This is a genomic window from Mycobacterium sp. NGS66 (assembly GCF_059812225.1).
Genome location: NZ_JCALCG010000002.1, coordinates 571,901 through 629,571 on the forward strand (window position 1 = coordinate 571,901; position 57,671 = coordinate 629,571).

Below are 57,671 nucleotides of genomic sequence, written 5' to 3' on the forward strand. Positions count from 1 at the left end.
TGACCCGATTGATCAAGGCCGGCAAGGTTGCCAAGGATTGGAATACGGACGTCACCGGCGGCATCCCATTCGGCTCGGTGGTGACGTTGGTGGTACGCGCAGGTAATCCGAAGAACATCAAGGGTTGGGATGATCTGTTGCGGCCAGGTGTCGAGGTCATTACGCCGAGTCCGCTCAGTTCGGGCTCGGCGAAGTGGAATCTTCTTGCGCCGTATGCAGTTAAGAGCGAAGGCGGCCGAAACAGCCAGGCAGGAATTGACTTTGTGAACAAGTTGGTGCGTGAACACGTCAAATTGCGCCCGGCGTCGGGACGAGAAGCCACCGACGTCTTCGTCCAGGGCAGCGGAGACGTCTTGATCAGCTATGAAAACGAGGCGATCGCGACTGAGCGGCAAGGCAAGCGGGTCGAACACGTCAACCCGAGCCAGACCTTCAAGATCGAAAACCCGTTGGCGGTGGTGACCACCAGCCCGCATCTGAAGTCGGCGATCGCGTTCAAGAACTTCCAATACACCGGCGCGGCTCAGAAGTTGTGGGCGCAGGCCGGTTTCCGCCCGGTGGACCCGGCGGTCGCCGCGGAATTCCGGGACCAGTTTCCGGTGCCGGTGAAGTTGTGGACCATCGCCGACTTAGGCGGCTGGGAGACAGTGGATCCGCAGCTGTTCGACAAATCTTCCGGCAGCATCACCAAGATCTATATGCAGGCCACCGGATGACGACCGCGGTGATCCCGGACCCCGAGGCGGTCCGGCCCGAGCTGAGCACTGAAACCCCGCCCGGGCCCCCCGACACCGGCCACTCCGGTCGACCACGCACCACGTCACTGCGGGTCGGTGTGGCGACGCTGTGGCTCTCGGTCATCGTGCTGCTGCCGCTGGCAGCCATCGTCTGGCAGGCGGCGGGCGGTGGCTGGCAGGCTTTCTGGCTGGCGGTCACGTCGCACGCCGCGGTCGAGTCTTTCCGGGTGACGCTGACGATTTCGGCGGCGGTCACGTTGCTCAACACGTTCTTCGGCCTGCTGGTTGCTTGGGTGCTGGTGCGCGACAACTTCTTTGGCAAACGGCTGGTCGACGTGATCATCGACCTCCCGTTCGCGCTACCCACCATCGTGGCCAGCCTGGTGATGCTGGCGCTGTACGGCAACAACAGCCCGGTGGGTCTTCACCTGCAGCACACCGCGTGGGGCGTGGGCGTGGCGCTGGCGTTCGTCACCTTGCCGTTCGTGGTGCGCGCCGTTCAGCCGGTGCTGCTGGAGATCGATCGGGAGACCGAGGAGGCGGCCGCCTCGTTGGGCGCGAACAACGTGAAGATCTTCACCTCCGTCGTGCTGCCGTCGCTGACGCCGGCGTTGTTATCGGGTGCCGGGCTGGCTTTCTCGCGCGCGATCGGCGAGTTCGGCTCGGTGGTGCTGATAGGTGGCGCGGTGCCGGGCAAGACGGAGGTTTCGTCGCAGTGGATCCGCACTTTGATCGAAAACGACGACCGTACTGGTGCTGCCGCGATATCCATTGTCCTGCTTTCGATCTCGTTCATCGTCCTGTTTATCCTGCGTGTCATCGGCGCGCGTGCCGCCCGACGTGAAGAGGTGACCAGGTGAACGTGCCACCGCGGGTTCGCTACCTCATCCGATTCATCGCGTTGACGTACGTCTTTGTGCTGCTGGCTGTTCCGGTGGCGGTGATTCTTTGGCGGACCTTCCAGCCGGGGTTCGAACGGTTCTATGCCTGGGTAAGTACCCCGGCCGCGGTGTCCGCGCTGAATTTGTCGCTGCTGGTAGTCGCGATCGTGGTGCCGCTGAACGTGTTGTTCGGGATTCCGACGGCACTGGTACTGGCGCGCAACAAGTTTCGGGGGAAAGGCGTCCTGCAGGCGATCATCGATCTGCCATTCGCGGTCTCGCCCGTCGTCGTGGGCGTCGCGTTGATCGTGCTGTGGGGCTCCGCCGGCGCGTTGGGCTTCGTGGAGAAGAACACCGGGCTCAAGATCATCTTCGGCCTGCCCGGCATCGTGCTGGCCAGCGTTTTCGTCACCCTGCCGTTCGTGGTGCGCGAGGTCGAACCGGTCCTGCACGAATTGGGGACCGACCAGGAAGAGGCCGCGGCGACGTTGGGTTCCGGCTGGTGGCAGACGTTTTGGCGGATCACGCTGCCGTCGATCCGATGGGGCCTGACCTACGGCATCGTGCTGACCGTTGCGCGCACGCTCGGCGAATACGGCGCGGTCATCATGGTGTCGTCCAACCTGCCGGGGACGTCGCAGACGCTGACGCTGCTGGTGTCCGACCGCTACAACCGAGGAGCGGAGTACGGCGCCTACGCGCTTTCGACGCTGCTGATGGCGGTGTCGGTGGTGGTCCTGATTGTCCAAGTGATCCTCGACGCCCGCCGGGCACGGGCGAGCAGACAGGCCTGACAAGGAGATTCGCAGATGACCGAGATCGCGGCACGCCCCGGCAGTGAGCACGCCATCATCGTGCGCGACGCCTACAAGCACTACGGCGATTTCGTCGCCCTGGACCACGTGGATTTCGTGGTGCCCGCCGGTTCGCTCACCGCGTTGCTGGGACCGAGCGGTTCGGGCAAGTCGACGTTGCTTCGTGCGATCGCGGGACTGGATCAACCCGACAGCGGCACCATCACGATCAACGGGCGCGACGTGACGGGAGTTCCGCCCCAGCGGCGTGGGATCGGGTTCGTGTTCCAGCACTATGCGGCGTTCAAGCACTTGACCGTGCGCGACAATGTGGCCTACGGGTTGAAGATCCGCAAGCGGCCCAAGGCCGAGATCAAGCAGAAGGTCGACCACCTGCTGGAAGTGGTGGGGCTGAGCGGGTTTCACGCCCGTTATCCCAATCAGCTTTCCGGCGGTCAGCGCCAGCGGATGGCGCTGGCCCGGGCGCTGGCGGTCGACCCGCAAGTGCTGCTGCTCGACGAGCCGTTCGGGGCGCTGGACGCCAAAGTCCGTGAGGATCTGCGGAGTTGGCTGCGCCGATTGCATGACGAGGTGCACGTCACCACCGTGCTGGTCACCCACGACCAGGCCGAGGCATTGGATGTCGCGGACCGGATTGCCGTTTTGAACAGGGGCCGCATCGAGCAGGTGGGTACTCCGACCGAGGTCTACGACGCGCCGGCGAACGCGTTCGTGATGTCGTTTTTGGGGGCCGTATCAGCACTCAACGGTGTTCTGGTGCGGCCGCACGATATCCGGGTGGGCCGTCGCCCCGACATGGCGATCGCCGGCGGCGACGGCACCGCAGACGCGATCGGCGTCGTTCGCGCCACCGTCGAACGGGTGGTGGCGCTGGGCTTCGAGGTGCGCGTGGAGTTGTCCAACGCCGCCACTGGCAGCCCATTCACCGCGCAGATCACCCGAGGGGACGCCGAAGCGCTGGCATTGCGGGACGGGGACACCGTCTATGTGCGGGCCACTCGCGTGCCGCCGATTGCCGACGAGGTCGGTGTGGCGCACGACGCCGACGAGGACGAGACAACGCTGACGTCGGCCTAATGGGCCCAGGACAGATGCCGCTCTCGTGGTGATTCAGTCCTTCGGTACCGGCAGGTTGGCGCACAGTGTCGAAGTGGCGTTCGGGGTGCGGTGGCTACTTGCCGCGTCGCCTGGCCGTTTTGCGTGGGCCGCTCCGAGCGGCCGCCTTACCCGCCGGCGCAGGCGGGAATGCGACCCCATGCGACGCCGCGCCCACCGTGTCGAGGTATTGCTTGAACTCTCCGACGAGCCGCTGCCTGGCAGCGACTTGCACCGGCGCGGGGTCCAGTGCGTTGAGGATCATTTCGCGCACCACGGTCGACGCGGGCAGGTTGCGCTCCTCGGCCAACGCCTCAAGGGCGGCCAGCTCGTCGTCGTTTAAACGAACCTGCAGCACCCTCGTGCGCGGGCCGCCGCGAGTGACCTTGACATGAGCCAGAGTTTCGACGTCCAGGTCGTTGTCGCCGGCTTCGGCGTGGGCGGCGGCCTCGTCGAGAATCTGGTCGATGCTGCCGCGCTCGCTCTTAGTCATTGATGCCCTCCTCCCGGTATATCCGCTGGTATGTGGTGTTCCCCTGGAATGCGGTTGCGCTGTACGTTATTCCGCGATCGGTCACGGTTATGACGCATAGGACGGCTCCGGCGCTGCGGCTGTAGCCGACGGTGCGCACACCCCTGCCGCCGCTCTTTGCCGCCGGATCGGGATTGAAGACTATGCGGTTGGCATCACTCAGCGCCTCCTCGGCCTGCTCGATGGGTGACCTTGTGCCGGGCGAGGTGGTCGTCCCTGTCCATCCACACGGCCATGTTACCCCAAGTTGTAGTACGCCGTATTACAAGTGCGCGAGGGGATCGAGGTCCAACTCGTGCATGGCGACCAGGCGGCGTCGAAGCCGTCGAGCTCGGCGACCAGTTCTGCCGGTGCCGCGATCGAAAACATGTTCGAATGCTACTCGGTGCGTGCCGACACCGATCACCGCAAGAGCTGCCTCCTGTGGACAAACGCCCGACTGTGGACAACGCCGTGCGACGACACCAGCGCGCTCAGGCCGCGATTCGCTCCGCTCGAGGTAAGAGAGCCTGATCGAAGCGATCCAGCACCGTCTCGGCCACCAATCGGTGCGCGCCCAGCGGCGCGGCCATGGTGATGCCGACGTTGTCCGCGAAGCGCTGTACCCGGTCGGGCACCCGCCCCGGCGCCAGAAACCACGGCGCGATGACCACCCGGCGGGCGCCCTGGCGGCGTAGCCGGCCCAATCCCTCGGCCAGCGGACGCTCCGTCCCGGTGGCGAACGCCGTTGTCGCACCGGCCCACCCGGTGCCTGTCAGCAGCTTGGCCGCTACCCGTGCAGTCCGCGCATTGACGGCGAGATCGGAGGTACCGATCGCCACCACGAGCACACCCAGCTTCTCGTCGAACCGGGACACACCTAATTCGGCCACCCGCTGCCGCAATACCGCTATCAGCCGGTCATCCTCGCCGAGCGCATCGGCCTGCCAAACGTCCAATGCTGCACAGCAACGGGCGATCTGGCGCGGAATGTCGACGCGGGCGTGATAGGCGTTCGACAACAGCAGGGGAGTGATCACCGCCGGGCCGTCAACCGAATTGAGCGCATCGACCAAACCAGGCGAACTGTGTTCCAGAAACGCCAGCCGCACATCCAGACCCGGCCGCATCCACGCCACCCGCTCCGCGACGGCGCGCGCATTGGCCGCCGAGCGTGGATCCGCACTGCCGTGCGCAGTCAAGACGAGCGCGGTCACGACGCGTGCAACCCACATTCGGTCTTGGCCAGTCCCTGCCAGCGCCCGCTGCGCGGGTCGGCGCCCTCGGCCGGCTTCGCCGTGCACGGAGCGCAGCCGATCGACGGATACCCTTCGTAGACAAGCGGATTCACCAACACATCGTTCTCGTCGATGTAGTTTTGCATGTCCTCGTCGGTCCAGGCGGCCAACGGGTTGACCTTGACCAACTTGAACGCCTCGTCGAAGCTGATCAGCGGTGCGTTGGCGCGCGTCGGCGCCTCGACCCGACGCAGACCGGTCACCCAGGCCGAATAGCCGCGCAACGCCTTGGTCAACGGGACCACCTTGCGCAGCCGGCAGCATTCGTTGGGCTCGCGAGCGAACAGGTTCTTGCCCAGCAGCTCGTCCTGTTCGGCGACGGTGTGCTCGGGCGTGATGTTCAGCACCCGTATGTCGTAGACGGACTCGATCGCATCGCGAGTGCCGATGGTTTCCACGAAGTGATAACCGGTGTCCAGGAATAACACCGGCACACCGGGACGCACCCTGGCGGCCAGATCCACCAGCACGGCGTCCTGCATGTTCGACGCCACCACGTAGTTACATGTAGCCCATCCTCGCGGCCCGTTGACACCGCCGAAGTGCTCCTCGGTCCAGCGCAGCAGTTCGGTCGCGTCGGCGCCCTCGAGTTCTGCGGCACCGCGCGCCGCCAGCTCGCGCAGCTCCGCCTCGGTGGGCCTGGTCGTTTGGCCACTCATCGCAGGTCGTCCTCGTCGGCACGAATTGCCCACTGCGCGAAACGTTCTCCTTCGTCGCGATGCTTGAGGAAGTTGCGCACCACGCGTTCGATGTAGTCGCCCAGCTCGTCGCTGGTCACCTTGTGCTGGCGCAGCTTTCGGCCGAAACCGCTGTCCAGGCCGAGGCTGCCGCCCAGGTGCACCTGAAAACCCTCGACCGAGCCGCCATGACCATCGTCGACCATCTGGCCCTTGAAGCCGATGTCGGCCACCTGAATTCGGGCACACGAGTTGGGGCAGCCGTTGATGTTGACGGTGATCGGCACGTCCAGCGCGGCGTTGATGTCCTCCAGCCGACGTTCCAAATCGGGCGCCAAAACCTGGGCGCGGCCGCGGGTTTCGGCGAATGACAGCTTGCAGAACTCAATTCCGGTGCATGCCATCAGATTCCGGCGCCAGTGTGATGGACGCGACTGCAGCCCAAGCCTTTCCAGGCCGGCGACAGTTTCGTCGAGCTTGTCGTCGGGTATGTCCAGGACGACCAGCTTCTGGTACGGCGTGAACCGAACCCGGCTCGAACCCGCCCGCTCGGCCAAGTCGGCCACCGCCGACAGGACGGTGCCGGACACCCGGCCGGCGATCGGGGAGACGCCGACGGCGTTGAGCCCGTTCTTCAGACGTTGCACGCCGACGTGATCGATCGGATGCTTGACCGGCTCGGGGGCCGGGCCGTCGATCAACGGACGCTTGAGGTACTCGGTCTCGAGCACTTCGCGGAATTTGTCTATACCCCAGTCCTTGATCAGGAACTTCAGGCGAGCCTTGGAGCGCAGCCGCCGGTAGCCGTAGTCGCGGAAGATCGAGGTCACCGCTGCCCACACCTCGGGCACCTCGTCGAGCGGCACCCACGCGCCGACCCGCTGGGCCAGCATCGGGTTGGTCGACAGTCCGCCGCCCACCCACAGGTCCAGCCCAGGCCCGTGTTCGGGGTGGTTGACCCCAATGAAGGCGATGTCGTTGATCTCGTGCGCGACGTCCTGCAGACCCGAGATCGCCGTCTTGTACTTGCGGGGCAGATCGGCGAAATCGGGCTTTCCGATGTAGCGGCGGACGATCTCCTCGATCGCCCAGGTCGGGTCGAGCACCTCGTCGAGCGATTCGCCGGCCAGCGGCGAGCCCAGCACCACACGCGGGCAGTCACCGCACGCCTCGGCGGTCTGCAGTCCGACTTCGGCCAGCCGCCGCCAGATTTCCGGGACATTTTCCACCTCGACCCAGTGCAACTGGACGTTCTGCCGGTCGGAGATGTCGGCGGTATCGCGGGCGAACTCGGTCGAGATCTGGCCCACGGTGCGCAATGCGGCGGTGGAAAGCGCGCCGCCGTCGCAGCGCACCCGCATCATGAAATATCTGGCCTCGAGCAGGTCGGCGTTCTCGTCGCCGGTGAACGAGCCGTCGTAACCCTGCTCACGCTGGGTGTAGAGGCCCCACCAGCGAAAACGCCCACGCAGGTCGGATTTCTCGATGCTGTCGAAGCCGTTCTTGGCGTAGATGTTCAGGATGCGGTCCCGCACGTCCAGCGGCGCACCCGCCTGTTTCATCTCCTCGTTGGCGTTGAGCGGATCACGGCTTCCCAGCGCCCACTGACCCTCATCACGGGCCTTATTTCGTGCCCCGGCGGGACGGGCTGCGGTCATACGGAAGTTCTCCTTCGCGAACATTCGCGGGCGTGACGGCGCACCTCACCGGTTCTGACTGGGAGGCGCAGATCCGGCGGCCAGCTGGTCGTACAGGTGGGCTGGGTCTACGACATCAAGGGAGACAGCAACAGCTGCAGACACGCTTGAGATCGATGTGCCGCCGCGCCACCAAGGCGATACGCGAGCTGGGGTTTGTGACGGTCACGGGTGCCATTCTGCCATGGATGGCGACGAACATCGTAACCAGGTCAAATTTGTGCTCACAGTGATTAAAATTAGCCGGTAAGTCTGGGTGGAAAGGTAAACAAAGCCGGGAATCGGCTGGGAAAGTCACTGCCGTGCGATGATTTGGCATGACCGTTCGTGAGGCGCCCGTCGACCTGCCCGGCATGCAGCCGAGTCCCGGCCCTCCGTTTGGCATTTACGTGCACGTGCCGTTCTGTATAACTCGTTGCGGCTATTGCGATTTCAACACCTACACCCCGGCTGAGCTCGGTGGGGTCAACCCGGACACCTGGCTGCAGGCGTTGGGCACCGAGCTGGAGCTGGCGGCCGCCCGGCTCGACTCGCCGGCGGTGGACACCGTGTTCGTCGGTGGGGGGACGCCGTCGCTGCTCGGCGGCGAGCGGCTGAGCAAGCTGCTCGATCTGGTGCGCAATCACTTCACGCTGGCCGCCGACGCCGAGATCACCACCGAGGCCAACCCCGAGTCGACGTGGCCGGAGTTCTTCGAGCAGATCCGGGCGGCCGGCTACACGCGGGTGTCGCTTGGTATGCAATCGGCGGCGCCGCGGGTGCTGGCCACCCTCGACCGGGTGCACTCACCCGGCCGGGCGACGGCGGCCGCCCGCGAGGCGATGGCTGCCGGGTTCGCACACGTCAACCTCGACCTGATCTACGGCACCCCCGGCGAGTCCGACGACGACCTGCTGCGCTCTATCGACGCCGCGGTCGAAACCGGGGTCGACCATGTGTCGGCGTATTCGCTGATCGTCGAGCAAGGCACCGCGCTGGCCCGACGGGTCCGCAGCGGGGAGCTGGCCGCTCCCGACGACGACGTGCTGGCGCATCGCTACGGATTGGTCGACGAGCGGCTATCGGCGGCCGGCCTCGCCTGGTATGAAGTGTCCAACTGGTCGCGACCGGGCGGACAGTGCCGGCACAACCTCGGGTACTGGGACGGTGGCCAGTGGTGGGGCGCGGGACCCGGCGCGCATGGTTTCGTCGGTGCGACGCGTTGGTGGAATGTCAAGCACCCCAACAGCTATGCGATGGCGCTGACCGCCGCGACGCTACCGGTGGCCGGCTTCGAGCAGCTCGGTCCGGATACCCGGCATACCGAGGACGTGATGCTGAAAACCCGCCTGCGTCAAGGGCTTCCGCTGGCGCCGCTCGGTGTGGAGGAGCGGGAACGCGCCGCGGCCCTATGCGCTGACGGGCTGTTGGTAGCGGAGAACGACCGATTCGTCCTCACCCCCCGGGGACGGCTACTGGCCGATGCGGTGGTCCGCACGCTGCTGGGATAACCGTCGCCTGACGTCAGCTCACCGGGAACCAGTGCCCGACCATCCGGGAAATCTCTATGTAGAGCGGAATTCCGACTGTGACGTTGTAGGAAAAAGTCAAGCCCAGCGATGCGGCCAGCGGCAGCGTGGGACTGGCTTCCGGAATGGCCAGCCGCTGCACGGCCGGCACGGCGATGTAGGACGCCGCGCCGCACAGCACGGCGAACAGCACGTACGTTCCCGGCTTGAACGCGGTGTCGGTGAGGTAGGCGTAGCTGTGCGCGACGATGATCCCAATGGTGGCAAACAGATTGGGCGCCAGCAGACCGAAGAAGATGAAACCCAGGCCCGCCGAACGCAAGTCCTTCAATTTCCGCGCCGCCGTCATCCCCATCTCGAGCAAGAAAAGGCACAGCACGCCCTGGAACGCCAGCACGAAGAAGTTGTCGTCGTCGTGAATGACTTTTTCGCCCTGCAGGCCACTGATCAGGCCGATGATGATGCCGCCGAGGAGCAGCACTAGCCCAGGGTTGAGGAAGACTTCCTGAAAAAGCTCGCGGGAGAAGATGCGTGGCTTCTTAACGGTGGTGAGGGGCTGCCACTCCGGATGCTCCATCTTTTCCAGCGACAATTCCAGTTCCAGGTCGAGCGCGCTCTCCTGGCTTTCGAGGCTCTCGCCGTTTGCCGGCCGGGTCGCTGTCCCGGGGCCAACCCCTACCTTGGCTGGCCGCGTGTAGCCCGCCTCGTCGGGCATGAATCCCGCCTCGTCCAATCCTCGATGACGCAGGCGCGCAACCAGATACAACGCCACCAGGCAGCCCGGAATCTCCATGACCGCCAACATGACTGGCATGTATGCGTTGAATGCGATGCCGACGCTGGTTAGTACGGCCACACAGGTGGCGAAGGTGCCGGCCGAGTCCGACCCGTAATAGCCGGCCACCGTTGCCTTGTCGACTCGTCGCATGGTACTCAAGCGGCTCAGCAGGAGATACGCCAAACCACCGATCAGGAAATTCAAAAAGAAGCCCAGAACCACGAATCCGGCGATGTTGTCGATGTCGGCAGGCTTTACCCTGGCCAGCTCCTCGCCGCCATGCCACCCGATGGCCAACAGCAGGTACATGGTCAGGCCCTGGTAGATCACATACGGAAACTCGAACCGAACCTTGAGGACCGGGATCAGGAAACCGAAGTAGAAGAAAAGCAAGAGCGGCTTGAACAAATTGTGCGTGAAATTGTGCCAAAACTCTTGCAGCATATTGCCTCCCCTTCCCGGTGCGGCCGTCAAGGAAGCACCGAGCCTGCACGGAGCGACCATGAGTTCCCAAACTGCTCTGGAACTTAGACCCGCTCAGTCCACGCCGCCACTCAGGAAACGGGCGTGTCAGCTGCTGGGACGGGCAAGTGCGCCAAACTGCCCTGTCATCGCGGTGACCAGACAGTTTGCCGAGAATGGGCCGCTTACTTGGCGGTCGAGACCAGCGACGGCCTGACGCCGACTCCGCGCCTGCGATGTGTCACCGATTGCCATGCCGATGGTGAGTAGTGCACCGTGGTTTCCTCGAAGCCGTCGACCCGCGAAACCGTAAGTACGCCAGTCTCTTGGTTGATCGTGAGTTCGTCCCCGTCGGCTGCTGCGATTTCTTCGCCGTTCGAGAGCCGGATTACGAACATGAGATTGTCCCCTCGATCGATATGTTGCTGGGTCGTGAACCGGGTGGTAGCTGGCGGATGTGGAATTGGCCGGGTACGTCGGTCGTTAAAAGTTCGTTAATCCTTTCCATCGCCGCTCCTTCGCCGGGCCGCGGGCGCGATCTTGCGATCACGCGTGATGTTAGGAGAAGTCCGGAGACTGCAGTCGGGCGTCGCCTGACGGTCAGGTAAACGGTCATAAAACTCTTGTCGTCCGGCAGGCAGCGCGCTCATCGCGGGCGAGTATCGGTTCAACGCTGCTGCCTGCGGAAACAGGGCGTCGCCGGGTTAGGGGGCGGCGGGTTCCAACCTGGACATGACGCCGGCCAGATTTCGTCCACCGTTTAATTCCGCGCGAAATTTAACCCATCTGTGCAGGTCGGTGGGCATGCGACGGACCGGACCGCGCAAAGTTTGATAGGTTAGGCTACATTTACTAGCTGTGACCGAGGTCAGCGTCGAGACGGGTTCTGTAGACACCGCGTCACTGTCGATTCCCCTGCCCGCCGATATCGACCCTGCCGACCTGGCAGCCGAGCTGGCCGCGCTGTTGCCTGAGCGCGTCGGCGAGCAATATCTGCTCTACGAGAACGACGGCGAATGGGCTTTGGCGATCGGCGTGCTGGCCATGGTCGAGCTGGACAGTGACGAGCTGCGGGTGGTCCGCGACGGTGTAACGCAACGCCAACAGTGGTCGGGCCGGCCGGGGCCGGTGTTGGCCGAAGCTGTGGACCGGCTGCTGCTGGAAACCGACCAGGTATTCGGGTGGATCGCGTTTGAATTCGGCGTCTACCGCTACGGGTTGCAGGAGCGGCTGGCACCGAAAACCCCTCTGGCGCGGGTCTTTTGGCCCAGGATCCGGATTCGGGTCACAAGGGAGGCGGTTCGCCTCTGCGGCGCCGACGATGAGGTCCGTGACGCCGTTCGCCGGCTTCTGGACGACGGTGTGCGCGATCTGCCGCGCGGGCGACCGGTTGAGGTGACGGCCGACTCGTCGGGCTATCGCGATCGCGTGGCCACCGCTGTTCGCGAGATCGCCGGCGGCGAGTACCACAAGGTGATCCTATCCCGTTGTGTTGGTGTGCCTTTCGCGCTCGACTTTGTGTCGACCTACCGGCTGGGAAGGCGACACAACACTCCCGTCCGGTCGTTTCTGCTGCGGCTGGGCGGTATTCGGGCCCTCGGGTACAGCCCGGAACTCGTCGCGGCCGTGCACATCGACGGGCAGGTGATCACCGAGCCGTTGGCCGGCACCCGTGCGCTCGGTCGTGGTCGGCTGCTTGACCGCCGGGCTCGGGAAGAATTGGAATCAAGCTCGAAAGAGATTGTTGAGCATGCGATTTCGGTGCGAAGCTCGCTTCAGGAGATCACTGAGATCGCCGAGCCGGGCACCGCTGCGGTCACCGATTTCATGACCGTACGCGAACGGGGGAGTGTGCAGCATCTCGGCTCCACGATCAGCGCGCGGCTGGACCCGGCAAGCGACCGGATGGCTGCGCTGGAGGCGCTGTTTCCCGCGGTGACCGCGTCGGGCATCCCGAAAGCGGCCGGTGTAGAGGCGATCTTGCGTCTCGACGAAGCCCCGCGCGGAATGTATTCCGGTGCAATCGTGACCTTTTCCGCCGACGGTGGCCTGGACGCGGCGCTGACGCTGCGGGCAGTCTACGAATGCGACGGAAAAACGTGGCTGCGGGCGGGCGCCGGCATCATCGAATCATCGCAACCCGAGCGGGAATTCGAGGAGACCTGCGAGAAATTGTCCACCCTCGCGCCGTATCTCATTGCGCGCCAATAGCCGCGGTGCGCACCGGCGCAGCGGGCGCTCACTGGACCTGTCGCAGTCCCGGCGCGCTCTCCGATTCCGAGGTTTGCACCAGGTAGTCGGCAAGCACTTGGCTGACCAGCGACTCGATGGTCGACTCGATCGAGGACGCGAGTGTCGCGGTGACGCTGGCGACAGCCTGGGTGCGGAATCGGACCAGCATGGTGATCAACTCGGCGATTTCGGCATCGGCAGGCAGCGGCCCTCCCGGCTTGATGCGGTCCTGGACGTGTTCGGCGCCCGCGCGCACCAGAATGTCGCTGATCTCGTCGATCTTGGGCGCGATCTGCTCGTGCAGGTCGATGAGCTTGTCGATGCTGATCCCGTAGCCGCGAATCTCGTTGAACGCCTCGAGGAGTTTGGGCCTGGTGACTGTAGCCTGCTGTCCCTCAACCCGGATTACCTGCAGGTCCACCAGGCGCTGGAATGCACGCGCGTCGTCGACAAGTCGCTTGGCTTCGGCGATCGGCATCGTCCGCGGTTTCTCACTGGTCCAGGTGCCCACGATGGCGGATTCCAGGCCGAGGACATCGCCGAGATTCCTGCCCTCCTCCCAGGCGCTGAGCATTTCCCGGACGTGTGCGATGTTGTATCCGCGGTCGAGCATCGAGGTGATCAGCCGCAGCCGGGTCAGATGGGTGTCGTTGAACAACGCGATCCGGCCAACCCGCAATGGCGGAGGCAGCAATCCGCGGTCGCGGTAGACCCGGATGTTGCGCGTGGTGGTGCCAGCCAGCCGGGCCAGGTCGTCGATCCGGTATTCACCGGACGCCGCGATGTCGTGGGGATGGCGGACCGCCGCGTCGAACAGCTGCGATACCGCCGTCTCGACGAATTCACGGAATTCGCGCGATTGCCGCCGGACCCGCTTGGGCGCTCTGCGCACGTTGTGCAAAACGCTGGCGACCGTGCCGGGTTCTGGCCGTGCTGGTCGGTCGGGTGCCATGTGCGAGCGCCGCGTCACGCGGAGGAGCTGACCAGCGCGGGGGCGTCTTTGGCCACCGCGTCGTAGTCCGAATAGCGGAAATCGTGCATCTGCCGAAGATACTGCGTCGCGGTGCCGGGGTACATGGCGGCGTTGAAGCCGTCCTTCGTGAGATACCAACTGCGGCAACCCGACATCCATGTCGTCTTGGTGAGCCGGCGCTGGATGCGATGGTTGTAGCGCTGTTGGATCTCTGCGCGCACATCGAGATAGCGCAAGTCGTTGTCCAGGATGGTGCTGATACCGCGCACCGCGTAGTCGAGCTGGCCTTCGACGTAGACCAGCAGCGAGTTGTGTCCGGGTCCGGAGTTGGGCCCGGTCATGAAGAACAAGTTGGGGTACCCGTGCGCGTTGATGCTCTTGTAAGCCTGTGCGCCGTTGGCCCATTCGGCGGCCAGGGACCGGCCACCCAGTCCGGTCACCGGGAATGGCGGGCCGGTCAGGTGAACGTCGTAACCGGTGGCGAACACGATGCAGTCGAGGTGGTGTTCGATGCCGTCGCTGGTGCGGATGCCCACCGGGCTCAGCGTTGCGATCGGCCAGTCGATGAGTTTGCAGTTCTCGCGCTGCAGCGCGGGGTAGTAGTCGCTGGAGATGAGCATGCGCTTGCAGCCCGGTGCGAAGTCGGGGGTCAGCTGCCGGCGCAACCACGGGTCTTTGACCTGCGCGCGGATGTGGGCTTGACCCAACCGTGCGACCAGCGACGTCAGCGGGGTGTTCCACACCATCGCCGTCGCGGTGGCTTCGTGGCCCCAGAACAGCAGTTGACGGGCAAGTTGTTGGGTCGCAGGGACTTTGGCGAACAGCGCCTGGACGGCCGAGGGGGTGGCGACATCCAGACGCGGTAGCACCCAGCCTGGGGTCCGCTGGAACACCTTGACGAATCCGGCCTGCTTCACCAGTTCGGGGATAATCTGGATCGCGCTGGCGCCGGTGCCGATGACGGCGACTCGCTTGCCGCTGAAATCGTAGTCGTGGTCCCAGCGGGCGCTGTGAATTTTGTGACCCTGGTAGCTGTTCAGGCCGCGGATGTCCGGGAAGCTGACATCGGACAGCGGGCCGGAGGCCAGTACCACGGTGCGAGCGCTAAAGCGTTTGCGGTTCTTCGTCGTTGCGGTCCAGATGCCGGCGTCCTCGTCGAACGTCAGCCCGGTGACCTCGTGTCCGAAGCGGATATGACGTCCGATGTCGAACCTGGCCGTCATGTCCTCGATGTGCCGACAGATCTCGGCCGCCGGAGAGTAGGTGCGGGACCACCTCGGGTTCTTGACGAACGAAAACGAGTACAGCAGCGAAGGAACGTCGCAGCTCGCACCCGGATACGTGGTGTCGCGCCACGTTCCGCCCACGCGATCGGACCGCTCCAAGATGACGATGTCGTCAATGCCGGCTTCGGCCAATCGGATTGCCGTACCGAGCCCGGTGAAACCCGCTCCGATCACGAGCGTCGCGTAAATGTGCTGTCGTGCCATGATCACGCCGCGGGCTGATGGGTGAGTTCTTTGAACCAGCTGGGCACCGGTCGCAGCAGCGGCTGGGGATATCGATCCGACAACCACACCATGGAATTGGCCAGCAGGTGGTAGGGGTGGCGCGGGTTGACCACCATCGCGGCGTGTCGCTTGAGAAGTTGGTAGGCGGGCACCCGCCAGGTGTGCTCGCCGCGCTCACCGAGTTGCTTGAAACGCTTGACGGCGTTGTACAGCCGCTCGGGTTCCATTCCCATGCCGGCCATCTCGTTGCGCACGCGATTGAGCAACGGTATGTACATGAGCGTGCCGATGATCACGCCGGGCGATGCGACGGTGCCGACGAATTCGATGGCCAACCGACGTGCCCTGGCATGACCGATCATGTCGAGCACTGCGAAATCGACTGCCAAATGCCGTGATTCGTCGTTGTTGATCTTTTCGAATACCTGATGACAGACCGGGTCCTCCACCGAGTCCAGCAGGAACTTCAACAACGCTCCGTCGAGGGCGACCTCCAGCATCGGGATCACGGTGCCCAGCACCGACAGCGGCATGCCGTCGGCGTAGGTGTCCAGCCAATCCATCGCCAACCTGATATTGACGTTTGGTTCGGGCATCTCGCCGTCATCGAGCATGCCCCACCGCTTCATCAGTGCCAACTCGGCGTTGGCGTGGCGCTGCTCCTCGGCATGGAAGTACCGGTAGATCTCGGCCACCGTAGGGTTGGGCGCCTTCTTGGCCAGCGCCGCGAATCCGCGAGCGCCCACATTCTCGATCCAGCACAGATCGGCCATGAAAGCCTTGAGCTTCGGCCGGAATTCGGGCCGGATGGTGTCGGCGCCGGGCGCGTCCCAGTCGATATCGGCGAGCGCCCACTGCCGGTCCTTGATCTTGGCGAGCATGGCATCCATTTCGATTGCCATCAGCTTCTCCTTCCGATCCCCGTTGATCAGTGCTTGTTCGTCCGCGACACCACGCCAACCGCGCGGGTAAATGTTTGTGGCGCCAAGCGTTTGACGTTCCAGCCGATCTTGGCATCGAGTTGCGGCATGCAGTAGAGCTCCCCGCGGTCGTGTGCGTCCAGACATATCCGCGCCACTTTGTCCGCTGAAAAGCCGGTCCAGCGCATCAACTTGGCGGCGAGTTCACTGGATTGCTCACTGATCCGGCCCGACTCGACGATGTTGGTCTTAACGAAGGTGGGGCAGAGCACGGTGACTCTGATTGCGGTGCCGGACAATTCGGCCGCCAACGTTTCTGACAGCGAGAGCACCCCGGCCTTGCTGACGTTATAGGCGGCCATGCCCGGAGCCGCACCGAACGCCGCCGCCGACGCCACATTGATGATTCCGCGCGGCGCATGGGAGGGGTCGGCTTCGCGCAGGATCGGGGTGAATACATGGCAGCCGTGTATCGGCCCCCACAGATTGATGCCGAGGGTCCATAGCCAATCGTCCAGTGGCGTGTCACCGATCGCGTCGCCGCCGGCGCCGACACCGGCGTTGTTGATCACCAGCGTGGGCGGTGCACCGAACCAGGACTGCGACTGCTCGGCCAGCGCGCACACGTCGTCGAATCGGGACACGTCACAGCGGATCGCCGTCGCCTTGGCACCCCGCTCGATAATCGCGTCGGCGGTGTTTTGGGCTGCGGCTTCGTTGATGTCACTGCAGACCACCATGCCGCCGCGGCGGCCGAGCTCGACGGCGAACGCCGCGCCGATCCCGCTACCCGCCCCGGTCACGACCGCGTAGGCGCCGTGGGTGGTCTTCGGTTTGCTTAGCAGCTTGTCCAGGGGTCCGAGCATCGTCAGCCCACCTTCTCACCGGCCGGCAGGCGAGCATCCTGCAACGCATGCGCGATGAAACGGGCCACGTAGACCATGGCTTTGGCCGCTTCGGGTGTCATTCGCGGCAGTGCCTGGAAAACGTGTACCTGGTGCGGCCAGATTTGCAGCTCACACCTGCCGCCGGCGGCGCGGATGTCCGCCGCGAGCTGGCGGGCGTCCTCCTGCAGCATTTCCGCGCCACCCGCTTGGATCAGCGTCGGCGGAAGCACCGCGCCGCCGGCGACGTCGAGTCTCAGCCGATGATGGGTGAGATCCATACCGGCGTGATAGAGCTTGACCAAGCGAAGCGCGTCGGCCGCGCGGATAGCGGGATCGGGACGGACCCGCTCGCGCGCGAGGCAAAGTTCGAACGTGAGGTCATACAGCGGCGAGAACAACACCAGCGCGGCGGGCTTTTTCTCGGCCACCTCGGGTTGCAGCAACAAGTCGACCGTAAGATGGCCCCCCGCCGAATCACCAGCTACCACAATCTGTTTCGCTGACACACCACAGGCGTCTACCAGCCAGTCCCAGCCCGCGCGTACGTCGTCGGCGGCGGTGGGAAAGCGGTGGCGGGGCGCAAGCCGGTAATCGATGCTGAATACCGGCAGCCCGGTCAATGATGACAACCACGCCGTCAATCGACGGTGTGTTTTCGGCGAGCAGACGGCGTATCCGCTGCCGTGCACGTAGTAGATGGCTTCGGTCCGTAATGGATCCGCGTCGACTGGACGACTGGCCTGGCTGGTGGGGGTGCGGGGGCCGTAGACCCATTCGCCCTTGACCCGGCGACCGTCGGGCAGTGTCGTGTCGACTTGTTCGACGCGGGCGCCGGCCAGCGAAGGGCCAAGGGTGCCCATGATTTTGGCGATGATCTGTCTCGACAGCCAGATTCCCCACGCCCGTTCGGGTGGGATCAGCCCGCTCAGCGGTCGCAATGTATATGTACTGACGGCTGCCGCGCCACGAGAGCGCAGCGACCCCCGGGCCGGAACGACGTCGTTCATGCGACGCAGTCAACCGCAAATGGTGACATTAGTCAATGGCAAGTTTGGGCCGGGCGCATGCGACCACCTATTGGGTGGCGCCGCGCTCACTCAGCACGTAGCCGGCGAGGCTGCCTAACAACCCGGCGCAGTGCTCGACGAGTTGCTCCGGGGTGTAGTCGAGTTCGCCGTCGGCCCAGCGGCGCAACACCTCGAACACCCCGCCGACGCCCACGATGGCGGCGAGCTGCCCGACTTCGGCCGCGGAATCGGAGATGTTCAGGTGCAGCCTGGACTGCTGCCAGACCAGGTCGGCGAAGCTGGCCAGCAGTTCGCTGCGGAGCCGGCGCAGGGTGGGCTCGGTGCCGGATTCCACGAACAGAATCCGGGCCAGCCGTGGATCGTCGTTGATCATGGTCAGCATCGCCCGGATAGGGGCTTTTGCCAGCGCGTCTGGGGTGAGGCTCCCGTCGGGAATGGCCGCCACGATGGCGTCTTGCATGGTGGTGCGGAGTTGCTCGGCGACGGCGTGCAGCAGCGCGTCGCGGTCAGCGAAGTACTGGTAGAAGTACCGCGAGGTGACCCCGGACGTGGCGCACACCGCGGTGACCGTGGTGTCGGCGGCACCCCGCGTGCCCATCAACTCGATCGCCGTGTCGATCAGGCGCGCCCGACGCCCGGCCTCCCGCTGCTCGGCTGTCATGCCGCCGTAGATTCGCGCCGGGCTCACGGCAACAGTCTGTCATTCTTATCTGACTAGGCGTATTGTCAGATTAAGGCTGCCTACCGATAGGAGGACCGATAGATGTCCAGCACACCGCCTGCCAAGCGGCCTGCACTGAAAGCCCGTCGGGTCCAGTTCACGCTTCCCGCGGGTAGCCGTAAGCATTTCGCCGGCGACGACCTGGTGATGAGCCATTTGGTTGCGATGCTGTCCGCTGTGTTTCCGGAGGGTGAGGACTTTTTCATCCGTTCCGTCCGCAACTATCGCGACCAGGTGACCGACCCGGACCTGCAGCAGGCGGTGAAGGGGTTCATCGCCCAGGAGGCCACCCACCGTTACCAACACCGAATGCTCAACGACCGACTTCAGGAAATGGGTTATCCCACCGCCCGGTTCGACCGCCACGTCACATGGTTGCTCGCCAAACTCGAAAAGGTGTTCTCCACGGAGATGGCGCTGGCCGGCACCGCCGCCCTCGAGCACTACACGGCGACGTTGGCGGAGCTCCTGCTCACCGACGACCAAATGTTGGATTTGCTCGGCCGTTCGGACGTGCGCTCGATACTGCTGTGGCACGCCTTCGAAGAGTGCGAGCACAAAGCGGTGGCCTTCGACGTCTTCCGAGCCGTCGGCGGAACCGAGCGGACCCGGGTGCGTGCCATGCGAATTGCCACCGTGATCTTCTTGGCCGAGATGGTCTTCCAGACGCTCCGGTCGATGGCCCGCGACCGCGCGTCTTACAACCCGCGACGGCTGCTGCGAAGCCTCAACGATTTCCGCAAATCGCCGTTGGTGAGCGCCGAGACCCGTCGTCGCATCGCCTCCTACAACCGGGCGGGCTTCCACCCGGACGACTGGGACACCACCGAACTCCTCGACCGCTGGTCCAAAGAGCTCTTCGACGCCGACGGAAATCAGCTCGTACAGGCACGGTAGCTGCTGGCCTACCGACGAGTCGCGGCAGCGAGAAGTTGATCGACGAGGGTCTCGGTAAGCCACGTCTCGTATCGATCCGGCGACCAGCTTCGGTCGACGACGAGCAACCGGTAGACCTCGGGAGACGCCAGGGCGTGCACGATATCGGCGGCATCACGCTCCCGCAGCGTCCCGCGCAACAACCGCCGTCGTGCCAGCGCACGAGCAACCTGCCGTTGCCCCTCGTGGCGTTGGCGGGTCAACTCGTCGAGCAGCGTCGCGGCGCCGTCGTCCGACGCGGCCGCACTGACGAGGATGCGATAGATCGCGGACATCCGCGCGTTCACCTCGGCGGCGACGTGCACAAAACTGGCCAGCATGTGTTTCGGGTCCGGATCGGCCAACAGCGATCGAACCGACGGGCGGTCGAGCATCGGAACAGGCTCGTCGTCGCCGACGACTGATATATCCAGCAGTGCCTTGAGGATCCCCCGCTTAGACGAGAACAACCGATATACGGTGGCCGCCGGGACGTCCGAGCGGGCACTTATCGCATCGATCGTCGTCGCCCCGTAACCACGCTCAAGGAACAGCGAGCCGGCGGCGTCGATGACTGCGCGCCGCGCGAGACGAGTCCGTGCCTGAGTCGCCACCAAATAACACTAGCACTCTCATTTCGAGAGTAGTACTGTCACTATCGACGATCTGACCGAGGAACCTCGAGGAGGTCTTGACGACATGTTCACCAAGAAGGGCGACGCCGCCGTCCTCGCCAAACTCGGTGAAGCCCCGGCACCGTACCGGGAGATTGGAAACCGCCTGCACGACATCATCCGGGAGAGCGCGCCGTCGTTGCAGCCGATCGTCCGTTGGGGACTGCCGTTCTATGTGAAGGACGGCAAGGACATCTGCTACATCAAACCGGATCGGAACTTCATCGCGTTCGGCTTTGGCGAAGTCGTGAACCCCGCACGCGAGGAGGGCGCCCACATGCACCCGGTCGCGTGGACCTTCACCTCGTTGGATGCCGCCACGGAGGCCAAGATTCGTGCGCTAGTCCAGAAGGCGGCAGCCTGAGCGTTCAGGGTTGGCAGCTGGGTTGCAGTGGAAGGACCGGGCCGCCGGATCGGAGCGACAAGAGGTACAGGTACGTTTCCAACGCATGTTCGCACCCGGGATTGAACTTGACGAGAACCTTCGGCGGAAACGGGAGGAGTCGAATCGGGTTCAGCTCATAGGGATTCCGCACATGCTCATAGTTCACCGGAGGAGGCAACGCCGGGACGATGTCCAGCCGGTTCGCGATGCGGTATGAAGCCTTCACCACCTGGTCGTAGGTTTGGGCAAACAGCGAATCCCCTACGCGCGGACTGCCGTACGTATAAACGATCGGCGCGCGGAAGCTGGTGTTCGCTGCCACGTCGAGAGCCAGCAGCGTCGCGAGGGCTCCTCCCAGGCTGTAACCGGAAATCGTCAGTGAGCTGACCGGACGGGGGTACGAGAGCTGTTCCAATGCGTGCACCAGTGTCGTCGAGTTCGGCGCGACACCGATTCTCAGTGACTCATAAAGGGCGGTGAAGCCGTCTTCGGTATGGCCCGCGCCGGCCAGGAAAGGGCATGGCACTTGCCCGAATTCGACGTCGTGAAGCCACTCCAAGATCCCGACGGTGCCCCGGATCGCGACGACCACATCGCCGGTCTGGGACGCCTGGCAGACCAGCCCGATGGACACGTCGGCATTGCCCCGGCTCGGGTTGATGTCGGTCGCAAGATCGTTCGCGTAAATCGTCGTTATCACCGTGTAGTCGATCCCGCCGGCGCTGACCGACTTACCCGCGGCATTCGTCAGGTCGCTCGGCAACGTGGCATAGGTGGTGCTGACAAGCTGGGCGACATGGATTGCGGTCGTGACATCCATCGTTTGCTGAGCAGGCAAAGTTCCTCCGCCGGGGTCGATTTGCCATCCAGGCAGATGGTACTGCCGATCGTCGGGCACGTCCGCCCCTGCAGCGGTTGGCCGATGATTTCAATTCGATATCGCCGGCGATATCGACTTGCGCACCGCGACATGGTTCTTCCCGCGGTACGACGCTTTTATCGTTGCGGCAGCGGACGTTTACGCACCAGGGTCGGCCACCAGAACCAGGGCCCGAGGATCCGCAGAATGCACGGCACCACGAACGATCGCACGATCAGTGTGTCGAGCAACAGGCCGATGCATACGGTCGAACCCACCTGGCCGATGGTCCTCAGGTCGCTGGTGAGCATGGCCAGCATGGTGAATGCGAACACCAGACCCGCGGACGTCACCACGCCACCGGTGCTTCCGAGCGCGCGGATGAGACCGGTGTTCAGCCCGGCGTGCAGTTCCTCTTTGACTCGGACGATCAACAGCAGGTTGTAGTCCGAACCCACCGCCACCAGGATGATGAACGTCAGCGGCAACACCAGCCAGTGCAGGGGCAGACCGATGAGGTGCTGCCAGACGAGTATGGAGAGGCCGAAAGCGCCGGCGTACGAGAAGGCCACGGTGCCGGGAATGACCAAGGCGGCCATCAGACTTCGCGTCAGGAACAACATGATCAGGAAGATCAGCACGAAGGCGGCGATCGCCACGATGAGCAGATCCGACGCGGCGTATTCCTTGATGTCCTTGTCATTCGATCCGGACCCGCCGATATAAATCCGCGCGCCGGCCAACGAGGTCTCTTTCAGCACCGAGGTGAGAGCAGCCGGGAACTGCTCGACGTGCTGCACGCCTTCCGGCCCCATCGCATTGCCCTCGTGGGTGATGATGAACCGCGCGGCCTTGCCATCCGGCGACATCAGCAGCTGCATGCCGGTCTTGACGTCGTCGTTGTCGAAACCCTCATGGGGGATGTAGAAGAAGTCGTCGCTGCGAGCCCGATCGAAATCGAGGCCTACGTTGATCAGGTCGTCGAAGGTCTGGTCGGTCTGGGTGGATTGCAAAGCCGTCTGGCCGTAGGTGCTGACCAACAAAGCGGCCAATGACTCCGAGTCATCGGCGGTGAGTTTCAGCTGTGTGATGACTTGCGGTAACAGCTTGTCCAACGCTTCGAGGGAAGCCCTGGCGTCCTTGATGTCGGCAGCCAGGTGGTCGATGTTGTCGAGCCCGTCGAAGAGCGATCGGAATGCCCAGCAGATGGGAATGTCGAAACAGTGGCGCTCCCAATAGAAGTAGCTCTTGATCGGCCGGAAGAAGTCGTCGAGATTGGAGATCTCCGAATTCATCTCATCGGTGATCTGCTGCAGATCCTGGACGGTGAGAACCGTCTTGTGCAACTCGTCGGACATCCGTTGGAAGAAGACGATCTCTTTCCGCAAGACCTCGACAGAGTGGCTTGTTATCTCCGCCTGCTCGGCGGTATTGGCGTTCTGCCGCATGTTGAACGGCAACTGTTGACCGTTTCCGCTGCCCTGCGTGGTGAACAGGTACGGCAGGGTCGCATGTTCCAGTGGTCGTCCCAGAGGGCGGGTGATGCTTTGCACCATCGCGACTCCGGGAAGGCGAACCAGACTTTTGGCCGCCCGGTCCAACGAGATGAAGTCAGCCGAGTTGCGCATGTCATGGTCGGTCTCGATCATCAGCATTTCGGAGAACAGTTTGCTTTTCGGAAAATGCCGATCCGCCGCCGCGAAACCCAATTTGGCGGGCGCGTCGTGCGGCTGATACGCGCGGTCATCGTAATTCTGCCGGTACGTCGGGACGAAAATCGCCCCGAGCAATACCGCAGTGGCACTGGCGGCGAGAATGGGCACCGGCCACCGCACCACGCTCGCCCCGATCCGTCGATACAGCGTCGCCTTGTGCTGCTGTCTGGGGTCGAAGAGCCCGAGCAGGCTGCCCACGGTCAAAATGGCCGGGCCGAGGGTCAGGGCCGCCGCGACCAGAAACAGCATGGCGATGCCGACGGCGGGCCCCATGGTGTGGAAGTAGTTGAGCCGCGCGAAAGTCAAGCAGTAACACGCCAGCGCGATGGTCAGCCCTGAGCCGACGATGACGGGCGTGACGCCCTTATAGGCGGTGTAAAAGGCGTCCTCGCGGCTTTCGCCGGCTAGTCGCGCCTCGTGATAGCGGCCCATGAGAAAAATGCCGTAGTCCGTCCCCGCCCCGAGAGTGAGCGCGACGACGATGTTCACCGCGAATGACGACAGTTCGATGTAGCCCAAGTGTCCGAGAGTTGCGATGACGCCCTTCGAGACCAGCATCTCGATCAGCACACCGAGCAAGGGCACCAGCACGTTGGTGATGGAGCGGTACACCAGTAGCAACATCGTGACGATCAGGATGATCGTCACGATCGTGATGTTGTTCAGGCTCGAATTGGCAATAGCCACGGTGTCCGAGGCGAGCGGCGCCGCCCCGCTCACATAGACCTTGAGCCCCTGCGGCGGCGGGTCTTTCGCGATGATTTGCCGGACGGCATTGACCGACTCGTTTGCTTGCATCTGGCCGATGTCGCCCGCGAGGCGCAGCAGCACATAAGCGGCTTTGCCGTCGACGCTCTGCGCCCCCGCCGCGGTGATCGGCTTGCCCCACAGGTCCATGACGTACTGCACATGCTTGACGTCATGCTTCAGGCGGCGCACCAAATCGTCGTAGTACCGGTGGTCCCCATCGCCCAACGGCCGATCGGCTTCCAAAACCAGCATGGTCAGGTTGGTCGAGTTGGACTCCTGGAACTTCTCGCCGATGTGCAGCAACGCACGCTGCGACGGCGCATAGTGCGGAACCATCGGCCCCGCGAGTTCCTCTGCGACGCGTTCCACCTGTGGCATAAAGGTATTCGTCGATATGGCGAGCAGCGCCCAGAAAGCGATGATCGGTATTGCCAGGACGCGAACCGTTCTCGGTATAAAAGGTCGTTTCGGTCGCGGCGCGCTCATGCGGATTTCACCCTGCACATGACGTGGGCATCCCCATGACTATCGGATTGTGCATCGCGCACAACGCCATTCACCAACATCCGGCAGCCGAGTTGGCCACCGTGAACCTGCGCCGAGATGCTGCCGGACACCACGGTGAGCGTGGTCGTCTCGGTGTGCGACCACGGCAACACGGTGAAATCAACCCGATGCGGATGCCCGTCGATGTCCAGGTAGACGAGCATCCCGCCCTCGCCGACGGAACCGAACACCTCATATGTGAGCCGTTTGGGAGTGGACTGCTCCGGAGCTGCCGGGCCATTGACCGTGATGACGGGCGGCGGAGCGGAGAACTGGTGCACCTTCCACATGCAGATTGCACCCACAACGAGCGCAACGACGGCAACCAAGGGCATCCAGACGCGCGCCAAGACCGTCCTGCCGACCGAACGAGGGCTCACTCGATCACCTTCTCGACTCTTGTCCGCACATCGCTTCCCGCCCCGGCTCCGGCCCCAGCCCATCCAGATAGTAGACGGTGATGTACCTAATAGACAATCGATCGGCAAAGACTGCCGCCGGCATGCGGCGGCGAAGCCCCGTCAGCGGCTGAGCGCACCGCCTACCTCGCGATGCGTCAGGGCAGGTTGCGTAGCCGCCCTTTCAACCTTTTACTTCTGAGCAGCTGCGCGGTGAAGTTCAGTGAAGCCAACATCGGGAATGCGCCGAGAAATGTCCGCTCGGACGGGTTCGCTCCATGCAAGTGGTAAAGACTTCCGAAAACGTAAAAGCAGCCCACCATGAATAACGCGCCCGGAATGCAAAACGCCATCCAGGAGCTGCGATCGGCGACGACCCGCCTCGCGTACGCCACCTCCTCGCTGGTCATCGGCTCGCGCTTGCGCAATTTCCGGGTAACTGTCTTGGCGCTGCCGATGTCCTCGCTCATCGAAGTAGGCGCACGATCTCCGAGGCGTTTGACGAATACAGCCGCAATGGTGACGAACACCAGCGCCATGACCAAGGAGACTATCGTCAGAAAACCGAACAAAACCGAATCCACCCCTGGCTCCTTCGCTCTGCGGTCGAACCTAGCACCGCGCCAGCTGGGGGTCAGGGATGCGGGCTGGTTTGCTGCTGAGCCGCTTTCTGACGGGCAATGCGCTCGTCGTGTATGCGCACCAACTCGCGAAATCCCAGCCGGTGGTATTGCGGAGTCGGTTGGATGCCCCACTTGTCCTTCGCGGTGGCCTTGGCTGCGGCGCCTTCGGGCGGTCCCAGCGGCGGATACGGGTACTTGCACTCCAAGGTGTCGTCGGAGTAGCGGACCTTCAACAGCTCGCTGCAGATCTGGGTGAGGCTCAACGTCGGATAACCGTAATAGACCGCCATGAAGGGCAAGGTGAAGGCTCCCTCGAGGACGAGAGCGATCAGACAGACCAACGTGGCGCGCTTGATCCACCTGTGCATGCGCGCGTAATACGGGATGGTACCGGGCGGGAGGTCCTCGGTCGGCTTCGTCTCGACGCCGGAATTCTCGGTCATGGGTGCTCCTGAATTGTCCTCAGTCGGAGAAGATTTCGCGGTTCACGGTGTGCAGGTACGGGATGGCCAGGAACGGCGTGATGTAGAAAATGTCGTAGAGCCACCACCCGACGACGGGGAACACGACTCCGGCGTAGCGGACGTCGGCGTACATGGTCATGTTGAAGACATAGGCACACCAGATCACCACCCCCATCCAGCAGGTCACCACCATCCACTGGTGCCCCCAGCGCTTCATCTGCAGGAAGCCGACGGCCGCGGCCACGCGCATCGAAAACACGGTGAAGATCAACCCGGCCACGTACGCCTTCTCGCCCGGCCCGGCGGCCCCACCGACCCACGACTCGTTGTAATGCCAGAAGTACCCAGCGTCGAACATGTTGCCCCACCCGGCCATCAGCACGCGGTTGATCAGCGTGTGATTGGCGACCAGGTCCAAGGCCCAGCCCAGGCTGTTGAGCATTCCGTCGATCAGGACCAGGTAGCCGATCAAGGTGACGATCATCGGGCGGACCGCCAGGCCGGCGCGCAACGCCTGCCGTTGCAACCAGACTCCGCGCATGAAGATGGGGAAGCCGATCAGGCCGGGCGCCCACATGCCCATCAGTGCGGCACCGACGATCATCCACTTGTCGGCACGCCGTTGCGCGTTGCGCGACTGGTCGTGATGTTCGTCGAGACCGAGCGCCTCATCGAACTTCTTGCCGCTCAACGCGAGTCGGCCTAATGCAGTCGAACTCACAGGTTCCACCAGCCCCGCACGAACGACATGTAGAGCTGGATGAGAAACATTGCCAGCAGATAGCCATAGATGACGAGCTGAAGAATGATCAACGCGCGTTTGCGTTTCTGTTCTTTCTGATCCATATCGAAGCCCCTTTTTTCTATCGTGCTGACGTCTCGCCGGTCAGACATGCCGCCGCCACTTCACGCAAACCATCGGTGATCGCGCCATCGCTGGTGAGTGGAGCGAGAATGCAGGCGTCAGCGGCTTCCAGTTCCGTTGCGCCGGCGGCGATCAACTGCCCGGCCGTCACCAAAACCCTGGTCGACGGTGGCTCGAAGTGGAACGCTTCGTCGGCGGTGCGGATCGCGGCCGCGCACCCGACGAGTCGCTGGGCGGTCGATGGCGAGACCCCCGTCTCGGCGACGATCACCTGGGCCTCTTTGTCGGCGGGCAGGTACGTCATTGCCAGGGTGACGAACCGTTGCCGGAAGGACGGTTTGAGCTCCTTGAGTGAGCTGCGGTAGGCCGGGTTGTACGAACAGACCAGCATGAACGTGTCGGGTGCTTGGACGACTTCACCCGCGCGGTCCAAGTAGAGGGACCGACGGTGATCGGTCAGCGAATGGAGGATCGCCAGCGAATCGTGCCGGGCCTCGACCACTTCGTCCAGGTAGCAGATTGCGCCGGCCTTGACCGCTCGGGTGAGCGGGCCGTCGGTCCACACCACGTCGCCACCGGTCACCATGAAGCGGCCGACGAGATCGGAGCTGGTCAAGTCGTCATGGCAACTGATGGTGACGACGGGCCGGCCCAGCAGCATCCCCATGTGCTCGACCAGTCGGGTTTTACCGCATCCGGTGGGGCCGGTGAGCATCACCGGAAGGCGGCGGTGGTATGCCTGCTCGAACAGCCGGACTTCACTGCCTACGGCCAGATAGGCGTCGGTAGTCATGTCTTCCTTCTTCGAGTTTTTGCTTGCATTCGTGGTTCAGGCCGCGACCAGCTCACGATGGACGTGGGCGAGCACCCGGGGTAATTCCTCCACCCGCCGAATGCGTTGGGAGCGGCGCGATCCGAAGACCTCTGGGAGCGGGTCGACGCGCACCGGCCCGACGCCGACGTAGTAGACCGAGACGCCGGCATCGTTGGCCTCCTCGACAGCGTGGGCCGTGTCGGCCCAGGCGTAGCGCCCCTCATAACCCTCGTCGGAGATCAGGCCGTCGCCAATGACGATCAGCAGTCGGCGCTCGGATGGTTGGGCGAGCAGTCGGCTGGTCAGATGCCGCAGCGGTGCACCCAGCCGGGTGTAGCCGGCGGTTGTCAGGCCCATACCACTGGGCGCGATCAGACGTGATTCGTCGAAGTCCTTGAGACACCGGACCTCCACCCGGTGGCGGGTGTTGCCGGTGAAAACGAAGACGCCGTGGCGCTCGCGGGCAAATTTCATCGCGCGCGAAAGCGCGTCTGCGCACGCCAATTCCAACTGGAAGATCCGGCCGCCGTGTACACCCAACGACGAGCTGCCGTCGAGGAGCAGCGCGGTGGTGACGTCGCGGTCAGCGGGCAGCAGCTCGCGAAAGATTCGCGGCTCGGCCGTCTCGCCGGTCACCAAATCGGTGAAATGGCTGACATATTGGTCGACGTCGATGTCCGAGCCGTCTTCCAGTCCGCCCTTCATCGCGCGGTGGGTGTGCTTCTCGAACCAGCTGCGCACGTCCGCAGACACCGCTACCGGCTTGACCGCCCGTGGGCGGTCGGCGCGCTCCAGCACGGCGACGTGGTCGCGTAGAAAGCTTTGGGTCCACGCGTTCCACTCCGGATACGGGATACCGGCCCGATGGTCCGGCGCGATGTCGAGATCGTTGTCCTGTGGGCGATTTGGCGGCGGCAGGTTGGAGTTGCGTACTCCGCCGTCACCGCCGACGGGAACGGAGTAAGGCCGGGGGAGCCGCTGCTGGGTGGTGGTCCAGGGCATCCTGCCGAATGTGCGGCGCAGTCTGTCGGTCAGTCCTCGGGGCATCGTGTGAGCCAACGGAAGCACGCCGATCAAGGGGTCGAGATCGACGGACTGGTTGGTACGAGCCATTTTCACGGCGCAGTCGAGCATGTCGCCGGCGTCCATGTCGGCGGGCCGGACCGTCAGACCGGGCAGCGCGCGGGCCATCTCACCGAGTAGACCCGGCCATCGCCAAGCCACCCAGCCAAGTGCGACGCCGGCCTCGACCAGGGTGAGCGCGCTGAGCTCGCGATGTGTCAGCTCATGCAACCGATATTCGATAAGACGTTCCTTCGAGGGCGAACATTGAAGCGCGACACCACAAGTGACGGTGCGCTGGGTCCAGCGGGCAGTGGGGAACGGGTATGGGACGTAGACGTGTGTAAATGCCGTGTTCAGCCCAAAGCTGCGCCGATCACCACTGACCAGTCGCGCGCCCTCGCGACGTCGCTCGCTGAACGCAACTGCCGATACCGCACAACTGCGTTCGAATTCCATCGCGTGGGCGTCAGACAGCTCGGTCATTGCCGGTCAGAACGTGCCGATGTTGGAGAACATCCAGTACCAGAACACGATGATCAGAACGGTGCCGCCCCACGCCGCCACGTAGCGGAGGATTTCCCACACATAAGCCATGACCCGGTCTCCTTGTCGAGGATTGACATGTTGGCGGCGCTGATTCGGTCACCGGACCTCCAGCCCACGTACGGCCGAGGCGACCAACTCCTGAAGCATCGCGTCGCGGGCGTCGACGTCCGTTGTGGTGATCACGCCGTAGATGCCGAGCAGAAAAAACGTCGCACTGTAGAAGGCGTCCACCTCTGGGTGGACGGTTCCGTCACCGCGGGCGCGTTCGATCTCGTCGACCAACAGCGCGATCACCGGATGGTCGGTCCAATCATCGGAGCTGGGCCGCGACGGCGAAAAGTGCAGCGCCAGCAGCTCTTTGAAGAGCTTGCGGCCGAATACCGCTTCTAGTCCCGTCACCATCCTGACGAGTTCGGCCAACGCCGATGCCAGGTCATGGTCATGTCCGAGAAACCGGCCGAATTCGGCGGCGATACGCGCTTCTTCGCGATGCTCCAACTCGAGCAGGACGTGTTCCTTGGTGGGGAAGTGAAAGTAGAACGTGCCGTGGGCGACGCCGGCTGCGGCCACGATCACATCGACTTCCGCGTCGGCCATGCCCGAACGTTTGAACTCGGCGATCGCCGCGCCGAGGATGCGTTCCCGCGTCTTCAGTCGGCGCACGTTGCGCGGCGAAAGCGTGGCGTGCGATGCCATAGATTGACGTTCTAGTCCTTTGACTGACTAAAGTCAATGACTACCTGGCCGGGGCCGCTGCATGCGCCGAGTGTGAATGGCACGACAGGTGCCCGGTGTGTCGCGTCGCAGATTGCACAGTCGGGCACGCCGAGGCTCGCTCAGTCGGTGAAGAGTTCCCGATTCACCGTGTGCAGGTAGGGAATGGCCAGAAACGGGCTGATGTAGAAGATGTCGTACAGCCACCAGCCGATCACCGGCAGCACTACTCCGGCATAGCGGACATCGGCGAACATCGTCATGTTCAACACATAGCCGCACCAGATCACCACGCCCATCCAGCAGGTGATGATCATCCACTGGTGCCCCCAGCGCTTCATCTGCAGGAAGCCGATCGCAGCGGCCATTCGCATGGTGAAGACGGTGGCGATCAACCCGAATTCCCAAGCCTTTTCACCAGGCCCCGCCGCTCCGCCGACCCACAATTCGTTGTAGTGCCAGAAATATCCGCCGTCGAACATGTTGCCCCACCCGTTCAAGAGCACACGGGCCAGCAGCGTGTGATTTGCCACGGTGTCCAGCGCCCACCCCATGGTGTTGATAGCGGCGTCGATCAGCACCAGGTAGCCGAGCAAGGTAACCAGCATCGGGCGAACCGACAGACCTGCGCGTTGTGCCCGCCGGAGTAGGTACACCCCCCGCAAGAACAGCGGCAGGCCGAAAATGCCCAGTGCCGCCGTCCCGATGAGGACGCTGCCACTGATCAGCCACTTATCGGCGTGCCGCTGCGCTAGCCGGGAGTCATGGAAATGCTCGTCGAGTCCCCCGTCGCGCCCATCGTTGGCTTGTGGTGCGGTCGCTGCGGCTGAATGCCGGCGTCGCTTGGCGGTCGGCAGATGCATGGCATCCTAACCTACCAACACTGACCGAAGTCAACAAGAAGCGTGGCCTCACACGGGGCGTTGCAGGCTTCGCAGCGTTCTCGTCAGGTAATCGTCAATGAGGGCCTGACGTGCCGGCCAATCCCGGGTGGTGATCAACAGCGCATACAGCCCCAGCAGAAAGAAGACGGCGCTGTTCATCGGATCGACGTCGGGATCGATCTGCCCGCCGGCGCGTGCGAGCTCAATCTGCTTGGCCACCAGCACGATCAGCGGATGGTCTTGGCCGCCCTCATTGGCCTGACGGGTTTGCGAGAAGTGCAACGCCAGAAAGTCGTGGAACAACTCGTCGCCGAGGCGACGCTCAAGGCTGATCACCAGGCGCGCCGCTTCAGCAAGTACCGCCGAAAGCGCCTGTGGGGTCTTCAGAAACTGGTTGAACTGCTTGACAAGTCGCTCCTCTTCGCGTCGCTCCAGCTCCAGCAGGACATGTTCTTTGGTGGGGAAGTGGAAGAAGAATGTGCCATGTGCGACGCCGGCCGCAGTGACGATGGCACCGACGTCCGCCTCGGCCATTCCCGCCCGCTTGAACTCGGCGATCGCCGCACCCATCAGGCGTTCTCGAGTTTGCAGTCGCTTGGCCTCACGCGCCGACAATCGATCCGCCACAGCCATCCTTTGACCCTTGATACGAACGCCTGTGCAGAGCGTATCGCTTCGCCGTGCCGCGCCGCGGACGCTGCGTCCCGGGGCGTTTAGCGGCCGGCGTCGACCTGGCGTGCGATGGCCCGCTTGTCGATCTTGCCGACTGCGGTAGTGGGCAGTGACGGCATGGCGACCAGCATGTCGGGCCTGGCGTGTGCCGCCACACCGCGCTGGTCCAGGTAGGCGTTCAACTCCGGCAGCGTCAGCGGCGGGCCGTCGAAAACGACTGCAGCGCAGATCTTTTCCCCAAGGTACGGGTCGGGCAGCGCAACCGCGGCCGCCGACCAGATGCCTGGATGGCTGAGCATCTGCTCTTCGATGTCTTGCGCCGAAATCGTTTCACCGCACCGGCAGATGACGTCTTTGACCCGACCGGTGACCACCAGGTTGCCATCGTCTCGCAGCCGTACCAAATCGCCGGAGCGGTAGAAGCCGTCGGGGTCGAAGCAGCGGGCGTTGTCGGGCCCGGCACGAAAGTAGCCGTTGAATGTGTATGGACCGCGTACCAGCAGTTCGCCGTCTTGGCCCGGTGCGACCGGCTCACCCGCGGCGTCGACGATGCGCAGTTCGTCGGCCGCACACAGGGGCCGCCCCTGGGTGTGCTCGACCACGTCTGGAGGATCGTCGAGCCGGGTGTAGTTCAGCAGTCCTTCGGCCATCCCGAATACCTGTTGCAGCCCGGGCGTCAAGGTGGCGCGTATCCTGCGGGCGTCTTCGGGCTCCAGCTTGGCGCCACCTACTTGCAAGAGCCGCAACGTTTTCGGTGTCACCGGCTCCCATTCGCAGGCCTGGGCCCACAGCTTGGCCAGCGCCGGCACCAGCGCGGTCACCGTGACCCCGTGCCGCGCGATCGTGGCGAATGCGGCCTCGGGGCTGGGGTTGGCGCTGAAAACGATTGTGGCGCCGACGGTTAGCGCGCCCAGGATGCCGGGACACGCCAGCGGAAAGTTGTGCGCTGCCGGCAGCGTCACCAGATACACGTCGTCGGCGGTCAGCCGACACAGTTCTGCGCTCGCGGCGGCGTTGTACACGTAGTCGTCGTGTGTGCGGGGGATCAGCTTGGGCGCGCCGGTGGTGCCACCCGACACCAGCAGGATGGCAGGACCAGCGGTATCGGCCACAAGTCGGGGGACGTCGCCGTCGGAAAGTTCGGACCAGGACACGAACGGCCCGGGATCGCCGTCGACGATCACGTGGCGCAGCTGCGGATGTGCCCTGACCAGCTGCTCGGCCATCGACCGGTAGTCGAAACCGCCCGCCGTCTCGGCGATGACCAGACCGACGGCGTCACTGACACGCGTGAAGTGGCTCAGCTCTGCCAGGCGGTGCCCGGCCAGGCACATCACCGGGATGGCCCCGGCGCGCAGCAGCCCGAACAACGCGACGGCGAATCGGCACGAGTTGGGAAGCTGCAAGAGCACCCGGTCCCCGGGTGCGATGCCCAGCGCGGCGAATCCCGCCGCCGCTTGGTCGACGAGTTTGTCCAGGTGGAAATAGGTATAGCTGTCGAGGTCGTCCACCACGGCGACGCGGCCGGGCCACGCCGTTGCGGCGTGCCGCAGCACGGAGTCGACGGAGCGACCGGCCCAGAAGCCAGCCGCGCGATATCGTGCGGCGCGGTCGGGTGGGAACGGCACGAAGCCCTGCAGCGAGGCCGGTTGTGCTGCGGTTTCGGCCGGTTGGGCAGGAGTTACAGGCAAACTCGGCGGCTCCCTCGGGGCAGGCATGTCCTGCTTGCGGAACATACGGTAGCGTACACGAAGTTAGGACAGCCTGAGCTAAGCTGCCGGACGGAGGTGGGGTTGTGGGTCCGCATGACCGTGCGCTGCCGGCCGGGGCTCCATGAGCGGCACACTCGCGATAGTCGGGGCCGGCGCCAAAGCGGTGGCGGTCGCGGCCAAGGCGGCGGTGCTGCGCGAGATGGGCGTCGAGGTGGCCGACGTCGTCGCCGTCGAACGCGCCGGCGTGGCGGCCAACTGGCGCGCCGGCGGGGGCTGGACCGACGGCCGTCAGCGATTGGGCACCAGCCCCGAAAAGGACGTCGGATTCCCCTACCGGTCATCGCTGGTGCCGGGCCGCAACGCCGAACTCGACGAGCAGATGATGCGGTTCAGTTGGCAGTCGTATCTGGTGGCCACCGACCAGTTCGTCGGCTGGATCGACCGCGGCAGGCCGTCGCCCACCCATGACACCTGGGCTCGATATTTGCGCTGGGCGGCCGAAGTGGCCGGGTTGAAAGTCGTTCGCGGCGAGGTGGTTCGGCTCTGTGTAGACGGAGCGCGGTGGGAGTTGCAGACCTCCGAGGGGCGGTTGTCCGCCGATGCGGTCATGATCACCGGGCCGGGTCAGGCGGAGCGGTGTATCCGGTCGGGCGATCCGCGAGTGCTGTCGATCGCGCAGTTTTGGGAGCGTGCCGCGCGCCACGACCGAATCGTCGCCGACAATGTGGCGGTCATCGGTGGCGGAGAGACCGCGGCGTCGATGCTCAATGAGCTTTTTCACCATCGGGTTTCGTCGATCACGGCTATCTCGCCGCAAGCGACCCTGTTCACCCGCGGGGAGGGCTTCTTCGAGAACTCACTGTTCTCCGATCCCACCGGCTGGCGCAGCCTCACCCAGGCCGAGCGGCGCGACTGCATTGCCCGAACCGATCGGGGCGTTTTCTCGGCCCGGGTTCAGGAGTCATTGCTGGCCGACGAGCGGATCAAGCATCTGCGCGGACGGGTGATGCGCGTCGTCGATCGGGACAGCACGATCTGGATCACGCTGTCTACCGAGCGCTCCGGTGAACCGCTGGAAACGCTGCATCGCTTCGACCTCGTCATCGACGGGTCCGGTGCTGACGCACTGTGGTTCATGCCGCTGCTGAGCCCTGATGCCGTGGACTTGATGGAGCTCGGGCTGGGTGGGCCGCTGACCGGTGAGCGGCTCGAGGAGTCGATCGGTCCCGACTTGGCCGTTGCCGGTGTCACACCGAAATTGATCTTGCCCAATCTGTCTGGCCTCAACGAGGGCCCTGGATTTCCGAACCTGAGCTGCCTGGGGCTGCTGTCGGACCGAGTGCTCGGCGCCCATATCGGTGCAGCCGACCCGTCCCCGATGGGGAGAAGCGGTGAATACCAATCCGTTTGAGTGCCCGGCGAGCAGACGCAAAATCCCCCAAAACGCCTAGGTTTCGGGGGATTTTGCGTCTGCTCACTGCTGTCCTAACGGAATAGACTGGCTACCCAACGCATCCACCGAGGCCCACTCACGGGTTGCGAATTGTGGCAGCCCCCGCGGGATCGCTCGCGTAACGCTGATCAGTGGGCGACAGCATCCCAGTCCACGGCGCATCGTTGCCAGATTTGGTTCAGCACAACGGTCTTCCGGTGTCGCTCAGCGCGACGCTCACGCTGCAGGATCTGCAGGATCGGGAAGCCGCCACGGGTAAGTGCTTCACCGGTGGCGCTTCGCCTCACCAGGACAGCGAATCATGTCTCGGAAACTACAGCGGCTGTAAACCGAGCCTCAGCGCGTGCGCGGCGGGCCATCGGCGGAATGAGCCGCCGACCGCTTCGTAGGCGCGAGCAGACGCAAAGCTCCAGTTTCGACCCGAAGTTGGAAGCTTTTGCGTCTCAGCGTTGGTTGTTAAATCACTTGTGCCACTTGGGTTTGAGTCGTTGGCGGATTGCCAAACTTGTCGGTGGCCCTTCATACAATTTGAGGCATGGGTTCGAGCAGTCGTGAAGAGGTCGTGGAGGTCTTTCGCGCGCTCGATGCCGAGGTGGACCGATTGTGCGGGTTGTCCTTTGACGTGTTCACCACCCCCGAACGCTTGCGCGCGTTGGAGCGGCTAGAACACCTGACCCGTCGGCTGCGCGCCCCGCAGCACACCTTGATCAACCAAGTCAAAGCTCAAGCAGGCGAACAAGAACTGGGCAGCACCTTATCCACGGCGTTGGCCAACCGCCTGCGGATCACCAAAGCCGAAGCGGCCCGGCGCATCGCCGACGCCGACGATCTTGGCCAGCGCCGGGCGCTGACCGGCGAACCGCTGGCCCCACAGCTCAGCGCCACCGCGGCCGCCCAACGCCAAGGGCTGATCGGCGACGGCCATGTCAAGGTGATCCGCAGCTTCTTTTCCCACCTGCCCACCGACATCGACCTGCCCACCCGCGACGCCGCCGAGGCCGACCTCGCCGACAAGGCCAGCCACTACCGCCCCGACGAGTTGGCCCAATACGCCCAGAAAGTCATGGACTGGCTCAACCCCGATGGCGAACTCGACGACACCGAGCGCGCCCGCAAGCGCGGCCTGACCCTAGGCAAACAGGAATACGACGGCATGTCCCGGCTTTCTGGGTATCTGACCCCCGAGGCCCGCGCCACCCTGGAACCCGTCCTAGCCAAACTGGGCGCCCCCGGCACCTGCAACCCCGACGACGACATCCCCATCATCGACGACACTCCTGATCAGGACGCGGTGCGCCGCGACACCCGAACCCAGGCCCAGCGCCATCACGACGCACTGGTGGCCGCCCTGCGCACGCTGCTCGCCTCCGGAGACCTGGGTCAGCACAACGGACTGCCGGTATCAATCATCGCGATGACCACTATCAAGGAGTTGCACGCCGCCGCGGGCAAAGCCCACACGGGCGGCGGGTCGCTACTGCCGATGTCGGATCTGATCCGGATGGCCAGCCACGCCCACCACTACCTGGCCATCTTCGACGGCGCCAAACCCCTGGCCCTGTATCACACCAAACGCTTCGCCTCACCCGCACAGCGAATCATGCTCTACGCCAAGGACCGCGGCTGTAGCCGACCGGGCTGTCCAGCGCCGGCCTACCACAGTGAAGCCCACCACGTCCAGGGCTGGACCACCACGCACCGCACCGACATCACCGATCTCACCCTGGCCTGCGGCCCAGATAACCGGCTCGTCGAAAAAGGCTGGACCACCCGCACCAACGCCCACGGCCAGACCGAATGGATACCGCCACCGCACTTAGACCACGGACAGCCAAGAACGAATTCGTTTCACCACCCCGAACGATTCCTGCGCGACGAAGACGACGACGAACCCGGTTGACGACGGCAGCCCTGTATTTGACGTGCGCGGTGGCTATGGCCCGTCAAACCCAGCTGTTCCATGATCGCAAGAATGCAGTAGCTCAGCTGCCAAATTTGGCCAGCACATCCGCAATCGTCGCCCCGCCCAAGAGATCCGACACTTCCAGGTCATGGCCGAGTTCGATCTTGACTCGCCGGCGCAGTTCGAGGGCTTGCAACGAGTCCAAGCCGATCGCGACCATGGGCATGGTGACGTCTATGTCTTCGGGACGGTCAGTACCGATGGCGGTCGCGAGCAGTCCCAGCAGCCGATGCGAGACATCGGACTCAACGGGGGGACGGAGTTGGATAGACGGCGATTGCGGGTCGGACAGCTGAGATATCAGGGGTCCGTAGCCATAGGCCTCGAGGATCGGGCGGGCACGGTCGAAGTCGTACGCCAAGACGATCGCATTGTGGTGAAATTGCCTGGTCCCCAACGCTAGAGCGTCCGCCGGCTTCATCGGAATCACACCGATCGCGTCGAGCTGCGCCGTGCTGGCCGCGTCCAGCTCGAAGTGGACCGTCCACTGGCCCCACTGCACGGAAACGCAGTCCAGCCCCTCGGCGCGGAGGCGATGCGCCATAGCATCGAGCATTCGATTGGCGGCGGCGTAGACGACCTGGCCGCGGCCGCCGATGGTCGCCCGCGCCGAAGAGCAGAGCACGACGCGACAGTCTTCGGTCCGCGGATACGTCTCGAGCACCCGGGCGATGCCGAGCACCTTGGCCCGCAACGCCTGCTCCACCTTCTCCGCGGTGATTTCGGCGAATTCGACGGCCGAATAGTCAACTGCGGCATGGATTATCAGATCCGCCGGGGCGCCGTCGTGCCCGGCGGCCAGCCGCGCCACCGCCGCTGGGTCGCCCACGTCGCATCGGGCGACGCGGATGTCAGTCGATGTGTCCGAACGGATTGCGCGTAGCCGATCCGCGACGGCTGGGGCGGCCGCACCCGACCTGCTCACCACCGTGATCCGGCGGGCGCCGCGTCGGGCGAAGTGATCGCAGAACTCCAGCCCGAGGTTGCCGGTGCCACCGATGATCAGGGCATGCTCGGGTGCGACGCCGTCAGTGTCCGGCCCCGCATCGCCGTCGACGATCCGCTTCGCGTAGAGGCCGCCGTCGCGCAGGGCCAGCTCCGGTTCGGCCGCGGTGTGCAGCGCGGCGACGATCGCTTCGGACGCCTCCAAGATCGAAGCCGCTGGCGGCAGATCGATGTGTTTGAAGCCCGTGCCCGGATGGTCCGCGCCGATGCTGCGAAAGCCCGCGCTCGCCGCGGCGTGTACCGGATCCGGCGGCGCGTCGTCGGCCACGACTGCCTCGCCGCCAACCGTCACCAGCCAGCAGTCGGTAATCGAGGAGTTCAGTCCCGGCCACCACGTGCGGTTCGAAAAGAAGGCCGTGACCGCGGCCGCGGCGGCGTCGTCGTCCAGTCTCGGGGACCGGGGAAGGAGTATGACCAAGGTATTGAGATCGGTTGGGACGCTTTCGACATCGATCTGACGAGCCGTGGCGCCGATGGCCTCGGCGGCACGGTGCACGGCGGTGGCCAGTTCGGCCTGGGTGCCGGTGTGATCGATGATGCCGATGGCACGGGGCGCTACCAGCGAGCGCTGCGACAGCCGTATCCACTGCTCGACGAAAAATCGCGCCGGTGTGGGTTCGGTTTCCGGCTCCGAGGTTGCTGCCGGGGAAAGCTGCGGGCGGTACACCTGCCACAGCCGGGTCTCGTTCATCTGGGTGTTGGGAAAATCGACCAACGGCAACGGGATTGGGCCGTCGGGCTCGGTGCCCAGGCACTCCCACCGATAGTCCAGGTCGTGCACGGCAAGGTGCGCGAGGTTGCGGGTGAACTCGCGCAAATCGGTGGCCGGTCGCTGTGAGGTGCCCACAATGAGGCGTTGGTGTTCATCAGTCCGGGCGGCGAGATTCTCTTGAATCGCCAGCTGCAGCGTGGGATGCTCGGCCAGTTCGACGAAGGTGTCGATGCCGAGTTCCAGCGCTGCGGCCATCGCCTTGTCGAAGCGAACGGTGTTGCGCAGGTTCAGGAACCAATATTTTTCGGGCGACAGTTCGGGCGTGATGCGGGCCCCGAGGGTGGCGCCCAGGCAGTCGATATCGGTGCCGAGAAAGTTTGCGTTCTGCAGCTCACGCTGCGCGGCAGTGCGAATCTTTCCGGCCAGCGAGTTGATCAAACTGGTATGCGCCGGATATTGGACGCGGATGACGCGCGCGAACGTGCCGCGCTCGGTAAGCGTGTCGACGATGTCCTGCACGGTTTCCCGATCGCCCGAAATCCCCACCATGCCTGGCGAATTGACCACCGACAGCTCGGCCCAGCCCGAGCAACGAGCCAGCAGGTCTTCGCACCTGTCGCGGCCGGCGGCAACGACCGCCATTGCGTAGTCACCGGATTCGAACTCGTCGGCGGCGCGTGCGCGTATCCCGACGATGCTGACGGCGTCGGCCAGGGTAGTCATCCCGGACACATAGGCCGCGGCGATCTCGCCCTGGCTGTGCCCGACGGTGGCGTCCGGCGCGACTCCGAACGACCGCCACATCGCGGCCAGGCCGGCCATCTGAGTGAACAGCGCCGGCTGTACGGTGCGGGCGTTGTCTTGCGCCGAAAGATGTTCGTCGAGAAGGTATTCCAGCGGTGATTCGTCGAGCCGGTTCGTGAACGCCTCGGCGCATCGATTCACTTCGTCCCGGAATGCGGGCACCGAGTCATAGAACAGCCGCCCCATACCCGGGCGCTGGGCGCCTTGACCGGGAAAGACGTAGGCGATTCGGCGGCTCGTGGCGGCCGTGTCCGTACATACCAGTGCCGGATGTTGGCGGCCATCGCGAGCCGCCCGCAGCGCGTCGAGCAATTCGTCGCGGTCGGCCACCATCGCCAGCGCCCGGTGCCGGCGGGGGATACGAGTCCGAAACAGCATGTCGGCGATCGCTTGCGGTGCCACGTCGGGGCGGGCCGCGGCATACGAAAACAAGGCTGCCGCTTCACGTTGCAGCAAATCGGTGGTATCCGCCGACACCAGAACGGGAATGCTGCCGTCCGGGAGCCGGTAGGTGAGCGGCTTCATGTTCCGGGCCTCGTCGGCATGGCAATAATTGCGTGCGCATTGGAGCCGCCCGCGCCGAATGACGACACCGCGCCGTAGCGGACGCCGTCTTTCGCCTCCCAGGGCTGCAGCGTGGTGGCGAGGCGCAGACCCGTCCGACCCCAGTCGACGGTCTTGGATGGGTTGTCGGAGAACAGGGTTGGCGGAACGTGGCCGTGCTGTCCCGCCAGCAGCAGCTTGATCAGCCCGAGGATCCCGGACGCGGCTTGCGCGTGGCCGACGTTCGACTTGATCGAACCCAGCAGCGCCTCGGACCCGCCCGCTCCATAGGTGTTGAGCAGGGCGGTCAATTCCTGCGGATCACCGGCCGGGGTTGCGGTGCCGTGTCCTTCGATCATCCCGACATCGGCCGGGTCGATCCCTGAAGCATCGATGGTCTTGCGTACCAGCTGCTCCTGCGCCCGCGCCCGGGGCACCAGGATCGGCTTGCCCTTGCCGTTGTGGTTGGTGCGGATGGCCAGCAGGTGGCCGTAAATCCGGTGCCCCAACTGGCGCGCTCGCGATTCACGTTCGACGACAACCATTCCCGCGCCTTCACCCCAGACGGTGCCGCTGGCGTCGTCGGAGTAGGCGCGGCAGTGTCCATCCGCGGAGATGGCATTGAGCCGGGAGAACTCGTAGAACGCGGTCGGCTCTCCCAGCACGCAAGCGGCGCCGGCCACCGCCCAATCGCACTCGCCGAGTTGAATCGCGTTGGCCGCCAACTGCACTGCCGTCAACGACGAGGCGCACGCCGAATCCACCGTCATCGACGGACCGACCAGGCCGAGGCAGTGCGAGATCCGGCCGGCGCCCCCCAACTGTCCCATGCCGACCGTCCGAAACCCGGTGTAATCGTCGGCTACGGCCGTGCGTGAGCCGTATTCGGTCATCGACATCCCGACGAAACAGCCCCCTTCGGAACCTTCGAGCAAGCCGGGGTTGATTCCGGCGTTCTCCAGCGCCTTCCACGCCACCCGCATCGCGACCCGTTGCTGCGGGTGCATCACCGTCGCCTCGTGATGGGTCAGGCCGAAGAAGGACGGATCGAATGCCGCTGCGCCGTCGAGGAATCCGCCGGAGTCGCAGACCTGCCGCCAACCGTCGGCGACGCGGGACGCCGACAGCAGGTCGTCGACGGTCCAGCCCCGATCGCGCGGGAACGGGCCGAGCAGCTCGCTGGCTTGGACCAGTGCCGACCACAGCGCGCCCGGGGTGTCGATTCCGCCCGGGGCCTCGACCGCCATTCCGGAGATGACGATCGGGTCGGCTGGTGCGGCGACGGCGGCACTGCGGTCGCTCAAGTCGTCTGCTCGCAGTAGGCGCTCGAGACCAACAGCTCGGTGACCGCCTCGATGTGCGACGTCAGGTAGAAGTGTCCGCCGTCGAACATGGTGACCGCGACGGTGTCGGTGTGTTTACCCCATCCGTACAGATCGCCCAGCGTGATATATGGGTCCTGGTCACCGCCCATGGCGTGGATCGGAGCCACGACCTTCACGTCGTCCGCACAGGTGTACGCGTCGAAGGCCCGGTAATCCGCTTTGATCACTGGAAGCGCCAGCCTCATCAGTGCGCGATTCGCCATCACATCGATGTCGGTGCCCTCGAGTGCTGCGAGATGGTTGAGGATTGCTTCGTCGTCTTGCGGATGTGGTGGTTTGGCGGCGACGTTGCTCGGTGCAACCGCCGCGGAGACGATGAGCCGCCGCACGTCGATGCCCGATTCTTCGGCGAGCCGGACGAACTCGAATGCGACCAACGCGCCCATGCTGTGACCGAATGTGACGATCGGCAGGCCACGGTGGTGATTCGACGTCGAGAAGTCGCCGAATGCTCCCGCGGCGATATCCGGGAGCGAAGACAACGAGGGCTCACCGGCCCGGTCCTGACGACCCGGGTACTGGAACACGACGACGTTGAATCGTGCGCTGAGCCGTTTCGAGAATTCGCGGTAAGCCGATGCGCCGGCGCCGGCATGTGGGAAAACCAGCAGCGGCAGGCTGTCGGGCGAAGGCGGTGCGTGGAACTGCCTGATCCAGCCCAGTGTGCGCGGCATGGCGGTTACCTTTCGACGTTCAGGCGCGGTGGCGGGTTATGCGGTCTGGTCCCGGTCGAGCACCATCAGCGCGGCCCGCTTGCTCGGCAGATCGAGATCGGCGGCACGCCGGAACCCGAGCGCCTCCAGAGTCCGAATTGCCCGCGTGTTTTCGACATCGGGTTCGGCGACCACCCGGGTGCGCGGGTCTCGGCTCATCAGCCGGGCCACGACCGAGCGGATCATTTGCGCGGCAAGTCTGCGGCCGCGGCATTCGGCCGGGCCCAGCAGCATGTGCAAGCCCACGTCGTGCTCGCGGGCGGCGTAGTGCTGGCCGAGCGGATCAAGATCGGCGTGGTAGAGCTCCCAGTAGCTGTTCGGGACACCGTTCACGATGCCCAGGTACGGCGTGGAGTGCAGGCTGCGGTCTTGCCGGTGCAGGTAGGACGCGATCTCGGCCCGGGGCCACGGCATCTTCCAGAAGCGGGCTACCTCGGGGTCGTTCATCCACGAGTGCACGAGCTCCAGGTCCCGGTCCGGGTCGACGCGCCGGAGCGAGAAATTCCCGGCGAACACCTCGTGGTCCAGTGCGACGCCGCGGCGTCGCGAGGCCGGTGTGCTCACGCTCGTACCTCCCGCACCCCCCGGTGCCTCCCAGCCACCGCGGCCAGCAGACCTATGCAACTTAGCGAAGGCTAACATAAGCTGCTGAACTTGTAGTCGGTCGCGCATTCCGCCGACCGAAACACCCGCCACGCCCTGGCCTGGCAGGCAGAGTTGAAGGGTTTCGCTGTGACGACGGACGACGGCAAAACGTTGCGGGATCGCCGTCGGGAACTGCTGCGCAGGCGGATCGCCCAAAGCGGTTTGGCGGCCGAGGGGCCAGCCGACCGACCGCGCCTGAGTCCCGGTCAGCGTTACCCCCTGTCGGCCGGTCAGCGCCGGATGTGGTTCCTGCAGACGATGGACCCAACCGACTCCACGCTGAACATCTGTGTCGCCTATCGCCTGACGGGTGCTCTCGACGAAGGCCGTCTGCATGCCGCCTTCCGAAAAGTCGCCGCCCGGCACACCATTCTGCGCACCGGCTATGGGGTGGACACCGAAGGCGAGCCCTACCAAGTGTTTTCCGACGATGTCGAAATCGCTTGGCAAGTAAGGGATCTGACCGATGTGCCACCCGGTGACCGGCGTCAGCGGATCGAGGCACTGGCCCGCGACGAGTTCGGCAGGCCCTTTGATCTGACCGACGAGTTGCCGATGCGGATAATCCTCATCCGCGCCGGCGCCGGCGAATTCGTGCTCCTGCTCGTCGTGCACCACATCAGTTGGGACGACGACTCGTGGGCCGTTCTCGCCCACGACCTGAGCGCGGCCTACAACGGGCGGCAGCTTCACCAGGAAGCGCCCCAATACGTCGCCGTCGAGGTGCTTGACGCAGCCGCCGAACCCACCATCGCCGACGTCGGCTACTGGGCCGAGGCGTTGCGTCCGCGACCCGAACCGCTGCAACTGCCCGGTGTGGCCGCCGCGCATCCGTCGAGGCAGGCGCAGCGTCGCAGCAAGGCGCTGCCCGCCGAGCTTTTCGGCCGGGTGGAGGACTTCGCGCGCGCGCATTCGGCGTCCCCGTTCATGGTGCTGCTGGCCGTTTACGCCGTGCTGGTGCGCCGCTATACCGGAGCGCCGGATTTCCTGATCTCGGTGCCGGTGACCGATCGCAGGGCCGCGGCCGAGGGTGCCATCGGATATTTCGGCAACACCCTGCTGTTGCGGATGACCCCTCGGTCCCACGACACCTTCGCCTCGTTCGTCGGCGCGGTGCGGGAAACCTGCCTCGACGGCTTCGCCCATCAAGCCGTCGGCATCGACCGGGTGGTGCGCGAGGCCAACCCGGAGCGGATGGGCCACGACGGCATGGATCAGCTGGTCCGGCTGGGCTTTTCCCTGCGCAAAAGCGCGGGCGGGTTCGCCCTCGACGGCGTTGCCGTGCGCCAACTCGACCTGGGCGCGGTGACCGCGCATCTACCGCTGGCCCTTTCGGTGGTGCTCGACGCGCAGGTGACCGTCGAGTTCGAATACCAAACCGACGTGCTCAAGACTGCCCTCGTCGAGCAGCTGCTGACGCACTACGTGCAGCTGCTGGACAACGCGCTGTCTCAGCCGGAACGTCGGCTCACCAGTCTGGACATGCTCGGCACCGGCGAACGGGAAACCGTGCTGGCGCAGTCGCACGGTGAACTCGTCACCACGCCCGCCACCACACTGGTCGCCCTCCTCGAGGACGCGGCGGTTGCGATTCCGACGGATGCGACGGCGCTGGTTTCCGACGCGGCCGAACTGAGCTATGCCGAATTGGATCGCCGCACGAATCGCTTGGCGCGCTGGCTGATTGGCGAGGGTTTCGGTACCGAGGACATCGTCGGTCTACGCATGACCACGTCGATCGAGTTCATCGTCGCGATGCTTGCGGTGCTGAAAGCCGGTGCGGCTTACCTGCCCATCGATCCGGCCTACCCGGACGACCGCATCGATTACCTGATCACCGATGCCCGACCACAGATAGTGATCGGGCCGCAGGAGTTCCACGCCGCGCAGACGGCCGCCGCGCAGCTGTCCGACGCGCCGATCACCGACCACGACCGTGTTCGTCCGTTACGTCCCGACAACCTCGCGTACGTCATCTATACGTCCGGCTCCACCGGCAAGCCCAAAGGCGTTGCCGTCTCCCATCACGCGATCGCCGAGCACCTCGAGTGCTTCGTCGCGGAGTGGAGCATCACCGCCGAGGACCGGTTGCTGCAGTCCTCGTCGGTGAGTTTCGACGCCTCGCTCTCCGACATCCTGATCCCGCTGACGATCGGCGCAACCCTGGTCGTGCCCAAACCGGACGGCTTCGGCGACATTGCTTATGTCGCGGAACTGATTGGCCGCCATGGTGTCACCGTGCTGCACATGGTGCCGTCCATGCTCAGTACCGTCCTGCTGATGCGGCAGGTCCTCGACGAGGATGCCTGGCGGCAGCTGCGGCACGTGCCCGTGGGTGGCGAGGCGCTGGCCGGTGAGGTGGCGGACAAATTCGCCGGCTACTTCGACGCGCAATTGCGCAATCACTACGGCCCCACCGAGGCCGTCGTCTGCGCGACCCACATGGACGTCAAGGGCTCACACGGCGCGCGGGTGGTGCCCATCGGCGTACCGAACCGCAACGTGTACGCCTACGTGCTCGACGAGGAGTTGCAGCCGGTGCCCGCCGAGGTGATCGGGGAGCTGTACCTCGGCGGCGTCCAGTTGGCGCGCGGGTATCTGGGGCGTCCGGGACTGACCGCGCAGCGATTCGTCGCCGACCCGTTCAGCCCGGGCATGCGGCTGTATCGGACCGGGGATCTGGTCCGCCGCAACATCTCTGGCGACCTCGAATTCGTCGGCCGCGCCGACGAACAGGTCAAGGTTCGTGGTTTTCGCATCGAGCTCGGCGAAGTCGAGTCCGTCATCGCGGCGCATCCCGCGGTGCGGCACTGCCTCGTCGTCGCCGAAGAGCGTGAGTCCGGGCCCGCGCTGGCCGCCTACCTGGTGCCCGCAACCGCTGAAAACACCGGTCTCGCAAGTCCTTTGGACGACCTCGACCTGGACGAAATCCGGAGCCACGCCGCGTCGGCGCTACCCGAGTACATGGTGCCCACCGCGTTCGCGGTGATCCCCGAGATCCCGCTCACCGTCAGCGGCAAATTGGACAAGCGCGCGTTACCGGCGCCCACTCCCGTTGCGGTCCGTCGTTATCGTGAGCCGGCGACGCCCACCGAGCGCCGCATGTGCTCGATCTTCGCCCGCATGTTCGGTTGGGAGCGGATAGGCGCCGAAGACTCGTTCTTCGGGCTGGGTGGGCATTCGCTGCTGGCGGCGCGGCTGGTGGCACAGATCCGCGCGGAGTTCGGTGTGGAGCTGACCGTGCGCGCCGTGTTCGACACCCCCACTCCGGCCGGATTGGCCGCTCGGCTGGTCGACTACTTCCGCTCGGAATTCGACATCGACCTCGATGAGCTGGACGAGCTGGAAACACTGTACGACACAGGTGAATTCGACGCGCCGATCGATTCCTCGCACGGATCGCAGCCGGGCCGTCCACCACTCGTCGGCTCCGTTCGTCCAGAGCGGCTGCCGTTGTCCTACTCCCAGCTGGCCATGTGGTTCCAGTACCGGATGGAAGGCGCACGCGACGGCTTCAATCTGCCCTTTGCGTTGCGTTTCACCGGGCCGCTGGACACCGCCGCGCTTGCCGAGGCGCTCAACGACGTGGTGGCCCGGCATGAGGCGCTGCGCACCAATTTCGCTGAGCACGAGGGTGTTCCATATCAGTTTGTGCATCCGGCGGTTCGGGTCGAGCTGCCGGTGGTACCCGTTGCCGCGGGCGAGTTCGACGAGACGGTGACCGCGCTGCGCCGGCATGTGTTCACTCCGGAGTCCGGCCCGCTGCTCCGAGGGACCCTGTTGGAACTCGGCGCGCAAAACCATGTGCTGCTGCTGCTGGTCCACCACATCGTGAGCGATCACGCTTCACTCGGCATCATGTTCGACGACCTCGTCACCGCCTACCGAGCGCGGGTAGCGGGCAAGACGCCGCACTGGCCCGTCTCGCCGATCCAGTTCCCGGATTACGCAGTGTGGCAACGCAGTGCGTTCGGCACCGGCTGGGGAGAATCGGAGCTGGCCCATTGGCGCCAGGCGTTGGCCGGGCTGCCTGACGAGATCTCAGTGGCTCACGACCACGCCCGCCCGCCGGTGCTCGGCAAGCAAGGGGAGGTAGCGACTTTCCGGGTGTCAGCGGCTCGCCGCGGAGCGCTCACCCAACTCGCCGAGGAAAACGGCGCGACCGAGTTCATGGTTTACCAGGCTGTCCTTGCGGCGCTGCTGCACAAGCTCGGCGGCGGCCCGGACCTGCCGGTCGGCAGCCCGGTCGCATCTCGAGTCGATTCGGCCACCCAGCAGGCGATCGGTCTGTTCGCCAACATGGTGGTGCTGCGCAACGACGTGTCGGGTGATCCGAGTCTGCGGACCATGATTGCGCGCAGTCGGGACGTGGTGCTGGACGCGTTCGCGCATCAGGAATTGCCCATCGAACGCTTGGTCGAAGCCCTCAACCCACCGCGCTCGCGATCCCGGAATCCGTTGTTCCAGAGCATGCTTCATTTCCGCGGCGAGGACTGGGCGCTCGTTGCGCGCGACCTCACGCCGGAAACGACCGTCGTGCCGCTGCCGATGGACTTCGAGGTGTCGCTGCTGGACCTTGACCTGGGCATGACCGTGACGCCGGATGGCGAGCTGGACGTTCGGGTGGTAGCCAATGCCGATCTCTACCGGCCCGACACCGTCGCGCTGGTCGCCGACGCCCTCGACAGCACCCTCGATGCGTTCGTGACCACGCCGGATGCGCGGGTATCCACGCTGCAGTTGCTGCCCACGGCGGACATGGCGAAGCTGCTCGCACCTCCGGCTCCGGCGCCGCGACCGCAACCCGTCGTCGCCGATTCGGCGAAACACCAAGAGACGCAACGGGCGCTCATCGGGTTACTGGAAGAGCTGCTGGATATCACCGGTGTGGATGCCGAGGACAACTTCTTCGCCCTCGGCGGCGACAGCATCATCTCGATCAAATGGTCCGCCCAGGCCAACGCGCAAGGACTGCCGCTGACCCCGCCCATGGTATTCGAGCACATGACGATCGCCGAGTTGGCCGCCGCAGTGGACGGTTCCGCGGAACAGCCTGCGGCCGAAGTGGATTCGCCGCCGGCGCAGGAGTACACGCCGATGAGCGCATCCGGCCTGAGCGCCGATGCGCTCGCCGACCTCGCCGCATCCTGGCACCAACAGTCGTGACACCAGCACCGATCGAAGACGTTCTTGCGCTCAGTCCGCTGCAAGAAGGGTTGTTCGCCCTCTACCGGTTGGCCGAAGACAGCGTGGACCTCTACAGCATGCAGTTCGTCGTCGATGTCGACGGGCCGGTTGACGTCGAGCTGCTGCGCCGCAGTGGGCAAGCGATGCTGGTTCGGCACCCGAACTTGCGCGCCGCGTTCTGGGATCGGGACATACCCAAACCGGTGCAGGTCGTGCCCGCGCACGCCGAGCTGCCGTGGTTCGAACGCATCGCGACACCAACCGAATTCGACGCTATCGCCCGCTCGGAGCGGCGCCGGCCGTTTGACTTGAGACGCGGCCCGGCATTGCGGGTAGTGCTACTCACGGTGCCGGGCGAGACCCGGCGGCGACTGATCTTCACCGCGCACCACATTCTGGTTGACGGGTGGGCGCTTGCGGTGTTCTTCAGCGAGATGCTCGCCGTCTACCGGGCGGGCGGATCGGTTGACGGGCTACCGGCGCCGCGGCCCTACCGCGACTACATCGTCTGGCTCGCGGGGCAGGACCGGGGCGCCGCGATCGCGAAATGGATGCAGTATCTGCGGGGCGCTTCCGGACCGCTGATGATTGCCGACGCCGTCGAGGTCGTCCCCGGCGACGCGGTGCCGGACAAGACTGAACTGCTGCTGCCCGCGGCCGACACGGCACGGCTGCGGGAATGGGTGAGCCGCAACGGCTTGACGCTCAATACCGCTGTGCTCTTCGCCTGGGCGCTGGTGCTGGGCCGGCTCACCGACCGGCGCGACGTGGTGTTCGGCACCATCGTCTCCGGCCGTCCGGAGAGCCTGCCCGGCGTGGAAACCATGGTCGGGTTGTTCATCAACGCGGTGCCCGTCGTGCACCAGCTGAGCGGCACCGCCTCGGTGGTCGAGCAGTGCGCGCAGTTGCAGCGCGAGTCGTCGGCCATGCGTGACATCGGTTACCTGAGCCTGTCGGAGCTGCAGCGCGAATTCGGCCGCGGAAGTCTGTTCGACTCCCTGTTCGTCTTCGAGAACGCGCCCATCGAGGACGCGATCCGTCCGGTCAGCACACCCGACGGCGCATGCTTTCGACCGGTCGAGATGGAGAGCCTGACGCACTACCCGCTGACGGTCGTCTCGCACCTGCACGGCGACGCGCTGGTGGTGCTCGTCGAGGCGATCCGCGAAGCGCTGCCGCATCTTTCGCCGGCAGCGATAGGCGAGCGGCTGCTGGCGGTGCTGCGGCAGCTGCCCGATGTCGGCGATCACCCGCCCGACGTGCTCGACGTTCTCACCCCAGCCGAGCATGCCCGGCTCGCCGGGCTCACCACATCACCGGTGCCGGTTCTGCAGAGCGGGACCGTATGGGAGATGTTCGAACGGCAGGTCCGCGTCACTCCGGACGCCGATGCTCTCGGCACCTCCGAGGGCGAGCGCTATAGCTATGCCGAATTGCACCGGGAAGCAACCCGTTTGGCGGGGGCATTGGCCGAGCGCGGCGTCGGGCCAGAAGATGTGGTCGCGCTGCTACTGCCACGTTCGACCCGGTCCATTGTGGCGACCCTGGCCGTGCTCGCCGCCGGCGGTGCGTACCTGCCCGTCGACGTCACCCTGCCCCGGGCGCGGATCGAATCCATGCTCCGCCAAGCCAAGCCGACGCTCATCATCACCGAAACCGGACAGGCGCGGCCCGGCGCGGCGACAGCTCCCACCCTCGTCCTCGACGAACCTGCTGTGGCCGAACGCATTTCGCGGAACCGCGCCGTTGCGCCCACGGTGCGCCGTCACCCCGAACACAGCGCCTACGTCATCTTCACCTCCGGCTCCACCGGTGAGCCCAAGGGTGTCATCGGCACCAACGCCGCCCTGCTCGGCTACTTCGCCGACCACCGGGAGCGCGTCTACCGCCCCGCCGTGGCGCGGCTGGGCCGCCCGTTGCGCATCGCGCATGCCTGGTCGCTGAGCTTCGACGCCTCCTGGCAACCGATGGTCGGCCTGCTCGACGGCCATGGCCTGCACTTGTTCGACGCAGAAGAGATGCGCGATGCGGACCGGTTGGTGAAAGGCATTGCCGCGCATCGTGTCGACATGCTCGACACCACCCCGTCGCTGTTGGTACAGCTCGGTGCAGCTGGACTGCTGGAACAGGGTCTGGCGGTGCTGGCGCTTGGCGGTGAGGCGATAGATACGGCGTTGTGGCAGCGGTTGCGTGAGTTGGCCGGCGGCGGTGAGACCACTGTCTACAACTGCTACGGGCCCACCGAAATGACGGTCGAGGCGGTGGTGGCACCGGTGCAGAAGTACCCGGCACCGACGATCGGCACGACCAACGCCGGCACGTTCGGCTATGTCCTGGATTCCGGCCTGCGGATGGTGCCCGACGGCGTGGTGGGCGAGCTGTATCTGTCCGGCGCTCAGCTGGCCCGCGGCTACCTCGGCAGTCCCGCGCTGACCGCGGCCCGCTTCGTGGCCGATCCACTGCGGCCGGGTCAGCGCATGTACCGCACCGGAGACCTGGTCCGTCGCCTGCCGCACGGCGGTTACGCGTACCTGGGCCGAAGCGATACTCAGGTCAAGGTTCGCGGCTACCGCGTCGAGGTCGGTGAGATCGAGGCCGCCCTGCGGGGCCAGCCTCGGGTGCATGACGCGGCGGTGTCGGTGCTGCATCGGCAAACCGGGCCCACCCTGGTGGGTTTCGTTGTGTGGGAACAGAAGTCAACGGGCGACCTGCTGGGGCTGCGGGCCGCGCTCACCCAGCGCCTGCCGTTGTACATGGTTCCCGCGCGGATTCTGGCCTTGCCCGCGCTTCCGGTCAACGACAACGGCAAACTGGACGGCCGTGCCCTGGACCTGCTGGCCGATCAGGCGCTGTCGCCGGGCGCCGGCGACGGGGCGCCGTCAGCCTCCACCGATACCGAGCGATTGTTATGCGATGTGTTCGCCGAGCAGTTCAACGGCGTGACGCCGCATGTCGACGACGACTTCTTCGCCCTCGGTCTGGACAGCATCGTGGCAATTTCGGTGGTACACAAGGCGCGACGACGCGGTTTGCCGTTGAGCCCGCGAATGATGTTCACCGCACCCACGATTCGTCAGCTGGCGGCCCTGATCGACGCGGGGGCCGGCGCAGATGCCGCCGCGGAGCACAACGAATACGGCGAAGTCCTACCGCTGCCCATCGTGTCGTGGCTCTACGAATACGGCAACTACCGTCGGTTCAGCCAGACCGTGCTGCTCCGGCTTCCCGACGAGATCGACCGGGTGGCAATCGAATCGATACTGCAGTCGCTCCTCGACGGACACGACACCCTGCGGGCAATCCTGACCGAAACTCCCGATGGGCCCCGCCTGGTCACTCGCGAGCCCGGTGTGGTCCACGCGGCCGATGTGCTGACCCGCGTCGAGCTGGAAGACTCGACTGACGCCGAATTGACCGCGGCCATAACGAGCGTTGCCCGCAAGGTGCTGGATGAGATCGACCCGCATGCCGGGGCTATGGTGCGCGCGGCCTGGTTCTCCCGCCCCCAGAGCGGCGATGTGTTGCTCATCACCGCGCACCACCTGGCGGTGGATGTGGTGTCCTGGCACATCATCTTGGGCGACATCGCGGCGGGCTGGCGCTCGGTGAAAGAGGGCGCGGCGCCGAAGCCATTGCCCGAATTCAGCTCCTACCGGCGATGGTCACAGTTGATGTGGGAGCGGGCCGGCGCACAGGACGTTCAGGCTCAACGCCAGTACTGGATCGCGCAAGTCCGCGGTCCCGATCCGGCGCTGGGCAGCCGGCATCCCGACCCCGCCCGCGACACCTGGTCCACCGTGCGCGTCACCCCGGTGGTCACCCCGGGTGACGTCACCGGACGGGTGTTGGCCGCCCTCACCAGGGAAGAGGGGGTACGCGAATTCCTGCTCGCCGCAACCGCAATGACCATCGCGAGCTGGCGGCGCTCGCGCAGGCAGGATTCGGCGTCGGGTGCGCTGATCACCCTGGAGGATCACGGGCGCGCCGATGCGTTACTCGACACCGACACCACCAACACCGTCGGGTGGTTCACCGCGGCTTTCCCGGTGCGACTCGGGGTGGGTACGGCGGCCGTCGATGTGCAGCGGGCCGAGGCGGATCCCGACGCGGCCCGCAAGATCTTCGAAACGGTCGTGACGCACCTCAAAGCAATCCCCAACGAGGGGTTGGACTATGGTCTGCTCCGCTATGGCGGCGACGTTTCGGAATTGCAGCAGGCGACCGAGGCGCAGATCATGTTCAACTACATGGGCCGAATGGATCTGAGCGGTGCCGACGAGCAACCGTGGGCGCTGCTTACCGGCGCCGCACTCGATGCCCTGCCGGTCGCTACCGAGCCGGATCTGCCGCTGCGGTTTGCCCTGTACGTCAACGCGCTTGTGCGGGCTACGCCGGATGGCCTGGAACTGATGACCAACTGGCTGTGGAGCGATGCGCTGTTCGCCGGGTTTGACATTGACCGGCTGGTGCAGCTCTGGCAACGCGCAATCGCCGCTCTCGCAGCCGCTCTGGCGTAGGAAGGAACGCAATGGACCCGCTGCACAACGACGCCGGACGAATCAGCCGAGACGAGGTCAGGGCGACGGTCGCGGCTCAACTCGGGTGCGCGGCGGCAGACGTCGGTGACGACGACGACCTGATCCAATTGGGTTTGAACTCGATCCGGATGATGGCGTTGGCCGGAGGCTGGCGCAAACGCGGGGTGAATGTCACGTTCGCGCAACTCGCAGCCAGTCCGACGGTGGAGTCCTGGTACGGACTGCTGTGCGCAGCCGAGGGGGACGACATGCCAGACCCGCTCGCGGCGGCGCAGCCGAGCCAACCGGTCGCCGAAGAAGACCCCTTCCCGCTGGCCGGCATGCAACACGCGTACTGGATAGGTCGCTCCGATGAGCAACAGCTGGGCGGTGTCGCCGCTCACCTGTACGTCGAATTCGATTGCGGAGACCTCGATCCCGGACGGTTGCGGGGCGCGGTGTCCGACCTGGTAGCGACGCATCCCATGCTGCGGACCCGATTCCTGCCCGACGGGACCCAACAGACCCGGCCACACCCAGACCGGCCGGTATTCGACGTCGTCGACCTGCGCGGGCAGCACCCCACCGCGGTGGAATCCGCGCTGGCGGAGTTGCGCGACCGCAAAACCCACCAGCGCTTGGCGATCGAAGACGCTCAGGTCATCGACGTCACGCTGACGCGCTACGAGGACGGTTCCGGCGACATTCGGACCCGTTTGCACCTGGACATCGACATGTTGGCCGGCGACGCCATGAGTTACCGCATCCTGGTTTCGGACCTGGCGGAGCTCTACCGGGGCGCGACGCTGCCCCCACCCGGCTATAGCTACCGGCGTTATCGGACCGAGCACGCCGGAGATTCGGCCGCGCGGGAGCGGGACCGGGATTGGTGGCGGCGACGGTTGCCCGAGATGCCAGGCGCCCCAGAGCTTCCCACCGTCCCGGTGGGCGAGCGCAAGGCGCCGCATCGCACCGTCCGCCATCACCACTGGCTGGCACCGGCAGCCAAGCGGACGCTGGTGGCCGGGGCGCATCGGCGCGGTGTCACCCCCGCCACTGCCCTGGCAGCGGTGTTCGCCGACACCATCGGCGGTTGGTCGACGCAGAGCAGATTTCTGCTCAATGTTCCGTTGTTCCACCGAGTGCCGGTGCACCCAGACATCGACCGTGTGGTCGGTGACTTCACCTCGTCGCTGATGCTCGAGGTCGATGTCAGCGCGAACGTCTCGGTCATCGAGCGGGCCCGGACAATTCAGCGCAGCATGTACGAAAGCGGCTCGCACGCCGCCTATTCCGGCCTCGACGTGCTCCGTGATCTGGGCAGGTACCGGGGCGAGCCGGTGCTGGCGCCGGTGGTCTTCACCAGTGCGCTCGATCTCGGCGAACTGTTCGCCGACAACGTGATCCAAACCTTCGGTGAGCCGGTGTGGATCATCTCGCAAGGCCCCCAGGTGCTGCTGGATGCCCAAGTGACGGAGTTGCGCGGCGGTCTGCTGGTCAACTGGGACGTCCGCGAGTCGGCGTTCCCGCCCGGGGTGATCGACGCCATGTTCGCCAGATTCACCGAGGCGGTGGATCGGCTGGCCCAGGGCGACGCGGGCTGGGAGGCAGAGGCGGCCGTGCGATTGCCGGCCGCGCAGGCGGCGGTGCGCGCGGCGGTCAACTCAACCGACGGTCCGGTCAGCGGGCGGTGCCTACACCAGGGCTTCTTCGAGCATGCGGCGGCGACGCCGGACGCGCCGGCGGTGGTGTCGGATACCGGGGAGGTCGAGGTCTGGAGCTACCGCGATCTCGCGCAGCAAGCGCTGGCGGTTGCAGGAGCGTTGCGCGCCAACGGTGTTCGCACCGGTGATGCCGTCGCGGTTCAGCTTCCCAAAGGACGGGACCAAGTCCTCGCGGTACTCGGGGTGCTGGCCGCGGGGGCAACGTATGTGCCGATCGGCTTCGACCAACCGGACGCCCGTCGCGCGAAGATTCTTCAGACCGCCGACGTCGCGGCGGCGCTCACGGTCGACGGTGCGAGCTACGAATCGGAAAACACTATCTCGTGCCTATCCATCGATGGGGTCCGCCAGTATCCGGAGCCGTTGCTCGAGCCGGTCTTGCCCGATACCCGCGAGATCGCCTACGTGATCTTCACATCCGGATCGACAGGGCTGCCGAAAGGTGTCGACGTGCCGCACAGCGCGGCGATGAACACGATCGACGCGGTGAACCAGTGGTTCGGAGTCAACAGCACCGATCGAGTGCTCGCGCTGTCCGCCCTGGAGTTCGACGCTTCGGTGTACGACATTTTCGGCATGTTCTCCGTCGGAGGATCACTGGTGGCCGTCGACGCCGAGCAGAAGGCCGATCCCACCACCTGGCCGGAATTGCTACGCCGTCAACGGGTTTCGCTGATCAACTGCGTGCCGAGCATGCTGGACATGATCTTGGAGCTCGGCGGCGATCGGCTGGGCGACTCGTTGCGCGCCGTCACCCTGGGCGGTGACTGGGTGGGCGCCGACCTGGCCCGCAGACTGGCCAGGCAGGTGCCGGGATGCCGCTTCTCCGGCCTCGGCGGTGCGACGGAGACGGCCATCCACCACACCATCTGCGAGGTCGTGGGTGACCCGCCGGCGCACTGGACGACCGTGCCATTCGGTGTTCCCTTACGCAATGTTCGATGCCGGGTGGTTTCGTCGTCGGGCCGCGACTGCCTCGACTGGGTGCCCGGTGAGCTCTGGGTCGGAGGCGCCAATGTCGCTGCGGGTTATCGAAAAGACCCGCGACGTACCGCGGAGCGCTTCGTCGAGCACGACGGCATCCGCTGGTACAAGACCGGCGACATCGCCAGATACTGGCCCGACGGCACCATCGAATTCCTCGGTCGCACAGACCATCAGGTACAGATCCGCGGGTATCGGGTCGAACTGGGCGAAGTGGAAAGCGCGCTGCGCACCGTGCCCGGGGTACATCACGCCGTCGCCGCTGTGGTCGGCGCCAATGCGCCAAAGCTGGTTGCCGCAGTGGCGGGCGATCCGCACGAGGTCGGGGACATCGGCGCGGCGCTCGCAGATCTGTTGCCCGGCTACATGATTCCCACCCGGACGGTGTTCTTCTCCCAGATTCCGTTGACCCCGAACGGAAAACTTGATCGTCGCGCTGTGGCCGCGCTGCTGGAGCCAGACGCGGAAGCCGCTGTGCGCGGCGACGAACGTGCCGGTGCCCCGCGGAACGACGTGGAAGCGGTGCTGGCGGAAATCGTCGCCGAGGTGCTGGGCCTAGCGGGCCCGAGTTCGCTTGGCGTACACGACGATTTCTTTGCGCTCGGCGGCGATTCGGTGTTGGCCACGACCGTCATCGCGCGGGTGCGCGACTGGCTGGAAATCGACCATGCCGTGGTCGCCGACCTGTTCGCCACCAGAACCGTGGCCGGCTTCGCCGAACGTCTGCAAAGCCGAGAAGTGCAGCGGGGCACGCCAGAACGGCTGGCGATCATTGCGCGCCACTACCTGGACGTCGCCGCGTTGACCGACGAAGAGGTGCTCGCCGAAGGATGATCAGCCTGCGGCTCGCGCGCCCAGAATGATGCAGCCAATGTCTTCATTGGCTGGATTGAAGCTCTCGCGCTTGCTGCTCGCGCCTAGAACCACGGACCGCCGTAGTCGCCGGTCGACCCGCGAGCCAAGTAGTCACCGCGCGAGGGTGTGTGATGACACGACACGCCGAATGAATCGAGGTAGCAATCATCGCTACTGGCCTGTCCCGCCCCGCCGCCGACGAGGTAGACCCACCCACCCGCGAGTTTCATCACCGGCATCAGTTTCCAGCCCGCTGACACCGACTGCGACGAGTGGTAGTCAATCACGGGGTTGTCCGACGCATTATTCACATAGAGGTAGCCACCGCCGAGGTGGATTTTTGATATTTTGAGTCCTTCAAGCTGGTTCGCAGCTAAGTTGAACACGACCTTTTTCGCCGCCATATCAAACACCGTTACATATTCAGTGTGCGAAGCGTCCTGCAGCAGAACCGAGTCACCATAGACGTTGAGATCGGTCGGGAAAAATGGGCCAGGTTGTAGAAATGGCGCGAACGGGCCCGTTATGTCGTTTGTCCGCATGTCGAAATAGAACACTCCGGGCTGCTTATCGGCCGGGTCGGCATGTGCCCCCTGATCGTGCTGCAGCAAGAAGCCGTGGTCAACCGCAACATGTAATCCGACGTTGCGGAAGATCCCAACCTCGCCGCCGCCAGCGCGGTCGAAGACATGCAAGTCGTAGCTGACGAAATAGCCATTTCCTGGTCCGCGATTACCGCTCGTCGTTGCGTAACCGTCATAATTCGTCCCCGACAATGGATGGTCGGCGTCGGCATGGGTCTGGGCCGTTATGTCTAGCGTGTTCGCGTCGAAGAATGCGATGTCAGTAAAGGTCTCGTTGATTGATGTTCCGCCGAGCGTGTGCACGACGGAGAATCCGTTTGAGGCTGGATACAGGTACCAGTTGTCGTCGGCGCTTAGCGGGAACGGTTTGACGGCGACTGGTTTAGTCGAGGACGGGTCCATTGCGACCAGGTCGGTCCGTTTGGCCTCGGGAGTCAGGCCGTGTGATGGTGTCCTCGTGGTGAGCAGGTAGATGACTCGCTGGCGACCGTCAGCAAGCGTGGTGACGGTGCAGGCTTGGGACACCAGTTGTTCCGTGGGCGCGAGGGGCGGCCGGGGAAGCGTCACGTTCTTGCCGGACGCCGGATCGAATAGTTGCGCTGTCTGATCGAAGGTGGCGGTCACCTGTCTGCTGCATCCGGTGTAGACCGTCGACGAGTTCCGGCTGAGGTGATTCCCAGCGGGTAGGGAAGACCTCGTAGGAGGCTGGGATGGCGAATTCGATGCGCTGGTAGATGTTTTGGCGCCCGCGGAACGACTTCCATTCGAAGGTGATGTCGAACAACCCGCGGCCGCAATCGCCAGCCAAGTAACTATGCTGACGATTGCAAAGCGCTTCGCCGCTTGAATCACGCAGCCTCCTTGTGTAGGACGTTAAATTCCCGCAAGTACCCGTTAGGGCTCCGCATGCACAGTTCACGGTCCAGTGCCGCAGGCAGCCGTGGTGGTGATGGCGCCCATGCATATTGCGATGATTGCCGCCCGCTTCAATGCCCCCACCGCAGCGAAAGTTAGGGCGCCCAGCATACGTCCCCCCTACGTATGGAAGCCACAAATGGATGATGGTGCCATGGATATATCAGACCCACACACTGTCGGCAAACCGAAACTGGACATCACGCAGCGCAACAGTCGAGAATTCATCCGTTCGTACTAACGGGCAAAGCTGAGTGGGTGTCGAGCAGATGCTAGGACCATTTCGCTGAGTCGGGCTCACTGAGGGGCGCGCCGACGATGATGCTGCCGACGCTGCATTCCTGGCGTTC

General features: G+C 64.9%; 46 protein-coding genes (2 of these 46 running past the window's edge). 13 read left to right on the top strand and 33 right to left on the bottom strand.

Going from position 1 to position 57,671, the window contains the following annotated elements; genetic code table 11:
* The 4 genes in view from AC5Y2L_RS07155 to AC5Y2L_RS07170 are tightly spaced (at most 15 nt apart) and all read left to right on the top strand, a layout consistent with a single transcriptional unit that may run on beyond the window.
* Positions 1-716, top strand: the 3' portion of a protein-coding gene (locus AC5Y2L_RS07155; protein WP_499934130.1) for a sulfate ABC transporter substrate-binding protein. Its footprint begins 337 nt before the window's first position; 716 of the gene's 1,053 nt are visible here — the last part of the coding sequence; the start codon falls outside the window, past its left edge; its stop codon occupies positions 714-716.
* The gene (gene cysT / locus AC5Y2L_RS07160) at positions 713-1,597 is read left to right on the top strand and encodes a sulfate ABC transporter permease subunit CysT (RefSeq protein ID WP_499934132.1); all 885 of its coding nucleotides are present in this window, start codon (positions 713-715) and stop codon (positions 1,595-1,597) included. The genes AC5Y2L_RS07155 and cysT overlap by 4 nt, the downstream gene beginning before the upstream one ends.
* Positions 1,594-2,412, top strand: a complete 819-nt coding sequence (cysW, locus tag AC5Y2L_RS07165; RefSeq protein WP_499934133.1) for a sulfate ABC transporter permease subunit CysW — start codon at positions 1,594-1,596, stop codon at positions 2,410-2,412. The genes cysT and cysW overlap by 4 nt, the downstream gene beginning before the upstream one ends.
* Positions 2,413-2,427: 15 nt before the next feature.
* Positions 2,428-3,510, top strand: a complete 1,083-nt coding sequence (locus AC5Y2L_RS07170; protein WP_499934134.1) for a sulfate/molybdate ABC transporter ATP-binding protein — start codon at positions 2,428-2,430, stop codon at positions 3,508-3,510.
* A gap of 94 nt (positions 3,511-3,604) precedes the next feature.
* Here AC5Y2L_RS07170 and AC5Y2L_RS07175 read toward each other — a convergent pair whose 3' ends face one another.
* The 5 genes from AC5Y2L_RS07175 to AC5Y2L_RS07195 form a co-directional block, all read right to left on the bottom strand.
* Positions 3,605-4,021 carry a ribbon-helix-helix protein, CopG family gene (locus AC5Y2L_RS07175; RefSeq protein ID WP_499934136.1) on the bottom strand — a complete coding sequence of 139 codons (417 nt, stop codon included), beginning with the start codon at positions 4,019-4,021 and terminating at the stop codon, positions 3,605-3,607.
* A 512-nt stretch (positions 4,022-4,533) separates the two neighbouring features.
* On the bottom strand, positions 4,534-5,256 hold the full coding sequence (locus tag AC5Y2L_RS07180; protein WP_499934137.1) for a sirohydrochlorin chelatase: 723 nt from the start codon (positions 5,254-5,256) through the stop codon (positions 4,534-4,536).
* Positions 5,253-5,996 (bottom strand): phosphoadenylyl-sulfate reductase, encoded by a 744-nt coding sequence (locus AC5Y2L_RS07185; protein ID WP_499934139.1) that lies wholly within the window; start codon positions 5,994-5,996, stop codon positions 5,253-5,255. The genes AC5Y2L_RS07180 and AC5Y2L_RS07185 overlap by 4 nt, the downstream gene beginning before the upstream one ends.
* Entirely contained in the window at positions 5,993-7,672 is a 1,680-nt protein-coding gene (locus AC5Y2L_RS07190) for a nitrite/sulfite reductase (RefSeq protein ID WP_499934140.1), read from the bottom strand. Before AC5Y2L_RS07190 ends, AC5Y2L_RS07185 begins: the two co-directional genes overlap by 4 nt.
* A gap of 115 nt (positions 7,673-7,787) precedes the next feature.
* Positions 7,788-8,096 carry an Ms4527A family Cys-rich leader peptide gene (locus tag AC5Y2L_RS07195; protein ID WP_499934141.1) on the bottom strand — a complete coding sequence of 103 codons (309 nt, stop codon included), beginning with the start codon at positions 8,094-8,096 and terminating at the stop codon, positions 7,788-7,790.
* Here AC5Y2L_RS07195 and hemW point away from each other — a divergent pair.
* Complete coding sequence (gene hemW, locus AC5Y2L_RS07200; RefSeq protein WP_499934143.1) at positions 8,029-9,201, top strand: radical SAM family heme chaperone HemW; 1,173 nt, start codon at positions 8,029-8,031, stop codon at positions 9,199-9,201. The genes AC5Y2L_RS07195 and hemW overlap by 68 nt on opposite strands.
* Before the next feature lie 13 nt (positions 9,202-9,214).
* Here the strand turns inward: hemW and AC5Y2L_RS07205 are convergent, their stop codons facing one another.
* Positions 9,215-10,441 carry a sodium-dependent bicarbonate transport family permease gene (locus tag AC5Y2L_RS07205; RefSeq protein ID WP_499934296.1) on the bottom strand — a complete coding sequence of 409 codons (1,227 nt, stop codon included), beginning with the start codon at positions 10,439-10,441 and terminating at the stop codon, positions 9,215-9,217.
* 203 nt (positions 10,442-10,644) lie between these two features.
* A complete protein-coding gene (locus AC5Y2L_RS07210; protein ID WP_067381971.1) occupies positions 10,645-10,857 on the bottom strand; it encodes a hypothetical protein in 213 nt (70 codons plus the stop codon).
* A 460-nt stretch (positions 10,858-11,317) separates the two neighbouring features.
* On the opposite strand from AC5Y2L_RS07210, the gene AC5Y2L_RS07215 reads away from it, so the two are divergent.
* Entirely contained in the window at positions 11,318-12,670 is a 1,353-nt protein-coding gene (locus AC5Y2L_RS07215; RefSeq protein ID WP_499934144.1) for a salicylate synthase, read from the top strand.
* A gap of 28 nt (positions 12,671-12,698) precedes the next feature.
* On the opposite strand, the gene AC5Y2L_RS07220 is transcribed toward AC5Y2L_RS07215, so the two are convergent.
* The 6 genes from AC5Y2L_RS07220 to AC5Y2L_RS07245 all read right to left on the bottom strand — a co-directional run bounded on the left by AC5Y2L_RS07220 (position 12,699) and on the right by AC5Y2L_RS07245 (position 18,698).
* Positions 12,699-13,643 carry a MerR family transcriptional regulator gene (locus tag AC5Y2L_RS07220; protein ID WP_499934146.1) on the bottom strand — a complete coding sequence of 315 codons (945 nt, stop codon included), beginning with the start codon at positions 13,641-13,643 and terminating at the stop codon, positions 12,699-12,701.
* Positions 13,644-13,657: 14 nt separating this feature from the next.
* Positions 13,658-15,160: a flavin-containing monooxygenase gene (locus AC5Y2L_RS07225; protein ID WP_499934147.1), complete on the bottom strand. Its 1,503-nt coding sequence runs from the start codon at positions 15,158-15,160 to the stop codon at positions 13,658-13,660.
* Positions 15,157-16,077 carry a ferritin-like domain-containing protein gene (locus tag AC5Y2L_RS07230; RefSeq protein ID WP_499934148.1) on the bottom strand — a complete coding sequence of 307 codons (921 nt, stop codon included), beginning with the start codon at positions 16,075-16,077 and terminating at the stop codon, positions 15,157-15,159. Before AC5Y2L_RS07230 ends, AC5Y2L_RS07225 begins: the two co-directional genes overlap by 4 nt.
* 26 nt (positions 16,078-16,103) lie before the next feature.
* Entirely contained in the window at positions 16,104-16,961 is an 858-nt protein-coding gene (locus AC5Y2L_RS07235) for an SDR family NAD(P)-dependent oxidoreductase (RefSeq protein WP_499934149.1), read from the bottom strand.
* A gap of 2 nt (positions 16,962-16,963) precedes the next feature.
* Positions 16,964-17,989 carry an alpha/beta hydrolase gene (locus AC5Y2L_RS07240; protein WP_499934151.1) on the bottom strand — a complete coding sequence of 342 codons (1,026 nt, stop codon included), beginning with the start codon at positions 17,987-17,989 and terminating at the stop codon, positions 16,964-16,966.
* Between the two features lie 67 nt (positions 17,990-18,056).
* Positions 18,057-18,698: a TetR/AcrR family transcriptional regulator gene (locus AC5Y2L_RS07245; RefSeq protein ID WP_499934152.1), complete on the bottom strand. Its 642-nt coding sequence runs from the start codon at positions 18,696-18,698 to the stop codon at positions 18,057-18,059.
* 75 nt (positions 18,699-18,773) lie between these two features.
* On the opposite strand from AC5Y2L_RS07245, the gene AC5Y2L_RS07250 reads away from it, so the two are divergent.
* Positions 18,774-19,628 carry a metal-dependent hydrolase gene (locus AC5Y2L_RS07250; protein ID WP_499934154.1) on the top strand — a complete coding sequence of 285 codons (855 nt, stop codon included), beginning with the start codon at positions 18,774-18,776 and terminating at the stop codon, positions 19,626-19,628.
* Between the two features lie 8 nt (positions 19,629-19,636).
* Here AC5Y2L_RS07250 and AC5Y2L_RS07255 read toward each other — a convergent pair whose 3' ends face one another.
* Positions 19,637-20,260, bottom strand: a complete 624-nt coding sequence (locus tag AC5Y2L_RS07255) for a TetR/AcrR family transcriptional regulator (RefSeq protein ID WP_499934156.1) — start codon at positions 20,258-20,260, stop codon at positions 19,637-19,639.
* An 85-nt stretch (positions 20,261-20,345) separates the two neighbouring features.
* Between AC5Y2L_RS07255 and AC5Y2L_RS07260 the strand changes: the two genes are divergently transcribed.
* On the top strand, positions 20,346-20,684 hold the full coding sequence (locus AC5Y2L_RS07260; protein ID WP_499934157.1) for a DUF1801 domain-containing protein: 339 nt from the start codon (positions 20,346-20,348) through the stop codon (positions 20,682-20,684).
* Between the two features lie 4 nt (positions 20,685-20,688).
* On the opposite strand, the gene AC5Y2L_RS07265 is transcribed toward AC5Y2L_RS07260, so the two are convergent.
* From AC5Y2L_RS07265 to AC5Y2L_RS07325, 13 genes are all read right to left on the bottom strand, one after another.
* Positions 20,689-21,525, bottom strand: a complete 837-nt coding sequence (locus AC5Y2L_RS07265; RefSeq protein ID WP_499934158.1) for a lipase family protein — start codon at positions 21,523-21,525, stop codon at positions 20,689-20,691.
* A 176-nt stretch (positions 21,526-21,701) separates the two neighbouring features.
* Positions 21,702-24,515 carry an MMPL/RND family transporter gene (locus AC5Y2L_RS07270; RefSeq protein WP_499934160.1) on the bottom strand — a complete coding sequence of 938 codons (2,814 nt, stop codon included), beginning with the start codon at positions 24,513-24,515 and terminating at the stop codon, positions 21,702-21,704.
* Positions 24,512-24,910 carry an MmpS family transport accessory protein gene (locus AC5Y2L_RS07275; RefSeq protein ID WP_499934297.1) on the bottom strand — a complete coding sequence of 133 codons (399 nt, stop codon included), beginning with the start codon at positions 24,908-24,910 and terminating at the stop codon, positions 24,512-24,514. Before AC5Y2L_RS07275 ends, AC5Y2L_RS07270 begins: the two co-directional genes overlap by 4 nt.
* Before the next feature lie 221 nt (positions 24,911-25,131).
* On the bottom strand, positions 25,132-25,557 hold the full coding sequence (locus tag AC5Y2L_RS07280) for a hypothetical protein (protein ID WP_499934161.1): 426 nt from the start codon (positions 25,555-25,557) through the stop codon (positions 25,132-25,134).
* A gap of 50 nt (positions 25,558-25,607) precedes the next feature.
* Positions 25,608-26,039 carry a hypothetical protein gene (locus tag AC5Y2L_RS07285; protein ID WP_499934162.1) on the bottom strand — a complete coding sequence of 144 codons (432 nt, stop codon included), beginning with the start codon at positions 26,037-26,039 and terminating at the stop codon, positions 25,608-25,610.
* Between the two features lie 19 nt (positions 26,040-26,058).
* Entirely contained in the window at positions 26,059-26,664 is a 606-nt protein-coding gene (locus AC5Y2L_RS07290) for a hypothetical protein (RefSeq protein WP_499934298.1), read from the bottom strand.
* Positions 26,665-26,777: 113 nt separating this feature from the next.
* A complete protein-coding gene (locus AC5Y2L_RS07295) occupies positions 26,778-26,906 on the bottom strand; it encodes a hypothetical protein (protein WP_499934164.1) in 129 nt (42 codons plus the stop codon).
* 17 nt (positions 26,907-26,923) lie between these two features.
* Complete coding sequence (locus tag AC5Y2L_RS07300) at positions 26,924-27,718, bottom strand: CbbQ/NirQ/NorQ/GpvN family protein (RefSeq protein WP_499934165.1); 795 nt, start codon at positions 27,716-27,718, stop codon at positions 26,924-26,926.
* A gap of 36 nt (positions 27,719-27,754) precedes the next feature.
* Positions 27,755-29,287 carry a nitric oxide reductase activation protein NorD gene (locus tag AC5Y2L_RS07305; protein WP_499934166.1) on the bottom strand — a complete coding sequence of 511 codons (1,533 nt, stop codon included), beginning with the start codon at positions 29,285-29,287 and terminating at the stop codon, positions 27,755-27,757.
* A 159-nt stretch (positions 29,288-29,446) separates the two neighbouring features.
* Positions 29,447-30,046, bottom strand: coding sequence for a TetR/AcrR family transcriptional regulator (locus tag AC5Y2L_RS07310; protein ID WP_499934168.1), 600 nt, complete (start codon positions 30,044-30,046; stop codon positions 29,447-29,449).
* A 140-nt stretch (positions 30,047-30,186) separates the two neighbouring features.
* Entirely contained in the window at positions 30,187-30,927 is a 741-nt protein-coding gene (locus tag AC5Y2L_RS07315; RefSeq protein ID WP_499943714.1) for a hypothetical protein, read from the bottom strand.
* Positions 30,928-30,975: 48 nt separating this feature from the next.
* On the bottom strand, positions 30,976-31,581 hold the full coding sequence (locus tag AC5Y2L_RS07320; RefSeq protein WP_499934171.1) for a TetR/AcrR family transcriptional regulator: 606 nt from the start codon (positions 31,579-31,581) through the stop codon (positions 30,976-30,978).
* Between the two features lie 80 nt (positions 31,582-31,661).
* Entirely contained in the window at positions 31,662-33,260 is a 1,599-nt protein-coding gene (locus AC5Y2L_RS07325; protein ID WP_499934300.1) for a (2,3-dihydroxybenzoyl)adenylate synthase, read from the bottom strand.
* Positions 33,261-33,453: 193 nt separating this feature from the next.
* Here AC5Y2L_RS07325 and mbtG point away from each other — a divergent pair, with 193 nt between their 5' ends.
* Together mbtG and AC5Y2L_RS07335 are read left to right on the top strand one after the other, a co-directional pair.
* Complete coding sequence (gene mbtG, locus AC5Y2L_RS07330; RefSeq protein ID WP_499934172.1) at positions 33,454-34,743, top strand: NADPH-dependent L-lysine N(6)-monooxygenase MbtG; 1,290 nt, start codon at positions 33,454-33,456, stop codon at positions 34,741-34,743.
* A gap of 577 nt (positions 34,744-35,320) precedes the next feature.
* Complete coding sequence (locus AC5Y2L_RS07335; protein WP_499934174.1) at positions 35,321-36,685, top strand: HNH endonuclease signature motif containing protein; 1,365 nt, start codon at positions 35,321-35,323, stop codon at positions 36,683-36,685.
* 82 nt (positions 36,686-36,767) lie between these two features.
* Here AC5Y2L_RS07335 and nbtC read toward each other — a convergent pair whose 3' ends face one another.
* From nbtC to AC5Y2L_RS07355, 4 genes are all read right to left on the bottom strand, one after another.
* Positions 36,768-39,725 (bottom strand): nocobactin polyketide synthase NbtC, encoded by a 2,958-nt coding sequence (gene nbtC / locus AC5Y2L_RS07340; RefSeq protein WP_499934301.1) that lies wholly within the window; start codon positions 39,723-39,725, stop codon positions 36,768-36,770.
* Positions 39,726-39,790: 65 nt separating this feature from the next.
* On the bottom strand, positions 39,791-41,116 hold the full coding sequence (locus AC5Y2L_RS07345; protein WP_499934175.1) for a beta-ketoacyl [acyl carrier protein] synthase domain-containing protein: 1,326 nt from the start codon (positions 41,114-41,116) through the stop codon (positions 39,791-39,793).
* Positions 41,113-41,871 (bottom strand): thioesterase II family protein, encoded by a 759-nt coding sequence (locus AC5Y2L_RS07350; protein ID WP_499934176.1) that lies wholly within the window; start codon positions 41,869-41,871, stop codon positions 41,113-41,115. Before AC5Y2L_RS07350 ends, AC5Y2L_RS07345 begins: the two co-directional genes overlap by 4 nt.
* 36 nt (positions 41,872-41,907) lie before the next feature.
* A complete protein-coding gene (locus AC5Y2L_RS07355) occupies positions 41,908-42,474 on the bottom strand; it encodes a GNAT family N-acetyltransferase (RefSeq protein ID WP_499934177.1) in 567 nt (188 codons plus the stop codon).
* 168 nt (positions 42,475-42,642) lie between these two features.
* Between AC5Y2L_RS07355 and AC5Y2L_RS07360 the strand changes: the two genes are divergently transcribed.
* From AC5Y2L_RS07360 to AC5Y2L_RS07370, 3 genes are read left to right on the top strand one after another with little or no spacing between them, the layout of a single operon-like run.
* Positions 42,643-47,721 carry an amino acid adenylation domain-containing protein gene (locus tag AC5Y2L_RS07360; protein ID WP_499934179.1) on the top strand — a complete coding sequence of 1,693 codons (5,079 nt, stop codon included), beginning with the start codon at positions 42,643-42,645 and terminating at the stop codon, positions 47,719-47,721.
* On the top strand, positions 47,718-52,259 hold the full coding sequence (locus tag AC5Y2L_RS07365) for an amino acid adenylation domain-containing protein (protein WP_499934180.1): 4,542 nt from the start codon (positions 47,718-47,720) through the stop codon (positions 52,257-52,259). Before AC5Y2L_RS07360 ends, AC5Y2L_RS07365 begins: the two co-directional genes overlap by 4 nt.
* 11 nt (positions 52,260-52,270) lie before the next feature.
* Positions 52,271-55,801, top strand: a complete 3,531-nt coding sequence (locus tag AC5Y2L_RS07370) for a non-ribosomal peptide synthetase (protein ID WP_499934182.1) — start codon at positions 52,271-52,273, stop codon at positions 55,799-55,801.
* 83 nt (positions 55,802-55,884) lie between these two features.
* Here AC5Y2L_RS07370 and AC5Y2L_RS07375 read toward each other — a convergent pair whose 3' ends face one another.
* Both AC5Y2L_RS07375 and AC5Y2L_RS07380 read right to left on the bottom strand, forming a co-directional pair.
* Positions 55,885-57,030 (bottom strand): hypothetical protein, encoded by a 1,146-nt coding sequence (locus AC5Y2L_RS07375; RefSeq protein WP_499934184.1) that lies wholly within the window; start codon positions 57,028-57,030, stop codon positions 55,885-55,887.
* Between the two features lie 563 nt (positions 57,031-57,593).
* A protein-coding gene (locus AC5Y2L_RS07380) for a SagB family peptide dehydrogenase (RefSeq protein WP_499934185.1) crosses the window boundary here: on the bottom strand, positions 57,594-57,671 show its 3' end. 1,308 nt of this gene lie beyond the right edge of the window; only the last 78 of its 1,386 coding nucleotides appear in the window; its start codon lies off the right edge, out of view; its stop codon occupies positions 57,594-57,596.

Excerpts from the sequence above, each read along its gene's own strand:
- AC5Y2L_RS07265 (WP_499934158.1), bottom strand. The coding sequence starts at position 21,525 with ATGGATGTCACGACCGCAATCCATGTCGCCCAGCTTGTCAGCACCACC.
- AC5Y2L_RS07260 (WP_499934157.1), top strand. The coding sequence starts at position 20,346 with ATGTTCACCAAGAAGGGCGACGCCGCCGTCCTCGCCAAACTCGGTGAA.
- mbtG (WP_499934172.1), top strand. The coding sequence starts at position 33,454 with ATGAGCGGCACACTCGCGATAGTCGGGGCCGGCGCCAAAGCGGTGGCG.
- AC5Y2L_RS07235 (WP_499934149.1), bottom strand. The coding sequence starts at position 16,961 with ATGCTCGGACCCCTGGACAAGCTGCTAAGCAAACCGAAGACCACCCAC.
- AC5Y2L_RS07320 (WP_499934171.1), bottom strand. The coding sequence starts at position 31,581 with ATGGCTGTGGCGGATCGATTGTCGGCGCGTGAGGCCAAGCGACTGCAA.
- AC5Y2L_RS07315 (WP_499943714.1), bottom strand. The coding sequence starts at position 30,927 with ATGCATCTGCCGACCGCCAAGCGACGCCGGCATTCAGCCGCAGCGACC.
- AC5Y2L_RS07190 (WP_499934140.1), bottom strand. The coding sequence starts at position 7,672 with ATGACCGCAGCCCGTCCCGCCGGGGCACGAAATAAGGCCCGTGATGAG.
- AC5Y2L_RS07285 (WP_499934162.1), bottom strand. The coding sequence starts at position 26,039 with ATGACCGAGAATTCCGGCGTCGAGACGAAGCCGACCGAGGACCTCCCG.
- AC5Y2L_RS07310 (WP_499934168.1), bottom strand. The coding sequence starts at position 30,046 with ATGGCATCGCACGCCACGCTTTCGCCGCGCAACGTGCGCCGACTGAAG.
- AC5Y2L_RS07220 (WP_499934146.1), bottom strand. The coding sequence starts at position 13,643 with ATGGCACCCGACCGACCAGCACGGCCAGAACCCGGCACGGTCGCCAGC.
- AC5Y2L_RS07350 (WP_499934176.1), bottom strand. The coding sequence starts at position 41,871 with ATGCCGCGCACACTGGGCTGGATCAGGCAGTTCCACGCACCGCCTTCG.
- AC5Y2L_RS07185 (WP_499934139.1), bottom strand. The coding sequence starts at position 5,996 with ATGAGTGGCCAAACGACCAGGCCCACCGAGGCGGAGCTGCGCGAGCTG.
- AC5Y2L_RS07335 (WP_499934174.1), top strand. The coding sequence starts at position 35,321 with ATGGGTTCGAGCAGTCGTGAAGAGGTCGTGGAGGTCTTTCGCGCGCTC.
- AC5Y2L_RS07290 (WP_499934298.1), bottom strand. The coding sequence starts at position 26,664 with ATGATCGTCGGTGCCGCACTGATGGGCATGTGGGCGCCCGGCCTGATC.
- AC5Y2L_RS07205 (WP_499934296.1), bottom strand. The coding sequence starts at position 10,441 with ATGCTGCAAGAGTTTTGGCACAATTTCACGCACAATTTGTTCAAGCCG.
- AC5Y2L_RS07305 (WP_499934166.1), bottom strand. The coding sequence starts at position 29,287 with ATGACCGAGCTGTCTGACGCCCACGCGATGGAATTCGAACGCAGTTGT.
- AC5Y2L_RS07230 (WP_499934148.1), bottom strand. The coding sequence starts at position 16,077 with ATGGCAATCGAAATGGATGCCATGCTCGCCAAGATCAAGGACCGGCAG.
- AC5Y2L_RS07270 (WP_499934160.1), bottom strand. The coding sequence starts at position 24,515 with ATGAGCGCGCCGCGACCGAAACGACCTTTTATACCGAGAACGGTTCGC.
- AC5Y2L_RS07275 (WP_499934297.1), bottom strand. The coding sequence starts at position 24,910 with ATGCCCTTGGTTGCCGTCGTTGCGCTCGTTGTGGGTGCAATCTGCATG.
- AC5Y2L_RS07175 (WP_499934136.1), bottom strand. The coding sequence starts at position 4,021 with ATGACTAAGAGCGAGCGCGGCAGCATCGACCAGATTCTCGACGAGGCC.
- AC5Y2L_RS07300 (WP_499934165.1), bottom strand. The coding sequence starts at position 27,718 with ATGACTACCGACGCCTATCTGGCCGTAGGCAGTGAAGTCCGGCTGTTC.
- AC5Y2L_RS07195 (WP_499934141.1), bottom strand. The coding sequence starts at position 8,096 with ATGCCAAACGGAGGGCCGGGACTCGGCTGCATGCCGGGCAGGTCGACG.
- AC5Y2L_RS07240 (WP_499934151.1), bottom strand. The coding sequence starts at position 17,989 with ATGAACGACGTCGTTCCGGCCCGGGGGTCGCTGCGCTCTCGTGGCGCG.
- AC5Y2L_RS07250 (WP_499934154.1), top strand. The coding sequence starts at position 18,774 with ATGTCCAGCACACCGCCTGCCAAGCGGCCTGCACTGAAAGCCCGTCGG.
- AC5Y2L_RS07210 (WP_067381971.1), bottom strand. The coding sequence starts at position 10,857 with ATGTTCGTAATCCGGCTCTCGAACGGCGAAGAAATCGCAGCAGCCGAC.
- hemW (WP_499934143.1), top strand. The coding sequence starts at position 8,029 with ATGACCGTTCGTGAGGCGCCCGTCGACCTGCCCGGCATGCAGCCGAGT.
- AC5Y2L_RS07170 (WP_499934134.1), top strand. The coding sequence starts at position 2,428 with ATGACCGAGATCGCGGCACGCCCCGGCAGTGAGCACGCCATCATCGTG.
- cysT (WP_499934132.1), top strand. The coding sequence starts at position 713 with ATGACGACCGCGGTGATCCCGGACCCCGAGGCGGTCCGGCCCGAGCTG.
- AC5Y2L_RS07295 (WP_499934164.1), bottom strand. The coding sequence starts at position 26,906 with ATGGATCAGAAAGAACAGAAACGCAAACGCGCGTTGATCATTCTTCAG.
- AC5Y2L_RS07370 (WP_499934182.1), top strand. The coding sequence starts at position 52,271 with ATGGACCCGCTGCACAACGACGCCGGACGAATCAGCCGAGACGAGGTC.